The organism is Rubrobacter taiwanensis (assembly GCF_004337705.1).
In the GTDB taxonomy this organism is placed as follows: domain Bacteria; phylum Actinomycetota; class Rubrobacteria; order Rubrobacterales; family Rubrobacteraceae; genus Rubrobacter_C; species Rubrobacter_C taiwanensis.
Genome location: NZ_SKBU01000008.1, coordinates 1 through 56258, shown reverse-complemented (window position 1 = coordinate 56258; position 56258 = coordinate 1). Strand labels below are relative to the sequence as shown.

Sequence of the window (56258 nt, the reverse complement as noted above, 5' to 3'; positions counted from 1 at the left end):
TCTGTGTGCTCCTCAAGCCCACGGCCTCCCCCACCTCCTTCACGCTCGGCGCCCCCTCGCCCCTGGCGGCCCTGCGGGCCAGGTAGCCCAGGATCTCCAACCTCTTCTCCAGGTTCTCTCGCATCGCTTATGTCCCTCCCCGAAGGCGTATTCGAGGGTACTGTAGACGATCCTGGCCTTGACCGCAAATGTGTATTTGTACTACAGTAGGGAACAGGACAGAAGAGGGGAGTGTGGGTGAACAGGGAGCGAGAGTGGCTGAAGGTACCGGAGGTGGCGGAGGTCCTGCAGATCGCGCGCAGCCGGGCGTACGAGCTGGTCGGCTCGGGGCAGATCCCATCGGTGAGGATCGGGCGCAGCGTCCGGGTGAGCCGCAGGGAGCTCGATCGCTGGCTCGAAGAGCAACGCTATCCGGAAGCCAGGCGGAAGTAGACCCGTCGGGGAGGATCCCTACCTCGTAACAGGTGGATCATTGACATTGTCTACGCAGCGATCAAAGATCGTCGGACGGCAGGCTCATGGTTGGGGAGGTGGATCCAAGCAGGATAAAGGCACCCGGATGTTGAGAGGTGTTGTAAGTGGCGACGCTCGTCGCCGGGACCGGAAGGGAAGGAGAAGATGGGTAAACGCGGCAACGGCGAGGGCAGCATCAGCCGTCGCAAGAACGGCACCTGGCGCGCCGAGTACACCGTGTACACGGCCGAGGGGCGCAAGCGGAAGACGCTGTACGGCAAGACGCGCAGGGAGGTGGCGGAGAAGCTGGCGAAGGCGATAGCGGACCGCAATGGCGGCATCGTGTACGACGCCGGGAAGCTGACCGTCGGCGAGTACCTGGATCGCTGGCTTTCGGACTCCGTGCGGGACACGGTGAGGCAGCGCACCTACGAGCGGTACGAGTCCATAGTCCGGGTGCACATCAAGCCCACGCTGGGGCGGATCAAACTGAAGACCCTCGCTCCGGCGCATGTCCGGGGCCTCTACCGGGAGAAGCTGGGCGCCGGACTCTCGCCCCGCACCGTCCAGTACATCCACGTCACGCTCCACAAGGCGCTCAAGCAGGCCGTGAGGGACGAGCTGATACCCCGCAACGCGTCCGAGGCCATAAAGGCGCCGAGGCCCACCAAGAAAGAGATACGGCCCCTGTCTCCCGACCAGGCCCGCGCCTTCCTCGACGCCGCGCGCGGCGACCGCTTCGAGACCCTGTACGTGCTCGCCGTGCACTGTGGTTTGCGGGAGGGCGAGTTGCTGGGGCTCAAGTGGGAGGACGTGGACCTCGACGCCGGCACGCTCGCCGTGCGCCGCACGCTCTCGGAGACGCGAACGGGGCACCGTTTCGAAGCCCCCAAGAACGGCAAGGGGCGCCGCATCAAGCTCACCACCGGGGCTATGAAGGCGCTCAGGCGCCATCGCAAAGCGCAGCTGGAGGAGCGTCTGCGGGCGGCGGGGCTGTGGGAGGATCACGGGCTCGTCTTCCCCAACCAGGTCGGCAAGACCATGAACGCCAAGAACCTCACTGCCCGCTCCTTCAAGCAGATCCTGGAGCGCGCCGGACTTCCCCGCACCGTGCGCGTGCACGACCTCCGGCACACCTGCGCCACCATACTTCTTAAGGTGGGCCAGCACCCCAAGTACGTCCAGGAACTCCTCGGGCATGCCAACATCGGCATCACGCTCGACACCTACTCCCACGTGCTCCCCGGCATGGGCGACGGTCTGGCGGACGCGATGGACGACGCTTTGGGATAACGGGTTGCGGTACGGTTGCGGTAAATAGCCCCCGACGTCGAACCGGGGGCTTCTCTGTTGTTTGCGTTTCACCTGCAAATCAAGGCTTCTCGAAGCGCGCCCGGCAGGATTCGAACCTGCGACCGGCGGATTAGAAGTCCGCTGCTCTGTCCCCTGAGCTACGGGCGCCTGAGAAGAGCGGGTGAGGGGAATCGAACCCCCATCGCCAGCTTGGAAGGCTGGAGCTCTGCCATTGAGCTACACCCGCGCGTACTCTCCCGGAGTCGGGGCGAGAGGATTTGAACCTCCGACCCCCTGCTCCCAAAGCAGGTGCGCTGCCAGGCTGCGCCACGCCCCGCCGGGAACCCCTGAGAGTATAACAGAGCTCCTTGGGGCTTCAAAGCGCGGCGGCGGGGGCCACCACCTCTATCTCCTCGCCCAGGAACATGCTGCCCAGGGTTGCGAACTGTCTGGGATCTCCGCTGCAGATGAAGGTCGTTCTGCCCTCGTCGCCCATCTTGGGGACGTGCCGCAGATAACCGCGGCGGGAGAGCACGCGCCGGACTTCGAGGGCCGTCTGCCCGGCGGAGGATATGAGGCGCACCGAGGGACCCAGCACCCGGTTTATGGTGGCCGAGATGAGCGGGTAGTGGGTGCAGCCCAGGATCACGGCGTCCACCCCCTGCCGTTGCAATGGGTGCAGGTACCAGCGCACGGCTCGCTCCAGCTCCGGGCCGTCTACGATGCCGCGCTCGATCAGGGGCACGAGCGCCGGAGCGGCCTGCTCGTAGACCCGGATCCCGGCGTCGAGGTAGTGCACAGCCCGGCGGTAGGCGTGGCTGTTGACCGTTCCCTCGGTCGCCAGAACCCCGACGCTGCGCAGCCGGGTCTCCAGCACGGCTGCGCGGGCCCCCGGTTCTATGACCCCGATAATGGGAACGTCGAACGCAGCCTGAGCCGCCTCCAGCGCCGCCGCGGTCGCCGTGTTGCAGGCGATCACGACGAGCTTCACGTCCAGACCGGTGAGGTACTCGATAATCTCGAAGGCGAACTCCCGGACCTCGTCCAGATCCCGCACACCGTACGGTACTCGCGCCGTGTCACCAAAGTACACGATGTGCTCGAAGGGCAGGCGATCCCGGACCTCGGCCAGCACCGTCAGGCCGCCGACTCCCGAATCGAAGACTCCTATGGGACGGGGATCGCTCACGGCGAGAGATTATATCTATTCGCCCGCGGGATATGCACCGCCCGGCCGCAGAGAGCGCGCGACCGGGACTCAGCCGAGCATGTCGCGGAGCGCCTCTTCCAGCCGCGGGTGCTTGAAGCCGTAGCCGGTCTCCAGCAGCCGCACGGGCTCTACGCGCTGGCTGACGAAGAGCATCTCCTCAGCCATCTCACCCATGACGAGCTTCCCGGCGAACTCCGGCAGCGTGAAGGGTGTCGGGCGCGAGAGCACCCTCCCTAGAGTCCTGGTAAACTCCTCGTTGCGTACCGGGTGGGGAGCAACGGCGTTGACCGGCCCTTCGAGCTCCCCGGTGTCCAGCGCGTGCCGGACCGCGCCGACGGCGTCGGGGAGCGAGATCCAGGCCATGTACTGCCGGCCGCTGCCGAGCTTCCCCCCGAGCCCCATCCGGAAGGGGAGCAGCATGAGCCGCAGAGCCCCGCCTTCGGGCGAGAGCACGATGCCGAAGCGCAGATGCACCACCCGGATGCCCTTCTGGCGCGCCGGGTCTGCGGCGGCCTCCCACTCGCGGGCAACCTCCGCCAGGAAGCCCGATCCGGGCGGACTCTCCTCGGTGAGCACCTCGTCTCCCCGATCGCCGTAGTACCCGGCGGCCGAAGCGCACACCATCACCCCGGGCGGGTTCTGCATCCGGGCGAGCGACTCGGCCAGAAGCCGGGTGCCCCCGACGCGGCTCTCCCGGATACGGGCCTTCTTGGCCGCGGTCCAGCGGCCCGCCACGTTCTCACCGGCCAGATGAACGACGGCATCCATCCCCTCGAGCACCGAGACGTTGAGGCTCCCGGCGGCGGGATTCCAGCGGATCGCCCGCTCGCCGGCGGCCGGCGGCCGGCGGGTCAGCTTCACTACCTCGTGCCGATCGGCTTCGAGACTCTCCCTCAGCGCGGAACCCAGAAAACCGGAAGCGCCGCTCACCAGAACCCTCATTCATATACCTCCCCAGATCTCGCCCGCTCCGCCGCGGCGAGCCCGGCGGCCCGCCGCACGGTACTGAAGTGGATGTCCACCGTGTCTTCTATGCTCCTTGCGTACCCGCCGGACATCGTGATCGCCACCGGCAGCCCGGCAGCCCGGGCGTGCTCGAAGAAGAGCCGGTCCCGCTCCCCGAGCCCGGCCTTGCTGAGAGCGAGCCGGCCGAGCCGGTCGCCCTCGTAGGGGTCGGCCCCCGCCAGATAGACGGCGAGCCCGGCGTCCGCCCGCTCCAGCGCCTCCAGCAGCCCGCGCTCGAAAGCCTCCAGGTACTCGCCGTCGTCCGCCCCGTCGGGGAGCTCCACGTCCAGGTCGCTGCGCTCCTTCTCGAAGGGGAAGTTCTTGGCCCCGTGTACGGAGAAGGTGAAGACCGAGGAGTCTCCCTCCAGGATGGAGGCCGTGCCGTTCCCCTGGTGCACGTCGGCATCCACGATCACCACGCGCTCCACGAGCCCCTCCGCCCGTACGGTCCGCGCGGCGACCGCACCGTCGTTGAATACGCAGAACCCCTCCCCCCGGTCCCGGAACGCGTGATGCGTCCCCCCGGCCAGGTTGGCGGCGTATCCCTCCTCCAGCGCCGCCCGGCACGCCTCTATCGTGGCCCCGACGGAGCGCCGGGAGCGCTCCACCATCTCCGGCGACCAGGGGAACCCGATGCGCCGCATCTCAGATGCCGTCAGCCCTCCCACCCGTACACGGCGTACGTACTCCGGGTCGTGAGCGCTAACCAGCTCCCCTTCAGTCGCGGCATGCGGCACGACGAGCTCCACCAGAGCCTCAAGCTCCCGCTCCACCCGCTCGCGCAGCATGGAGTACTTGCGCATCGGGAAACGGTGCCCCTCCGGCAGCGGGAGCACGAACGTGTCGCTGTAGAAGACCTTCATGAGGCTCAGTGTGCCTCATCCCGCACCCCGGCGCAGCGCCGGAAGAAAAGAGAGTGGAGGCGGCGGGAATCGAACCCGCGTCCGCGAGTGCGCCACCCGTGAGATTGTACGAGCGTTGCACCCGGTTTGTCTTCGCTACCGGCTGCGGACCGGGGCCCCACAGCCGGGCTAGCCCCTCAGATGTCCCCCCGGGCCTGGGGCCACAGTCCCGGAGGTGAGCCCGCTACTCTGACACCGGACACCGGATCGCGGGCCATCCGGGCCGATGCGCTGCCAAAATGGTTTTAGGCAGCGAGCGCCATCTCTCTATCGTTGGCGTGTGTGTTTATGTCGCCGGGGTTTTACGAGCTTCCGGCAAGCTCGGCTCGTCTCACAGGGCGCTGTCCACTCCCGTCGAAGCCTTTTCGCCCCCGTGGGCGATTATTTTACCACAGATCGGCCCGTTTCAATCACGGGCGGGAGCGCCGGAGGCTGTCCTTGATCGCCCGCTGCATCTCGCGCTCGGCGCTCTTGCGGGCGATCTCGCGCCGCTTGTCGTACTGCTTCTTGCGGCTGGCCACCGCGAGTTCGACCTTGATCTTCCCGTTCTTCCCGTAGAGCTTGAGGGGGATGAGGGTCTTTCCCTCCTCCTGGCTCTTGCCCGAAAGGCGCGAGATCTCGCCCCGGTGCAGCAGCAGCTTGCGGTCCCGCGTCGGGTTCTGCGGGACGTTCGTGGCGTTCTTGTAGGGAGAGACATGAGCCCCGATCAGGAACACCTCCCCGTTCCGGACGCGGGCGTAGCTCTCCCTCAGATTCGCCCGCCCCTCGCGGATAGATTTGACCTCCGGGCCGGTGAGCGCGATCCCGGCCTCGTACGTCTCCTCCACGTTGAAGTCGTGGAGAGCCTTCTTGTTCTGTGCGAAGAGCTTCACAGCCGCCTCACCACTCTCAGCTCCGCCCGCTGCATCAGCGGGAAGACATCCACCAGCTCCACCAGCACCTCGTCGCCCACGGCGTAGCGCCCGCCTATCTCGGGGTTGGAGAGCACAACACCGCTCGGTTCCAGCTCCCACCAGCCGGGGAGCTTGCTCACGTGCACGAGGCCCGTGGCCCCGGTCTCCAGCTCCACGAACATGCCGAAGGAAGCCGTACCGACCACGGTGCCCCTCATGGTATCACCGACGCGGTCCCGCATCAGCCACATCAGGGTGTATTCGTCCGCAGTGCGCTCCGCAAGCATGCTCTGCCACTCGCGCTCGGAGATGTGATCCGCGACGGCCTCCGGGTCGTGCGGCGGCTCCTCCCCAAGCAGCGACCGGTGCACGAGGACATCCGAGTAGCGCCGGATGGGCGAGGTGAAGTGCACGTAGTCCTCCAGAGCGAGCCCGTAGTGCCCGATCCTGTGCGGCGAGTAGAGAGCCCGCGGGATGGAGCGCAGGATCAGGTACCGGCCGGCGTCGGAGCCGATCTTGGCCGCTATCGCGCTCAGGTTCTCCGGCGTGGGCTCCGCTATGAACCCGATCGCGGCGAGCTTCCGCCCCAGCTCCTCCAGGTCCGCGAGGCTCGGCCGCTCGTGCACCCGGTAGACGGCTCCGGGCCTCTCCCGGACCATCTTCGCCACGGCCTCGTTGGCCAGAACCATGAGCTCCTCGATGAGCTCCCGGGCCGGGGTCGAGCGCCGCATCCGGGCCTCCACCGGCACCCGGTTCTCGTCCAGCTCGTACTCCGGCTCCTTGCTCTCCAGCTCCAGCTTCCCTCGCTCCAGCGCCTTCCTCCGCAGCACCCGGGAGAGCTCGTGCGCCACCAGCACCATCTCCGCCTGCGGCACCTTCTCGCCGCCGGAGAGCATGGCATCTACCGCCTCGTAGGTGAGCCGGGCGTCGCTGGCGATCTGGCTCCGGAACGCCCGGCAGGACTTCATCTCTCCGGCGTAGCTTACCTCCATCTCCACCGTGACCGCGGCCCGCTCCCGATGCGGAACGAGAGAGCAGGCATCCGCAGACAGGGCCGCCGGCAGCATGGGGGCCACCGTCCCGGGCAGATAGACGGAGTTGCCGCGCCGCCGGGCCTCGCGGTCCAGAGCGGTGTTCGGGCGCACGTAGTGCGTTACGTCCGCGATATGCACCCAGACCCGGTATCCCTCATCCGTGCGCTCCACGCTGATGGCGTCGTCGAAGTCCTTGGCGTCCTCGCCGTCTATCGTCACGGTCGGCAGGCGCCTCAGATCGGCGCGCTCCCCGGCCGGGGTTCCGGCCGCCCGTTCGGCCTCCTCCTCCAGCCGCTCGGGGAACTCGCGGGAAGTCTCTATCGAGGCGAAGAGCGCATCATATACGGTGCGGGGGTCCCGCGCAGGCCCCAGCACACGATCCACCTCGCCGCGCAGCGAGCGGTCGCTCTCCCAGGTGCGCACCAGAACGATGTCCCCGGCCTCGGCCCCCTTCCGGGCCTTACGGGAGACCAGGATGGGCCGCCGCTCGCTCACGAAGAGCGGGTCGGCTATGGAGTACTTCCCGCGCCGGATCAGGATCGCCGGTATGAGCATGGCGGTCGAACGAGCTCCGTAAAATAGCCTGCATTACAATGCAGAGTCTATCACGGGCCGCAGAGAATCCCGAGAGCCACTTCGCAAAAGGGCTAAACCTTCAAGAACCGGCGCACCGAGAGGTAGCTGCCCGCCACCCCGATGATCACACCCACGGCGATCAGGATGGCCATGGTAGAGACCGTGTCTACGGCCGTGGCCGAGATGGGGAAGAACGGGATATTCCGGTTCGCCCAGTCCACGAAGAAGAAGTTCAGCCACACCACAACCAGGGCCGCCACAGCGGAGCCGATCAGCCCCTGCACCATGCCCTCCACCACGAACGGCATGCGAACGAAGTTGTCCGAAGCCCCGACGAGCTTCTGGATCTCGATCTCCTTCCGCCGGGCGAAGATGGAGAGCCGGATGGCGTTGGAGATCAGGAGCACGCTGGAGATCAGGAACAGCGCCGTCGCCCCGCGCAGCGCCCAGGTGATGTAACCGGTTATGGTATTGAGCCGGTCTATGGTCTGAGCCGGATAGCTAATATCCTCCCGGGCGAAATACCCGCTCTCCACCAGCCGGTCGGCGACGGCCTGCGAGTCCGCCGGGTCGTGCAGCGAGATCTCGATCGACGCCGGCAGCGGGTTGTCCTCCAGATTCTGCGCGATCTCCGGCAGGCTCTCCTGGAAGCGCTGCAGCGCCTCCTCCTTGGAGACGTAGGTGCTCTCCCGCACCTCCGGCCAGCTCTGCACCTCCTCCCGGGCCTGCCGGATCTCCTGCTGTGTCGCATCCTCCGGGAAGAAGGCCGTTATCTCCACCCGCTCGCCGATGGAGCGGATGATGTCCGAGACGTGCGCGTTGACCAGCATCCCGATGCCGAGCACCAGAATGCACATGAAGGTTGTGGTCGCGGCCGTGACGCTCATGAGCAGGTTGAGCCGCATGTTCTTGAACGCCTCGCGCAGGAAGAAGCCCAGATTAAACCTCATCCAGATACGCCCCCTTCACGCGGTCGCGGACGATCCGGCCGTCCTCCAGCGCGATGACGCGCTTGCGCATCACGTCCACCATCTCCTTGTCGTGGGTGGCGACCAGAACGGTGGTGCCGATGCGGTTGATCCTGTGCAGAAGCTGCATGATCCCCACGCTCGTCTCCGGATCGAGGTTCCCCGTAGGCTCGTCCGCGATCAGGATCGGCGGCTGCGAGACGAACGCCCGCGCGATGGAGACCCGCTGCTGCTCCCCGCCGGAGAGCTGGTCCGGATACTTGTCCATCTTGTTGGCCAGTCCCACGAGCTCTAGTATCTGCGGCACCTTCGTACGGATCGCACGCCGCCGCTGTCCCGTGACCTCCATGGCATAGGCCACGTTCTCCGCAGCCGTCTTGTTCGGCAACAGCTTGAAGTCCTGGAACACACACCCGATGGAGCGCCGGTGACGGGGTATCTGCCGCCGGGGTATGGCGGACAGCCGCCGGCCGTTGACGTAGACGGTCCCGGCAGAGGGTTCGATCTCCTTGAGGATCAGGCGCACCACCGTGGATTTGCCCGACCCGCTCGCTCCCACCAGGAAGACGAACTCTCCCTGACCGATCTCCATGCTGACGCGCTCCAGAGCCAGAACGTCGTTGCCGTAGACTTTGGTGACGTTGTCGAATCGAATCACGCTACTCTCCCGGATCGGCGATCGCCCGGATCATCGGCGATCGCAGCACATCCTTCCCGTGCGGCCATGTGCTTCGCGGGAATCCTTGCATCCTGCAATGTCCCTCCAGACCGCTCAAAAGATACCAAGCGCCTCCCGGTATATCAACCGGGGAGGAGATCCCTCACCTCCCCGGAGACGTAGAGCCGCCCCTCCTCCACCCCGACTTCCTCGAGCTCCATCTCGAACGGCAGCTCCTCCAGCGCGAACCTGAAGTCTGAGTCGGCCAGCAGGCGGTCCGTTATCTCCTCCGGGACGGGCACCCCGAACGCCTCAACACGCCGGGGCAGGAACTCCAGCTCCCCGCTCTCCAACAGCTCCACCTCCCCCTCGACCGTGATGGGCACCCCCAGCCCGAAGACCTCCACATCCGATCCCACGGTCACCCTCCCCCCCTCCAGCGTGACCTCCCCGACCGGGAACTGGGTGACCTGCTCGCGGGCTACCTCGGCCACCTCCTCCTCCGAGAGCTCGGCCCGGAGCGCACCTGAGATCTCCCCCTCACCCATCAGCCGCCCGCTCCAGAGGCTCTGCACCAGGTTCAGCTCGAAGGGGTTCAGATCTATCGTGATGCGCTCCGCCTCCACGCCCCCGAACTCCCCCCCCTCGATGACCACCCGGCCGCCCGTGAAATCCCCGAGCAGCACGGCCGGCGCAGGATCGCTCTGCAGACGCACGGTCGGCGTCTGCGAGAGCCCGAGCTGCTGGCGCAGGGCGCCGGCGACCAGCTGATCCACGAGCGCCGGGATGAAGGTGTACAGCCCGATGACCAGAAACACCGCCGAGATGAGGCCGGAGCCTATCGCCACGCGCAGGGCACTAGGCAACTGCCCGGCTTCTGAGGTAGGAGTATATGAACTCGTCCAGATCACCGTCCAGCACCCGGTCCACATCCGAGGTCTCAACCCCGGTGCGCAGATCCTTGACCATCCTGTAGGGATGCAGGACGTAAGAGCGGATCTGGGAGCCCCAGCCGATCTCGGCCTTCTCCCCGCTCTGTGCGGCTATCTCCTCCTGCCGCTTCTGGCGCTCCAGCTCGAAGAGCCGGGCACGCAGGATCCGCATCGCTACCTCCCGGTTCTGGTGCTGGCTCCGCTCGTTCTGGCACTGCACCACCATGCCCGTGGGGAGGTGCGTTATGCGCACCGCCGAGTCGGTCTTGTTGACGTGCTGCCCGCCCGCCCCCGAAGCCCGGTAGGTGTCCACTTTCAGATCCTTCTCGTCTATCTCGACCGTGACCTCGTCGTCCACCACCGGAGCCACCGCCACCGAAGCGAAGCTGGTGTGCCGCCGCCCGGAGGCATCGTAGGGGCTTATCCTGACCAGCCGGTGCACCCCCCGCTCGGCGGAGAGCAGCCCGAAGGCGTGATCCCCGGAGATGGTGAAGGTGGCGCTCTTTATCCCGCCCTCTTCCGCGGGCGTGTACTCCACGACCTCCAGCCGGTAGCCGTTGCGCTCGGCCCAGCGCCGGTACATGCGGGCCAGCATCTCCGCCCAGTCCTGGGAATCTACACCGCCCGCACCGGGGTTTATGGCCAAGATGGCCGCGGACTCATCGTACTCGCCGACGAAGAGACGCTCCAGCTCTTGCACCTCCAGCTCGCGCTCTATCCGGCGCACCTCCTCCTCGACCTCCCGCAGCAGAGCCTCGTCCCCCTCGGCCAGCTCATAGAGCTCCTCGGCGTCGGTGAGCCGGTCCCGCAGGCCGTCATAGGTCTTGAGCCTGCCCTCTATGCGCGAGAACTCGGCAGAGACGCTCCGGGCCTCCTCCGGATCGTCCCAGAAGTCCGGGCGGCTCATCCGCTCCGCGAGCTCGCGCGTACGCTTCCGGAGTCCTTCCACATCCAGGATGTTCCCCAGCTCCTCCAGCCGCGCCCGCAGGTTTTTGAGGTGCTCCTCCAAACCCCCTCACCGTCAGCCGGTCTGGACGCCCACACGCCCGCAGCACTTCTTGTACTTCTTGCCCGAGCCACACGGACACGGGTCGTTGCGCCCCACCTTCTTCTCCACCTTGCGGGGCTGCGGCTTCCGGGGCTGTTCCTCTCCGCCGCTGTACGAGAGGTTCTTCAGCTCCTGCTCCTCCGGGAGCTGGACGTTCTCGATGCGGTAGATGTAGGTTACGTAGTCCTCCTTGAGCCCCTGCTCCATGTCCATGAACAGGTCGTAGCCCTCGCGCTTGTACTCCACGAGCGGATCGCGCTGGCCCACGCCGCGCCAGCCGATGCCCTCCCGCAGGTACTCCATGTCGTAGAGGTGCTCCCGCCACTTCTGGTCCACGATGGAGAGCAGCGTCGCGCGCTCGGCGTCTTCGAAGGTGCTCACGCCGTCGCTGCGGGAGAGGCCGCGCCGCTCCAGCTCGGCCGTCCGCTCCTCCCACTCCCGCCGGCGCTCCTCGAGACGCTCGCGGGCGTCTTCGAGCACCATCTCGGTGACGCTCTCCGGCGTGAGGGTCTCGATGTCCAGAGCGTGGAAGTCTATGGAGCACGGGAAGAAGCGGTTGACCTCGGCCGCCAGAGCGTCCATGTCCCACTCCTCGGGGTAGACGTCGTCCGAGACGTGCCGGGCGACGGCTTCGCGCAGCACGTCCTCGACGTAGTCCCAGGTGTCTACCTTCTCGCCCTCCAGAATCTCGCGCCGGAGCGCGTAGATCACCTCGCGCTGCTTGTTGAGCACGTCGTCGTACTCCAGGATCTTCTTGCGCACCTGGAAGTGCTGGCTCTCGACCTGCTCCTGCGCCCGCCGCACCGAGCCGGAGACCATCCCGGCCTCTATGGCGTCGCCCTCCTCGAGCCCGATGCGGTCTACCATCCGCTGCATCCGGTCGCCGCCGAAGAGCCGCAGCAGGTCGTCCTCGAACGAGAGGTAGAATCTGGACTCGCCCGGATCTCCCTGCCGGCCGCTGCGGCCCCGCAGCTGGTTGTCTATCCGGCGCGACTCATGCCGCTCGGTACCGAGCACGTAGAGCCCGCCCAGGCTCACGACCTCCAGCGACTCCAGCGAGCGCCCCTCCAGCATCTCCCGCGTGATGGTGGGGTACTTCTGCATGATCCCGGCGGCGAGCCGTTCATGCTCCTCGGTCCACTCCTCGTCCGCCTCGTCGGAGCCGCCGAGCTTGATGTCCGTGCCGCGGCCGGCCATGTTCGTCGCGATCGTCACCGCCCCCTTGCGGCCGGCCTCGGCCACGATCTCGGCCTCCCGCTCGTGGTGCTTGGCGTTCAGCACGTTGTGCCTGATGCCCCGCTGCCGGAGCATCTTCGAGATCAGCTCGGAGACCTCGACCGAGATCGTGCCGACCAGCACCGGCTGGCCCTTCCGGTGGCGCTCGGCAATGTCGTCGACGACGGCCCGGTACTTGGCCTTCTTGTTCGCGTAGATGAGGTCCTCCCGGTCCTCCCGGATCATGGGCCGGTGGGTCGGGATGGAGACGACCTCCATGCCGTAGATGTGCATGAACTCGTCGGCCTCGGTGGCGGCCGTTCCGGTCATGCCCGCCAGCTTGTCGTATTGGCGGAAGAAGTTCTGGATGGTGATGGTGGCGACCGTCTGGTTCTCCTCCCTGATCGGGACGCCCTCCTTGGCCTCGATGGCCTGGTGCAGCCCCTCGGAGTACCGGCGGCCCTCCAGCACCCTCCCCGTGAACTCGTCCACGATGAAGACCTGGTCGTCGCGGACGATGTACTGGTTGTCCCGCTTGAAGAGCGTGTGCGCCCGCAGTGCCTGGTTCAGGTGGTTGACCAGGTTCCGGTTGACGTCGTCGTAGAGGTTGTCCACCCCCAGAGCCTTCTCCACCTTCTCCACACCGCTCTCGGTCGGCGCAACCTGCCGCTTCTTCTCGTCCACCTCGTAGTCCTCGCCCTCCTTGAGGTGCGGCACTATGGCGGCGAAGCGGTAGTAGGTATCCGCCGCGCTCTCGGGCAAGCCGGAGATGATCAGGGGCGTCCGCGCCTCGTCGATGAGGATGGAGTCCACCTCGTCCACGATGGCGTACTTGAGCCGCCGCTGCACGAGCTGGTCGGTGCGCGTGGCGATGTTGTCGCGCAGGTAGTCGAAGCCGAACTGCGCGTTGGTCCCGTAGGTGAGGTCCGCGGCGTACGCCCGCTGGCGCTCCTCGAAGCCCATGCCGTCCTGGATGACGCCGACCGTAAGCCCCAGAGACTCGTAGATGGGCCCCATCCACTCTGCGTCGCGGCGGGCCAGGTAGTCGTTGACGGTGACGATGTGCACGCCTTCGCCCGAGAGCGCGTTCAGGTACACCGGCATCGTGGCGGCCAGGGTCTTACCCTCACCGGTCTTCATCTCGGCGATCTTGCCCTGGTGCAGCACGATGCCGCCCATCACCTGAACGTCGAACGGCCGCATCCCGAGCGTCCGCCGGGCGGCCTCGCGCACGACGGCGAAGGCCTCCGTCATGAGGTCGTCAAGCGACGCGCCGCGCTCCAACCGCTCGCGGAACTCGTCCGTCTTGGCCGCAAGCTCCCTGTCGGAGAGCTTGCGGATCTCCGGCTCCAGAGCGGTCACGGCCTCTACCTGATTCTGCAGCGCCTTTACCTTGCGGCCCTCTCCGAACCGGAGAATCTTTGTCAGCAGGCTAGTCAATATCTCTCTACCTCGCGGGTTCTATGAGTCCGTAGTTTCCATCCCTGCGACGGTATACCACATTTATATCGCCGGTATCGGCGTTGGTGAACACGAAGAACGAGTGGTCTAGCAACTCCATCTGCAGCGCCGCCTCGTCCGGCAGCATCGGCTTCATCTGAAACTGCTTGGTGCGTACTATCTTACTCTCTATCTCGTCTTCCAGCACGCTCACGGAATCCTGCGGTCCGGGAGCACTGTTCTTGAGCCGGCCCTGCCAGCGGTCTATCTGCCGCCCCCGGTAGCGCCGGACCTGCCGCTCCAGCTTGTCCACCATCCGGTCTATGGAGGCGTACATGTCGCCCGAGGCCTCGCGCGCCTTGAGAACCGCGCTGTTGATGAACAGCGTGGTCTCGGCCACCTGGTTGTCGGCGATGGAGGGATTGCGCTCGTGTATGAGCTCGACCTCGGCGCGGGCGTGGCTCTTCTCGTCGTCGAAGAACTTGGTCACCCGCTCGACCTTCTCTCTGGCGTAGCGCTCCAGCGCCTCGGTTACCGAGATGTTCCTGCCCTGAACGGATATCTCCATCAGCTGGGGTCCCTCCTTTCCTAAAGACCGGCTCCCCGGCCCTCCTCCGAGAAATCGCTGACGATTGGCAGCCGGCCCTCCCTTAGCACGTGCGGCACAGAGTGAGGGCGAAGACCTCGTCGGCCCCGGCCCCGATCAACGCCCGGGCGCACGTATCGAGCGTTGCACCCGTGGTGAAGACGTCGTCCACCAGCAGCACCTTCCCCGCAACCTGCCCCCGGGCGGCGTACGCCCCCCGGACGTTCGCCGCGCGCGCCCCGGCCGTAAGCCCGACCTGGTCTGCGGTCTTCCTCACGGCTCTTAGTTTATCCGAAACCCGGGCGTTTATCTTCCGCGCCACACCCCGGGCGAGCAGCTCCGCCTGATTGAAGCCCCGCCTGAGGCTCCTCATCCGGTGCAGCGGCACGGGCACCACCACGTCGAAACCCCTCTCGTCCAGCGCTCCGGCCATGAGCGGCGCGGCCAGCCGCTCCGCGGCCTCCACCCTCCCCCGGTATTTGATGGCGTGCACGAGCTCTTTGCCGACGCCGTCGTAGCGCAGCGCAGCCCGCGCCGCACGGAAGGCGAAGTCCTGGTTCCCGCACTCGTCGCAGCCGTACGTCTCGAACGCCGCCGGCATCCCGCACCGGCCACAGATGGGGGCCGCGATCTCGGGCAGGTTCTCGTAGCACGCGCGACACAGAAGATCGCTCGCCCGGGCGTTACAGGAGACGCACCGCTGCGGGTAGAAGAAGTCCGCCAGCGCGGTGAGATATCCGCCGGCCACCGGGCGGCTAGAAGCGCAGGCTGCGCGGTGGGAGATTGACCCGCGGGTTCACGCGGATGCCCTGATCCAGGACGTTCCCCTCCCCGATAACGCACTCGGCCCCAAGCACCGCGAGCCCGCGCACGATGGCGCGGTGGCCGATCCTGACGTTCGGCCCCACGATCGAGCCCCGGATTATAGCGCCGGGCTCCACCCGCACCCCGTCGAAGAGGATGCTCCCCTCCACCACGGCCTCCTCTCCGATGCGGCAGCCGCGGCCCAGCGCGGTGCGGCCGCCGACGGTGCAGCCGTTCTCCAGCACGCAGTCCCGCTCGATGGAGAACGGCGGCAGGATCTTCACGCTCTTGCCCACCTCTATGGAGGGGTGGCTCTCGCGGTAGTCGAAGTCCTCCCCGCCGGCTATCGCGCCGGAGAGTACGTCCTGAGAAGCCGTCAGATAGCTGCGGGGCGTGCCGATGTCCTTCCAGTAGGAGCTGGAGACATACGCGTACAGCCGCCCGGACTGCTGCAGCCGGGGGAAGATCTCACGCTCTATCGAGACCTCCTTCCCGGCCGGGATCATCTCCAGTACCTCCGGCTCCAGCACGTAGATGCCGGCGTTGATGAGGCTCGTGGAGATCTCATCGTAGGCCGGTTTCTCCACGAAGCGGTGCACCTTCATGTTGTGGTCCACCTCGACCAGCCCGTAGGCCGTGGGGTCCTCGACCGAGGTGAGCGCGATGGTGGCCAGGGCCCCGCTCTCCCGGTGCGCCTCTATGAGGCTCTCCAGCCTCATCCCGGTCAGCACATCGCCGTTGGTCACCACGACCGGTCCGCCGTCCAGGGCGCTCTGGGCGTTCTTCAGGCCACCGGCCGTGCCCAGCGGCCGGTCCTCGACCACATAATCCAGCTCGAAGCCGTCCATCTTTTGCTTCTCGAAGTACTCCTGGATGGGGTCCGGGAGATAGCCCATAGAGAGCACGGCCCGGTCGACCCCGCCGGAGCGCAGAAAGTCCACCATATAGCTGATGAACGGCCGGTTGCGCAGCGGCACCATGGGCTTGGGCACGTCGTAGGTTATCGGCCGCAGCCGACTCCCCTGTCCCCCCACCAGCACTACAGCCTGCATATACAGCCTCCTTACAGCCCGATCGCCTGCGCGAGCAGAACGAGCGGCCCCAGGATGAACGCGAAGAGCACCGTGAAGACCGCCATGGCGTAGATAGAGAACCTCAGCGCCCCGGAGCCGTCCTTGACGGGCCCGACTCCCGCCGGCTCCTCGAAGAACATGCTCCGGATGACGCCGAAGTAGTACGGGACGGAGAGCACGCTGTTGATTATCACGGCCCCGACTACGACCCAGGCCCCGGCCTGCGCGGTGGCGAAGATCACCCACGCCTTGCCCCAGAAGCCGGAGAGCGGCGGGATGCCCACCAGCGCGGCCATGAAAACCGCCATGCTGACGGCGAGCGCCGGCTGGGTCCTGAAGAGCCCGTTGAAGCTCTTGCCCTCCTCGCCCACAAGCTCGACCACGAAGAACGCCCCCAGGTTCATGACCGCGTAGGCAACGGCGTAGACGATCACGGCCTGAACGGCCGTCTCGAGCGCCGGACCGGTGAGCGCCGCGAACGCGGCCAGGATGTACCCGGAGTGAGCCACGGAGCTGTAGGCCAGCATCCGCTTGAGGTTGGTCTGCCGCAGGGCGAAGAGGTTGCCCGCGAACATGGAGAGGATGGCCAGAAGGGCGAACAGCCAGGTATAGGCCTGCGCGGTCTCGGGCATGCCCTCGATCAGAACGCGCAGCAGCAGCGCGAAGGTGGCCATCTTGGGCGCGACCGAGAGGAACGCCGCCGCGTTGGTGGGCGCCCCCTGATAGGCGTCCGGCGTCCAGAAGTGGAACGGGACCACCGAGAGCTTAAACGCCACGCCGGAGAGGAAGAGCACCAGCCCCAGGAGCGCCGCGGGCGAGAGATCCGCAGTGAAGGCAGCAGCTACCTCCGAGAGGTTGGCCGAGCCGGTCACGCCGTAGATCAGCACCAGCCCGTAGAGCAGCACCGAGCTGGCGACCACGCCGGTGAGCAGGTACTTCATGCCACCCTCGGAACTCTCGCGCCGGCGGCGGTCGAAGGCCACCATCGCGTAGGAGGGGATCGTGGCGAGCTCCAGCGAGACGAAGATCACGAACAGATCCCGCCCCGAGACCAGAAGCGACGCCCCGAGCGCCACGGCGAGGATGAGGGACATGTACTCGCCCGTGTCCCCGGTCCGGGCCGACCACCGGGCCGCGGCCAGCACCGAGAAGAAAGCCACAAGACCGACCAGGATCTTGAAGAGCAGCGCGAAGCCATCAACCACGTAGCCGTCACCGAAGAAGCTGCCCTCGAACCCGGCGGCCAGCAAGACCGTCGCGGAGCCCGCGAGCGCCAGCGCGCCGAGCGCCGCCAGCCCGCTCGACAGGTTGGGGGAGCGCGATCCGAACACCTCCGTCAGAAGCACCACCGCGATGAACGCGAGCGCGAGTATCTCAGGGATTAGCGCTACCAGCGTGTCTGCCGTGATCAGGGGTGCTTCCATCTGCTAACCGCCTCCTATGACGCTCAGGACCAGCTCCACCGCCGGACGCTGAATGTTCACCAGCAGGGCCGGGAAGATTCCGAGTATCAGGAGCAGGGCGGCGGGCGGCACGATGGCGGCCATCTCGGCCGGCCCGGCATCCCTCAGGCCCTGCCACTCCGGCCGCCGCAGCGGACCGAAGATGGTGCGCGCCAGCATGTAGAGGAAGTACATGGCGCTCAGGATGACGCCCAGCGCCGCGACCGTACCCTGCACCGGGTGCGCGTCGAAACCGCCGAGCAGGCTCATAACCTCGGAGACGAAGACCGCCAGCCCCGGCAACCCCATGGCCGCCAGAGCGCCCAGAGCCAGCAGCCCGCCGACCCACGGCATGCTCAGAGCGAGCCCGCCCATGTCCGCGATCCTGCGGGTCCCGGTCCTCGCCGCGATGATCCCGACCAGGATGAACAGGAGGGCCGAGTACAGGCCGTGCGTTACCTGCTGCAGCACCGCACCGTTCAGCCCCATGGCGTTAAACGAAGCCGCCCCGAGCAGGATGAACCCGAGCGTCCCGATTGAGGAGTAGGCCACGAGCGCCTTCAGGTCGGTCTGCATGAAGGCCGCGAACGCGCCGTAGATGATGTTCAGCGCGCCGAAGGCCGCGATGTACGGCAGGTACGGCTCCACGCCCTGCGGCAGGAGCGGGATTGCTATCTTGAGGATGCCGATGGTGCCCAGCTTCGGCAGCACGCCCGAGAGCACCACGTTCGTGGAGATCGGGCTGGAGAGGTAGACGTCCGGCAACCAGCTGTGCAGCGGCACGACCGGCACCTTGACCGCAAGCCCGAAGATGATGGGGGCGGCGATCAGGATCTGCGCCGTCCGGCCGAGCCCGCCACCTCCGGTCAGCTCCTCCAGCGCGAAGGTCCCGGCCAGGATCCCCAGCGTTAGGAACCCGCCGAGCATGATCGTGGAGCCCAGGAAGGTGTAGATGAAGAACTTGATCGCGGCCGGCCGCCGGTTCTCGTCGCCCCACATCCCGACCAGCAGGTACATCGGGATGAGGGTGAGCTCGAAGAAGACGTAGAAGAGGATCAGATCCTGCGCCGCGAACACCCCGAGCATGCCGACCTCGGCGAGGAAGAGTATCGCGTAGTACTGCTTCAGATTCCGCTGTACGTCCCAGGCGGCGATCACCGCGATCAAAGTCAGGAAAGCGGCCAGGAAGAACATCCCGAAGCCCAGCCCGTCCAGCCCGACGCGGTACCCGATGCCTAAAGATTCGATCCAGGTGTAGCTCTGGGAGAGGGCCGGGGCATCCAGGTTGCTCCCGAATGCCACATAGATGTACAGGACCAGCGCCAGCGGCACGGCGGCGACACCCAGGGCCACCGGCTGGATTATGCGCCGCTCGTCCGGGAGCAGCGCGACCAGCAGGGCTCCCAGCAGCGGAATGAAGATCGCAACGGTTGTTATCACAGCCTCACCCCCACAGCTATCGAGCCCAGGATTATCAGGACCAGCAGCCCGGCCGCAAGGATGAGCGCGTCGCCGAGCACGACGGCGGCGAGCGCAAGAACGCTGATGACTATGAACAGCGCGTAGTTCTGAACGCCGCCGGTCTGCAGCGGCCGCAGCCGCTCACCGGTCCAGCTCACCGCGCGTCCGAGACCGGTGACCGCACCGTCCAGCCCCCGCCGGTCGAACTCGCGCACGGCCACACCCAGTGCCATCGCGCCCCTCACGAAGGTGGCGTTGTAGAGGTCGTCGATGTACCAGCGCCTGTCCAGGAAGGCATGCACGGGCCGGAAGCGTCGGTAGGCGCTCTCCGCGACGTGCTCGCGCCCCGGAGCGTACATGGCGTACGCGAGCGCGATGCCCGCAAGCCCCACCGCGACCGAGAGGGCCGCCAGCGCGTAGCTGAACGCGTGCTCCTCTATGGCGAGTACCCCGGCCGCGAACTCGCTGGGCGTGACGAAGCCGCCGAAGAGATCGGCGACCGGCGTGCCGATCCAGCCGCTGCCGATCGAGAGCGCCGCCAGGATCACCATCGGCACGGTCATGACCCCCGGCGGGTCCACCGCCGCGCGCGCGGCCTCGGTGCGCGGCTCGCCCAGGAAGGCGACGAAGATGGCGCGGAAGATGTAGAACGCGGTCAGGAAGACCGTCACGAGCGCCATCCCGAACAGGATGTAGTAGTGCTTCTCGAAGGCGCCGGCGACGATCAGGTCCTTGCTCCAGAACCCGGCGAGCGGGAAGATGCCGGCCAGCGAGAGCCCCGCGATAACCATGGTCCAGAACGTGATCGGCATCCGGCGCTTCAGACCGCCCATGTCGAAGATGTTGTAGGAGGTCATCGCGTAGATGATGCTCCCGGCCCCGAGGAAGAGGAGCGCCTTGAAGAAGGCGTGGTTGTACAGGTGGAAGAACCCGGCCGTGTACGCCCCGATCCCGAGCGCCATCATCATGTATCCGAGCTGCGAGACGGTCGAGTAGGCGATGATGCGCTTGATGTCCTTCTTCACCAGCGCCATAGTCGCGGCCATCAGGGCCGTGAACCCGCCGATGTAGGCCACGATCAGCATCGCCGCCGGGCTCTGCACGAAGATGTCGTAGGTCCGGGCGACCAGGTAGACGCCCGCGGCGACCATCGTCGCCGCGTGGATGAGCGCGGAGACCGGCGTGGGTCCCTCCATGGCGTCCGGGAGCCAGACGTGCAGCGGGAACTGCGCGCTCTTGCCGACGGCCCCGATGAAGACCAGCACCAGCGCCGCCGTGAGCAGCAGACCGCCGATGAAGCCGGCCTGAGCGGCCTGCGAGATCTCGGCGAAGGAGGTGGTGCCCGTGGCCCGCCAGAAGATCAGGATGCCCACAAGCAGTGCCGCGTCCCCGATACGCGTGACGATGAACGCCTTCTGGGCCGCGTCCCGGGCCGCCGGCTTCTCGAACCAGTGCCCGATCAAGAGATACGAGCAGAGGCCCACCAGCTCCCAGAAGACGTAGAGCTGTATGAAGTTCGGCGCTATGACCAGCCCCAGCATCGAGGCCGTGAAGAGATTCAGGACCGCGAAGTACCAGGCGTACCGCGAATCTCCCTCCATGAAGGCCCCGGAATACAGGTTGATCATCAGGCTCACGAACGTGACGACCACTATCATTACGGCCGCCAGCTCGTCTATGAGAACGCCCATCGAGAAAGATCCGCCCTCGCCCAGATCTATCCAGCTGACGGAGAAGGAGATGGGCCCGTCCGTTATGACCAGAAAGAGCGCAAAACAGGAGAAGATAAACGCGGTGGCGTTGACGAAGACCGCTACATACTGGGCGTTCTCGCCGATGAGACGTCCGAAGAGCGCCAGCACGAAGAAGGCCAGTGCCGGGAGCACCGGGATGGCCAGGATCAGCAGCTGCTGCCCCGCGCTCATCTATTCATATCCTTCCACCCTTCGTGAGGTAGCATACCCGCATCCCCTCCTAACGCTTCATCAGATTGATCTCGTCCACGTTGACCGTCCGCCGCGCCCGGAACACGGCCAGCACAATGGCGAGCCCCACGGCCACCTCGGCCGCCGCCACCGCGATGATCAGGATAGCGTAGCCGGCTCCCGCGCCCATGGCCCCCGGCAGGTAGTCCGCGAAGCTCACGAGCGTCAGGTTCACCGAGTTGAGCATCAGCTCCACGCACATGAAGACGACCACGGCGTTGCGCCGCACCAGCGCGCCGTAGGTCCCGATGGCGAAGAGCAGCGCCCCGACCACCAGATAAGCCTCCAGCGGTATCAAAGCTCATCCTCCTCTCTGCGCCGGCGGCTGATCACGATCGCCGCGATCGTGGCTATCAGCAGGATCACCGCCCCCAGCTGGAAGAGGAGGGCGAAGACGTCCGGATACTCGCCCGCCCCGAGCAGGAGAGCCCCGAAGTCCTCGACGGCCCGCGGACCCTGCCCCGGAGAAACCTCTCCCCAATCCTGAATGGCGAGCACGTAGGCCAGGAAGACGCCGAGCCCCAGAGCGGCGAGCAACCCGGGGACGTGCTGCCGCTGCAGTATCAACCGGAAGGAGCGCGCCTGCGGCCGCTGAGTGAACATTATGGCGAACAGGACCAGCACCGTTACGGCTCCAACATAGATGAGAACCTGAAAGCCCGCGAGCACCGGAGCGTTCAGCATCACGAAGAACCCGGCCACCCCGAGGAAAGAGGCCGCCATAAAGAGCGCCGAGTGCACCACGTGGCGGCTCAGAACCACCCCCAGCCCGGCGAGCAACGTCAGAGCGGCCAGTACGACGAATGCTACCGTCAAGCGGCCTCCTTTCTTACCGTCTTCGCGCGGGACGCCCTCCTCTTCCGGACCGGGATGGGATCCCTCCTCGGGTCCACCGGCCGCTCGCCGAACTGCCGGGCGAGCTCCAGCCGGTCATATGCCTGCACCTCGAACTCCTCGGTGTGGTAGATGCAGTTGACCGGACAGACCTCCACGCACAACGAGCAGTACATGCACCGCGAGTCGTCTATGGAGAAGCCCACGGCATAGGGGCGAACCTTCCCGGAGCCGTCGAAGTCCCGCTTCTCCTGCTCGATGGAGATGCAATGGTCCGGACAGATGCGCATGCACTGCAGGCAGGCGATGCACCGGTCCATGTCCACGGTGAGCATCCCCCGGCTCCGCTCCGGCAGCTCCCGCCGGTACTCCGGATACTGGCGGGTGATCTTCGGCTCGAACATCCGCCGGATGGTTATCGCCATCCCCTTCAATATTCCCTGTCCCAGGCCGGGCACTTAGAAATCCCTCCTCAGAAGATCAGCATCCAGAGCGCGGTCACAAAGATCCAGATCAGGGTCAGCGGGATCAGCACCTTCCAGCCCAGATCCATGAGCTGATCCATCCGGAAGCGCGGGATGCTCCAGCGGATCCACTGAAAGACGAACAGCAGCAGGGTCGTCTTGATGGCGAACCACAGCCAGTTGAACGCTCCCAGATCCAGGAACGGCAGCGGCGGCTGCCAGCCCCCGAGGAAGAGCGTGGCCGTAACCGCCGAGACGACCGCCATCATGGCGAACTCGGAGGCCTGAATGAGCGCCCACGTCATCCCCGAGTACTCGATCATGAACCCGCCAACGATCTCGCTCTCACCCTCCGGCAGATCGAACGGGATGCGCTTGACCTCCGCTATGCCGGAGATGAAGAAGATCAGAAACATCGGCAGCTGCGGCCAGATGTACCAGTTCCAGAAGCCCCCGCCCTGCGCGTTCACCACGTCCGAGAGCGCCAGACTGCCGGTGAGCATGACGACGCCGAGCAGGCTCAGGATGAGCGGCACCTCGTAGGAGATCATCTGCGCCGCCCCCCGCAGAGCTCCGAGCAGCGAGTAGCTGGAACGGCTGCCGTAGCCGGCCATGATCACGCCCAAAGCCCCTATGGAGGTTATGGCCACGAAGAAGAGCACCCCGATGTTGAGATCCGCAACGACCGCGTTCTGCGAGAAGGGGATCACCAGCCACACCGCCACGGCCGGCAGGAACATGAACGCCGGGGCCAGCAGGAAGACCCAGCGGTCGGCCCGGTTGAGCGGAATGTTCTCCTTCGTGAACAGCTTGATGACGTCCGCCGCCGGCTGCAGAAGCCCGCGCGGACCGACCCGGTTGGGCCCGTAGCGGAGCTGAATGTAGGCCGAGACCTTCCGCTCGGCCAGCGTGAGAACGGCGGCCAGATTCAGCACGAGGAAGATCAGCGCCCCGAAGGTCAGCAGGAACCTGAAGGGCTCCTGATTGAGAACTTCCAGCACGCGCTCCTAACCTCCCCCTACTTGTCCCAACCGCCGCTGACCGGATCTATGAGACCCATGATCGGCATGATGTCCGGCAGGTAGTGCCCGGGTACGATCTCCTGCAGCAGCTGCATGTTCACGAAGCTGGGATCCCGGTAATGCACCCGGTAAGGCACGTCGGAGCCGTCAGAGACGACGTGTACCGCAAACTCCCCGCGCGGTCCCTCAACGCGCCCGAACCCCTCGCCCTCCGGCGGCCGCAGCCTACGCCCCAGATCCGCCATGACCTCCCCCTCGGGCATCTTCTCCAGACATTGCTTGATGATCCGGATACTCTGCCAGACCTCTCTGATCCGCACCCGGTAGGAGGCCTCCACATCCCCGGCATCGTCCGTGATCACGTCGAACTCCAGCTCCGGGTAGACGCTGTACGGATAGTCCCGCCGCACGTCGAAGTCCACACCGGTGCACCTCAGGGGCGGCCCGGTAAGCCCGAGCTCCACGGCCTGCTCCGGCGTCATCTTCCCGACGCCGCGGGTGCGGGAGATGAAGATCTCATTCCCCTCGATGAGGTCTATGAAGTCGGGCTGGATGCGCCGCTCCAATCCCTCGATGTAGTTCCAGATCTTCTCCGGGATCTCCGGCGGAAGATCGGCCTTCACGCCGCCGATGCGGATGTAGTGGAACATCATGCGAGCCCCGGTGACGGCCTCGAAGATGTCCTGTATCCGCTCCCGCTCCCTGAAGGCGTACAGGATCGGAGTGAACGCCCCGAGCTCCAAGAGCAAGAACCCTATCGAGGGGATGTGGCTCGCGATCCGCATCAGCTCGCACATCAGAACCCGGATGTACTCCGCCCGCGGAGGGATCTCCACGTCCAGCAGATCCTCTACCGCCAGACAGTACCCGTGCTCGTTGTGCATGTTGGCGAAGTAATCGAGCCGGTCGGTAAGCGGGATGACGGCCGGATACATCCGGTTCTCGGCGATCTTCTCCTGACAGCGGTGCAGATACCCCATTATGGGATCGCAGCGGACGATCGTCTCGCCGTCCAGCTCCAAGATGAGGCGCAATAGCCCGTGCATCGCCGGGTGCTGCGGCCCCATGTTCATGTCCATGGTCTCCAGGCCGAACTCGTCCCGGATGTCGGGGCTCGCCAGCCGCTCGGTCACCGTCTTCCGCTTCTCTTCCAACATCTACCGCAACCCCTCGAATGTCCGCTTGGTGCTGATCTCGAAGCTCTTCAGGAGCGGGTGGTGGTCGAAGTGATCCTGCCACATGTAGACGCGGCGCAGATCCGGATGCCCCGCGAAAGCCACCCCAAACATATCGTACGCCTCCCGCTCGTGCCAGTTGGCCGTCGGGTAGATGTGCGTCACCGTACCTATGACGGGCTCCTCGCTCCGAAGGTTCGTCCTGACCCGTACCCGCCCCCCCCGGAGGTCCAAAAGCTCGTAGGTGAGCTCGAAGTCCCCATCCCCCCGATCCACCACCGTGATGAACGAGAGGTGCAGGATGCCGAGCCGCTCGCGGGCGGTCGCGAGCACCGCCGGAACGTCCTCCGGCCGCGCCACAACCCGCACGACGTTCCCCTCTATCCCGGCCTCTTCGAGCCCGTGACTGCCGCTTAACCCCTCCAAGTACCGCCGCAAACGCTCTTCAAGGCTCCCCTCCGGTAGCGAGATGGCCAACCTACTCGCCCCCTTCTCCGCCGTCTCTCTCCCTCTGCCTGATCCTCTCCCTGACCTCCTGCGGGATCCAGCCCACATCGGTCTGGGACTCGGGCGGCATACCCCTGCGCTCGAAGACGTAGGTGCGCTTGAGACGCTTGATGCCGGAAGGCCGGTTGGACTTGCCCTCGGAGATGTTGGTGTACTCGCGCTCCGGAAGATACTCCAGAAACTCACCGTCCTCGGTCACGAGCGCCGGACGCGGCTTCTCGTACCCGACCTGCGACTCCCTCTCGATCTTCTTCTGCAGGGTCATGATCCCGAAGATCAAGGCCTCCGGCCGCGGCGGACACCCGGGTACGTACACGTCCACCGGAATGACCCTATCTGCCCCCATCAAGACCGAGTAGCCGTCCAGAAACGGACCGCCGGAGATGGCACACGCTCCCATCGCTATAACCCACTTGGGCTCGGGCATCTGCTCGTAGAGCCGCGTCATGCGCTCGGCCATCTTGGTGGAGACGGTGCCGGAGACGATCATGACGTCGGCCTGCCGCGGACTGCCGGAGAAGAACCCCGCCCCGAAACGGTCCAGATCGTTGTGCGCCATCCCGGTGGACATCATCTCAATGGCACAGCAGGCCAGCCCGAACTGCAGGGGCCACATGGAGTTCTTGCGCGCCCAGTTGAAGAGCTTGTCCGAACTGACCGTCAATATGTTCGGCTCGTTGAACCTCTGCATCACACCCATCTGAGGGCCCCCTTCTTCCACTCGTAGATAAGCCCCAAGGTTATGATCCCGATAAAGATGACCATCTGCACAAACCCGTACAGCCCCAGCTGCCCGTAGACCACCGCCCACGGCAACAGAAATGCCGTCTCAACGTCGAAGATCAGGAACATCAACGCGAAGATGTAATACCGTACGGGAAACGGCCGCCAGGGATCCGAAACCGGCGCCTCCGCAGTCTCATACGACTGCCCCTTCTGAGTCGAACTCTTCCTGCTGGGCGCGATCAACCGCGCAACCATCAAAACCACCAGAACGAAACCCACGATAAAAACCATCGAGAGCCCGACGTAGGCATATAGCGCGGTGTACGGCATCTCGGTTTGTAACAGCGCCAGCAACAGCCCCGACCTTTCTCGCGTTGTCAGACCGAAGATCTCAAGAAGTATCCAGAATATAACATGCGAAGCGCAGCTATTTCAACACGCTACTAATAGTTGCAAAGTGATGCTAAGTGTATCCGGCTACCGCTCCGCGCCCTTGCCGGCGACGAGCTGCACGAACTGCACGAGCATCTGCCGGTAGCGTTCCAGCGATGCGGAGAGCACGAACTCCTGCGGGCCGTGGTGGCCGCCTCCGATGGGGCCGAACTCCACGCCCGGCACGCCGTGGCGCTGGAAGTACACTATGTCGCTTGCGCCGTGGCGGCCGACGCTGACCGGGTTTCCCTGGTAGTGGCGGGCGGCGACCTCCCGGAGCATCTTCACGAAGGGGTTGGAGCGCGGGACGTAAGTGGGTTCGCGGACGTTCAGGACTTCGATCTCGGCGGCCGGGTCGATGGATTCTATCTGGCGCACTATCTCCCGCGGGTTCTGCTCGGGCAGGTAGCGGATATCTAGATCGTAGGTGCAGCGGTCGGGGACGCGGTTGATCACGTCTCCGCCGACGATCCGGGCCAGGTTGACGCTGGGGTACGGGAAGAGGTCGTTGCGCTCGCCGTAGAACGGCAGCTTTCGGAGGCGCCGGAAGTGCTCGTACGCCAGCAGGATCGCGTTCTTCCCGAGCCAGGGCCGGGAGCCGTGCGCGCTCTTGCCTCTGAGCGTGACACGGACGTCCAGCACCCCCTTGGCCTGCACGCCGATGTGGAAATTGGTCGGCTCGCCGGTTATGAGGAAGTCCCCCACGTGTCCCCGGCTTATGAGCAGCTCCGCGCCGGTCATGCCGCCGTAGTCCCGCTCCTCGTCCGGCACGATGAGCAGTTCCACGGTGGCATCGCACCGCATCAGGTCCAGATCGTGCATGGCGTAGAGCATCGCGGCCAGGGCTCCCTTCATGTCGTAGACGCCGCGACCGTAGAGCTCGCCATTCTCCTCGTGGGGGTCGAACTGGTGGGGTTCGGCGGGCACGACGTCCACGTGGCCGTGCAGGAGCAGCCGGGGGTTCCCCGAACCGGTACGCACGGCCATCGCGCTGTGCTCTCCCCGGGGGCCGGCGCCCCGGTAGCGCACCGTCTGGAGCCCCCGGCTCTTGCACCAGTCGGCGATGAAGTCCATGGCGGCCTCGGCCGCGTCCGGCGTGTACGAGCGGTAGCGCACCAGACGCCGGGTCAGAGCGAGAACCTCCGTCCCGTCGATTCCGAGCTTCAGACCCTGCACCTCCGTCTCCGGTCAGAATCGGGAAGCGGCGTCCGCAGGGACGCCGCCGGCATTATATATGGGTCCCCTGCCTTCCCGGCCGCTAGACCAGCGCGGCGCTAGACTCGTAGGAGATCGCCGCCCCAAGGCCCGAGAGCTTCGCCTCGAACCGCTCGTAGCCGCGCAGGATGTGCGTCGCCCGGTCTACGGTCGTGACTCCCTCAGCCGCGAGACCGGCCATCACCAAGGCGGCGCCACCCCGCAGATCCGGTGCCTGCACGATGGTACCCGAGAGCCGTTTCGGACCGCGCACTATGGCCCGGTGGCCGCCGAAGACGTCTATTCCGGCCCCCATTCTGTTCAGCTCCTCGGCCACCCGCAGCCGGTTCTCGAACACGTTCTCGGTGATAACGCCGGCTCCCGAGACCTGCGTGAGCAGCACCATCATCTGCGGCTGGAGGTCGGTGGCGTAACCGGGGAACGGCAGGGTGGAGACATCCACTGCCGCCAGCTCTCGCGGATCGTCGACCCGCACGCGGATCCCGCCGGCGAACTCCTCCAGCTCCACGCCCATGGCCCGCAGCTTGTCGAGGGTCAGACCGAGATGCCGGGGCACCGCTCCGACCACCCGCACGTCGCCGCCGGTGGCGGCCGCGGCCATGATGAAGGTTCCGGCTTCGATCCTATCCGGCATCACCGTGTGCTCGACGGGATGCAGCTCCTCGACCCCCTCTATCTCAACGCGGCTGGAGCCGGCGTTGCGGATCCGGGCTCCCATCCTGTTCAGGAAGTTTGCGAACTCGACCACCTCCGGCTCGCGGGCCGCGTTCTCTATGACGGTCCGGCCGCGGGCCAGCACGGCGGCCATCATTACGTTCTCGGTCGCGGTTACGCTGGGGTAGTCGAAGTAGATATCGGCCCCCCTGAGCCCGCGCGGGGCCCGGGCCTTGATGAAGCCGTGATCCAGCTCCACCTCCGCGCCCAGAGCCCGCAGGCCGTTCATGTGGAAGTCGAACTTGCGGAAGCCCAGATCGCAACCCCCGGGCGCCGAGACCTCGGCCTGCCCGAAGCGGGCCACCAGCGGGCCGAGTACCAGTATGGAGGCCCGCATCTGGCGCACCAGCTCGTAAGGAGCGACGAAGGAGTCGACCCCCTCCGCCTCCACGGTGAGCGTTCCGGAGTCATGCTCCGTCCTCGCGCCCATCTCCTCGATCACGGCCCGCATCGTCCCGATGTCCTTTATATCGGGCACGTTGTGCAGCACCGTACGCCCGGAGGTCAACAGCGCCGCGGCCACGAGCTTGAGGGCCGCGTTCTTGGCTCCGGAGACCCGGACCTCACCCCGCAATCGGTTGCCGCCCTCGACTATGAACCTGCTCAAAGCCCTATCTCCCCCCTCTCGGCGCGGATGGCCCCTCTAAGCCTCGCCGTACTTCCGCGCCACGTGCACCAGATTCTCTCCCATCCTGACGCGCCGCTCGATCTCCGCCCGGCGCTTCCGGTACCCCTCTTCGTCCTCGACGGTCAGCCCCTCCAGCTCCCGGTTGGCCTCCTCGACCCGGTTTCCGGCCTCGTCCACATCTATCTCCCCGGCGGGCACGGCCTCCTCGACCAGCACCTGCGCCAGGTTCTCCGAAACCTTGAAGAAGCCGTCGGAGGTAGCGAAGACCAGGTATTCCTCATCCCGCTTGATGCGGACGGTACCGATCTTGGTCGTCGCGATGAGGGGAGCGTGGTCCGGCAGGACCCCGATCTCCCCGTCCGCGATCGTGGCGACCACCCGGTCCACCTCGCCGTCGAAGACGGTGCGCTCCGGCGTGATGACGCGGCAGAAGAGCGTGCGCCCGCCGTCGGCCACTACTCGCCGCCCTCGCCCTCGGCAGCGGCCCCGACCGGCTCCTCGGCCGGCTCCTCCTCTTCCTCGCCGCTGAGCCGCTTCGCCTTCTCTATGGCCTCGTCTATGTTGCCGACCAGGTAGAACGCCTGCTCTGGCAGGTCGTCGTGCTTGCCCTCGACGACCTCGCGGAAGCTGCGGATCGTGTCCTCCAGCTCCACGAAGCGCCCGGGGAGGCTGGTGAACTGCTCGGCCACGAAGAACGGCTGCGAGAGGAAGCGCTGCAGCCGCCGCGCCCGCCCGACGATGACCTTATCCTCCTCGGAGAGCTCGTCTATGCCCAGGATCGCGATGATGTCCTGCAGCTCCCGGTAGCGCTGCAGGATGTTCTTGACCTCCTGGGCCACCTCGTAGTGCTCCTGCCCCACGACCTTCGGGTCCAGGATCGTAGAGGTGGAGGCCAGCGGGTCCACCGCCGGGAAGATCGCCTGCTCGAACAGGCTGCGCGAGAGCGCGACCGTCGAGTCCAGGTGTGCGAACACCGTGAACGGCGCGGGATCGGTGTAGTCGTCTGCGGGCACGTAGACGGCCTGGAAGCTGGTGATCGAGCCCCGGTTGGTGGAGGTGATCCGCTCCTGCAGCGCTCCCATCTCGGTGGCCAGCGTCGGCTGGTAGCCCACCTCCGAGGGCATCCGGCCCATCAGCGCCGATACCTCGTTGCCGGCCTGAGCGAACCGGAAGATGTTATCCATGAAGAAGAGCACGTCCTGACCCAGCTCGTCCCGGAAGTACTCGGAGATGGTCACGCCCGTCAGGCCGACCCGGAAGCGCGCCCCGGGCGGCTCGTTCATCTGGCCGAAGACGAGCGCCGTGTTCTTGAGAACCCCGGCCTCCTCCATCTCCAGGTAGAGGTCGTTCCCCTCGCGGGTGCGCTCGCCGATGCCGGCGAAGACCGAGGTGCCCTCGTACTGGAGGGCGATGTTGTTGATCAGCTCGGTGATCAAGACCGTCTTGCCGACTCCGGCGCCACCGAACAGGCCGACCTTGCCGCCCCGGCGCACCGGGCAGAGCAGGTCCACCACCTTGATGCCCGAAACGAACTGCTCGGCCCTGGTGGAGAGGTCCTGGAACCTGGGGGCCGGCCGGTGGATCGGCCAGCGGTCGGCCTCGCCCTCCACGGGTCCGGCCTCGTCCACCGGTTCGCCGAGCACGTCCAGCACGCGCCCGAGCACCGCCTCGCCCACGGGCACGGCTATCGGGCGGCCGGTGTCCCGCACCTCGACGCCCCGCTTCAGGCCGTCGGTCGAAGCCATGGCCACGGTGCGGGCCGTGTCGTCGCCCAGGAGCTGCTGCACCTCGAGGGTCAGCGTCGTCTCCTCACCCTCCTCGTTCCGGATAGGAACGGTGAGCGCGTTGTAGATCTCCGGGATCTCCTCCGGAGCGAACCGGACGTCCACGACCGGTCCCTTGACCTCTATCACCCGGCCGACGCCGCCCGGCCGGTGCCCGTCACCTCCGGCCCTCTGGCCGTCTTCTCTCATTTCGCCGTTCTCCGTCATAGCCTCTTCCTCCTAACCCGCCGACAGAGCCTCCGCGCCCGCAGCGATCTCGCTTATCTCGCGCGTGATCTGAGCCTGCCGGGCCTTGTTCATCTGCAGCGTCAGGTCGTCAACCATCTCGTTGGCGTTGTCGGTGGCGTTCTTCATCGCCGTCATCCTGGCCCCGTGCTCCCCCGCCGCGCTCTCCAGTAGCGCCTGGAAGACCATCGTCTCCACGTAGCGGGGAACGAGCTCGTTCAGGATCTCGTCCGCATCCGGGATGAACTCGAACGGGGCCTCGGCCCCGAAGCCGGGCTCCTCCCGCTCCCGTTCCTCTTCGGCATCCTCCGGCGCGATGGGCAGCAGACGCATCAGCACCGGACGCTGGACGGCCGGGTTCACGAAGCGGTTGTAGATCAGGTACACCGCGTCGGCCTCTTCCTCCTGGAAGAGCTGCGTGAGCCGCCGTCCGATCTCCCGCGCCTTCTCGTAGTCGGGGTTGTCGGAGAAGCCGCTGTAGGACTCGGCGAGCCCTATCCTCCGGAACCGGAAGAAGGCTATCCCCTTCCGGCCGCTGACCACCTGCAGCAGATCGGCGCTCTGCTGAGAGCGGAACTCCATGGTGCGCCGGACGGCCTGCGCGTTGAAGCCACCGCAGAGACCCCGGTCGGCCGTCAGGGTCGCCACGGCGACGGTCCTCACCTCCCGGCCCACGAGCATCGGGCTCTTGCTGGTGGCCTTGGCGGCGATGGCCCGCATCATCTCCTCCAGGTTCTCCGCATAGGGCCGGGCGCGCTTGACCCGCGCCTCGGCCTTGCGGAACTTCACGGCGGAGACGGCCTGCAAGGCGTCCGTCACCTTGGCGATGTTCTTGACGGACTGTATCTGACGCTTTAGGTCCCTGAGCGAAGCCAACTTCTAGCTCCCGTCCTCCTCGTCCGGAGCGGTGCTCACCGAGACCGCCGACTCGCTCGGCTCAAAGCCCTCGTTGAAGCGCTCTATCGCCCGCCGGAGCCGGTCGGCGGTCTCGTCGGAGAGCTCCTTCGTCTCGCGGATGGTCTGCAGGATCTCGCCGTGCGAGTCGCGCAGATAGTCGCGTAGTTGCGCCTCCCAGTCCGGCACGTCGTCGGGCTCCACGTCGCGCAGGAGCCCCTGGGTGGCCCCGAAGATGACCGCCACCTGTTCCTCAACCGGCATCGGGTCCCGCTCGCCCTGCTTAAGGATCGCGGTCAGCCGCTCGCCGCGAGCCAACGTCTCCTGAGTCGCCTTGTCCAGATCGCTCCCGAACTGGGCGAAGCTGGCCAGCTCCCGGTACTGCGAGAGGTCCAGCTTCAGCGTACCGGCGACCTTCTTCATGGCCTTGATCTGGGCCGAGCTCCCAACCCGGCTGACCGAGTTGCCGACGTCGATCGCCGGCCGCTGGTTGGCGTTGAAGAGGTCCACATCCAGGAAGATCTGGCCGTCCGTGATCGAGATGACGTTCGTCGGGATGTACGCGGAGATGTCGCCGGCCTTGGTCTCCACGACCGGCAGCGCCGTCAGCGAACCGCCGCCGTACTCGTCGCTCATCCTGGCCGCCCGCTCAAGCAGCCGCGAGTGCAGGTAGAAGATGTCCCCGGGGTAGGCCTCGCGGCCCGGCGGCCGCCGCAGCAGCAGCATCATCTGCCGGTAGGCGACGGCGTGCTTGGAGAGGTCGTCGTAGATCACGAGCGCATCCTCTCCCTGGTGCATGAAGTACTCCCCGATGGCGCACCCCGCATAGGGGGCCAGGTACTGCAGCGTCGCCGACTGGGAAGCCGAAGCGTTGATGACCGTCGTGTAGTCCATCGCGCCGGCCTCCTCCAGAGCGGCCACCACGCCGGCTATCGAGGAGTCCTTCTGCCCGACGGCCACGTAGATGCACTTCACGCCCTCTTCGGCCTGGTTGATAATCGTGTCTATCGCGAGCGAGGTCTTCCCGGTCTGCCGGTCGCCGATGATCAGCTCCCGCTGCCCGCGGCCGATCGGGATCATGGAGTCTATGGCCTTGATCCCGGTCTGAAGCGGCGTGTTGACCGGCTGACGGCGGATGATACCGGGGGCCACGATCTCCACGGGCCGGGTGTCCTCGGTCTCTATCTCGCCCCGGCCGTCCATTGGGGCTCCGAGCGCGTTGATGACGCGCCCCAGAACCCCGTAGCCCACAGGCACGCTCGCCAGCTTCCCCGTGCGGCGGACGGTGCTGCCCTCCTGGATGTGCCGGTCCTCGCCGGCGATGATGACGCCGACGTTGTCCTCCTCCAGGTTCAGCGCGAGCCCGATGATCTTCTCGCCCCGCGCGTCCTCGAACTCGACCATCTCCTGGTACATGACGTTGGCGAGGCCGTGCACGCGGGCGATGCCGTCCCCGACCTCCAGTACCTGCCCCACCTCCTCGGTGCGGACCTGACCCTCGTAGTCCGTGATAGCACCCTTGAGTATGGAGGAAATCTCTTCGGGCCGCAGTCTGCCTGCCACTACACAACACCTCTCTCTAACATCTTCTCCCGGAGACCCTCGAGCTGCCCCCGGACGCTGCCGTCCAGCATCATGCCGCCGAACCGGAAGACGGCGCCCCCGAGTATATCTTCATCTACCCGATTCTCCAGAACCACCTCGCGCCGCCCCAGGATCTCCTTCAGGCGCTCCTCTATGCGCCGCAGCGTCTCCCCGGGAAGCTCCACCGCCGTGGTGAGCTCCACCTCCACGCGCCCGAGATGATCCTTCACCAGCTCCTCGTAGCGCAGCAGGATCTCCTCCAGATACTCCTCCCGGTCCTTGTCCGCCAGAACCTTGAGGAAGTTGCGGGCGGTCTGCTGCATACCCTCGGTGAGCTGGTCCAGCACCCGACGCTTCTGCGGCTTCGTCACCTGCGCGTGGTAGTAGAAGCGACGCAGCTCCTCGTTCTCCCGCAGCGCCCCGGCGAAGTCCTTGAGATCCTGAAGCGTCTCCTCCAGGTTGCCCCGCTCCTGCGCCGCCTCGAAGAGCGCCTCGGCGTATGTGGACACCACGCTCACCGGGTGACTTCCTTCTCCTTCAACTCAACGTCCAGCTCCCGCAGCGCCTCCTCTATCAAGCGCTCGTGATCTTCGCGCTCCAGACTCTTGCGTACCACCTGCTCGGAGGCCATGATCACCATGTCGGCGACCTCCCGCCGGATCTCGGAGAGAGCCTGAGCCCGCTCGCGCTCTATCTCCTCCCGGGCGCGCTGGATGATGCGCTCACCCTCCTCGCGGGCCTCCCGCAGCGTCCGCTCCCGCTGAGCCTCCCCCTGCCGCCGGGCCTCCTCCAGTATCTGGCGGGCCTCGCCGCGGGCCTCGGCGATCTGCTGCCGGTACTCCTCCAGCAGCCGCCGGGCCTCGGCCCGGGTCTGCTCCGCCTCGTCGATGGCCTGCTCTATGGAGCGCTGGCGCTTGATGATCTGGTCCCGGATCGGCGGATAGACGAACTTGTACAGCAGCAGGAGCAGGATCGCGAAGGTGATCAGCTGCCAGAACATCAAGCCCAGATTTCCTATGTCGAAGACGGTGCCCATTATTCCGGCTCCTCTCTTATTCTTACCCCCCGCTATCCTTCTCTAGAGCACGAAAGCCAGAAGAATGGCGAAGACCAGCCCGTAGAGCGCGAGCGCCTCGACGAACGCGATGCCGATAAACATCAGCGTCCGGGCCTCGCCGCCCATCTCCGGCTGGCGGGTTATGCTCTCGATGGTCTTGCCCACGAGATATCCCAGCCCGACACCAGGCCCCACGGAAGCCAGCCCGGCAGCCACGCCGGTCCCGAGCATCTTGAGCCCCTCAGCATCGGCCTGAAGCAGCGCCAGCATCTCCATCTATCCTCTTCTCCTCTCTCTACTCGACATCTCTTTCAATCACTCCCGCCGCGAATCCTACCGGAAAATCCCTAGTGGGACTCGTCGGCGAACATTGCCAGCTCTATGTACACCTGCGTGAGTATCGCGAATATGTAAGCCTGCAGCACCGCGATGAACAGCTTGAAAGCGTAGAAGATGATCGCCGCCGGCACCGAGATGAAGGCGGTGAAGACCCCGAAGTACAGAATAAGGCTCAGGAACACATATATCACCAGACTCCCGGCCAGCATGTTGGCGTAGAGCCGGACGCCGAGCGTGAGCGGCTTGGCAAACTCCCCGATGAGGTGCACGATCCACATGAAAGGATAGAGCACCGGCCGGGCCGGCACGTCGGTCGGCGCCCAGCTCTTGAAGTACTTGACGACACCGTTGCGGGCGATCCCCTGCTGCTGCACGATCAGGAAGGTTATCAGGGCCAGCGTGATCGTGAACGTGATGTTGCTCGTCACCGGATACGAACCGGGGATGAGCCCCATGAGGTTCAGCACCAGAATGAAGACGAAGAGGGTCAGCGTGTAGGGGAACCACTTCTTGCCCTCCTCGCCCATCTGCCCGCCGAGGTGGTTGCGCCCGAAGCCGTAGATCTCCTCCACGATCACCTGGTACGCACCGGGCCGGTCCTTGAGGATGCGGCTCCCAATGAACAGGAGCAGGAACGTTACCGCCGCCCCGATGAACAGGAACCAGACGATCTTGTTGATCGAGAGATCCACCCCGAAGACCTCGATGGGGATGACCCACTTGGTCTTGGCCGTCTCCCAGGTGTGCAGGATCTCGTGCCTGAGCTCCTCCTGCGTTATCTGCTGCAGCAGAGCCAGCATAGGTCTCACGCCGTCACCCTCCGTTCCGCTCCCTTCTTATGCTCCCGTCTCGAACCACCGATCATCCTCAAAGCTCCCGGAATGAGTATAAGATTCTCTGCGAGATAGACCCCCGCAAAACCAGCAACCATCGGTATCACCGGCCAGAGCCCCAAATAGGCGGGGACGCCTAGCGCCACCGCCACGAACCCGTAGCGGACAACGAAAGAGCCGGCCCCAATGGCCCGCCAGAGCACGCTCCCGCTCGTCAGCATCGAAACGGTCAGAGCCGTCGATACGAAGCTCGCAAGCCCAACGGCCACACCGTAGGCGAACCCCCCGGCCTGCGCCCCGGCGTAGTATACCCAAATGATCCCCCCTATGACGACCGCTCCCGAAGCGACCAGCAGCGAGTAACCCAGCGCCAGCCGCCAATGACTCACTCATTCTCCATTCGCCTCAGAATCCCGTAAACGTAATAGAGACCGCCCGCAAACCCCAGCACCAGCCCGGCCAGCAAGAAGAGCGGCAGCGTCCCCAGCCAACGGTCCACGAAGAACCCGATCACACCCGCGATCCCCAGCGTCAACACGAATGTAAATCCGACCCCTATGTACCGCGCATAGGACGCCCCCGGTCCTCGATCACCGGAGTTCCCGTCGGCCGCCATATTATAAGTATACCTTGTGGCTCAAACTGTTGCAAGCAGTGTCAATCTCCGTCCCAGCCGGGGCCTTTGCGGCGGAATCTCCAGTCTATCTCCAGCAGCCGGGCCATGAGGAGGGTACTTCCGGCGGCGAGCGTCCCGGCGGCCACGATGGCGGGGACGTGCTTGTAGCCGATAGCGAGTCCCAGGGCGCTCATGGTGGCGCACCAGCCGTAGATCAGGAAAACCGCCCGGCGGTGTGAGAAGCCGACGTTGATGAGGCGGTGGTGCACGTGTCCGCGGTCGGGCCGGAAGATGGGCATGCGGTTCTTGAAGCGCCGCACGACGGCGAACGAGGCGTCGAAGAACGGTACGCCCAGCACCAGAAGCGGCAGGAGCAGCGAGACGGTGGAGGTTATCTTGAGCGTGCCCTGGATCGTTATGGTCGCCAGCATTATCCCGAGGACGGCGCTGCCGGTGGTGCCCATGAAGATCATGGCCGGGTGGAAGTTGAGCGGGAGGAAGCCGAGCGTGACGCCGAGCAGGATGACGCAGAGCACGGCGACGAAGAACTTGCCCTGCTCCAGGGAGATGATGGCGAAGGAGACCGAGGCTATGCCGGCCACTCCGGCTGCCAGGCCGTCCAGGCCGTCTACAAAGTTGATGGCATTGATAATCAGGACCACCCAGAGGACGGTGGCCGGAAAGCTGAGGTACTCCAGATACGAGAAGCCTCCGGCGGCGAAGGGGTTGGTGATCCGCTCGATGGTCACTCCGAAATAGAAGAGGATGATCCCGGCCGCCACGTGGGAGGCGAACTGCCAGGCGGGCGAGAGGTCGTAGATGTCGTCCAGGATGGAGGCTGCGAACACGACCGTCATGGCGAGGAGCATCCCCTGCACCCAGAACATGTTCGTCGGCAAAAACAGCAGCGCGCCGACCAGCACGGCGGCGTAGAGGGCCCAGCCTCCGTTGCGGGGCACGGGCTTGCTGTGGACGCGCCGGAGAGGCTCCGGGTAGTCCAGCAGTTTGAACTTGAATCCCATCCAGCGGATAAACAGACAGGCACCGAATGTGAAGACTGAGACCACCGCGAAGACTTCGGCGAGCGCGGAGAGCGTGTCCGGGCTAAATACCACCCGTCCTCTCCTGGTCGAACTCCAGCTTCACCACCTCCAGACCGGCCTCGGACGCGAGTTCGATGGCCAGCGGGTCGGGATATCCCTGCCCGTAGTATACGGCTTCTATACCCGCATTGATGATCATCTTCGTGCACAGCAGACACGGCTGGTGGGTACAGTAGAGGGTCGCGCCTCGCACGGAGACCCCGTGAACCGCGGCCTGAATTATGGCGTTCTGCTCGGCGTGCAGTGTCCGCTGGCAGCTCTCCCGGCCGTCGACGATACGGATCAGGCACCCCACATCCTCACAGTGCGGCAGCCCGGAGGGGCTGCCGTTGTAGCCGGTGGTGAGGATGCGGCGGTCACGTACTATCACCGCCCCCACCGCCAGGCGGGGACAGGTGGAGCGTGTGGCCACCTCCTGAGCTATGCGCATGAAGTACTCGTCCCAGGACGGCCTCATCGGAGATCACCTCAGAGCGTCCCGTAGAGCCGGTCCCCGGCGTCGCCGAGCCCCGGCACGATGAACGCCCGGTCGTCCAGCTCGGGGTCCACGACCCCCACGTAGAGATCCACGTCCGGATGATCGCGCAGCACCCGCTCCACGCCGGGGACGGCGGCCACGGCGCTCACGCACGAGATGCGACGCGCCCCGTGGTCCTTGAGCTTGGCCAGCGTGGCCGAGAGGCTGCCGCCGGTCGCCAGCATGGGATCCAGCACCATGACGCGATACCTCTCGAGCTCCCGGGGCAGATTGGCGTAGTACTCGACCGGCAGGGCGGTCTCCTCGTCCCGGAAGAGCCCAATAAACCCGACGGTGGCTTCGGGCAGCAGGGCGAGCGCCCCGTCGAGCATCCCCAGACCGGCCCGCAGCACGGGCACCAGACAAACCGGCTCAGAGATGCGGTGCACCTCGGTGGGAGCGAGCGGAGTGTTCACCCGTACCGCCTCGGTCGGCATCCGGCGGGCAGCCTCGCTCACGAGCACCAGCGCCAGCTCGCGCATGGCCTGCCGGAACTCGCGCTGGCGCGTGTTCTCGTCCCGCAGCACGGCCAGCTTCTGCCGGCTGAGGGGGTGATCCACGACGTGCAGCCGCTCCGACTTAAGCATAGAGCGGGAACGCCTCCGTGAGCGCGAGCACCCGGTCGCGCAACCCCTTCAGCTCACCGCGCACCGCCCGGGCTATTATGTCCGCGATCTCCCGCATCTCCTCTTCTCCCATGCCCCGGGTAGTCATGGCCGGGGTTCCGAGCCGGACCCCACTGGTCACGGTCGGCGGGGCAGGATCGCCCGGGACCATGTTCTTGTTGCAGGTGACCCCGATGGAATCCAGCCGCTCCTCCAGCTCCTTGCCTGTAACTCCCGTACCCCGCAGGTCCACGAGCATCATGTGGTTATCGGTGCCGCCGGAGACGAGATCCAGCCCCTCCTCCAGGAGCTTCTCCGCCATCGCCCGGGCGTTGGCGACGATCCGGTGGGCATAGTCCCGGAACTCCGGCCGCAGCGCCTCGCCCAGAGCTACCGCCTTGCCGGCTATGGCGTGCATCAGCGGCCCGCCCTGCAGGCCGGGGAAGATGCGGCTGTTCAGCTTCTTCGCGAACTCCTCCCGGCAGAGGACCATGCCGCCCCGCGGCCCCCGGAGCGTCTTGTGCGTGGTCGTAGTGACCATCTCGGCGTACGGCACCGGCGAGGGATGCACCCCGCCGGCGACCAGCCCGGAGATGTGGGCCATATCCACCAGCAGGTAAGCCCCCACGGAATCGGCGATCTCGCGGAAGAGATCGAAGTGCAGAACGCGGGGATAGGCACTGGCCCCGGCTAAGATCATCTTCGGCCTCTCCCGCAGAGCGATCTTGCGCACCTGATCGTAGTCTATGAAGCCGTCCGAACCCACACCGTAGTGGGAAAACTCGTAGGTGCGGCCGGAGAAGTTGATCTTCATCCCGTGCGTAAGGTGCCCGCCATGCGCCAGATCCATCGAGAGCACCCTGTCCCCCGGATCCAGCAGCGTCGCGTACGCACCCTCGTTGGCCTGACTCCCGGAGTGCGGCTGTACGTTGACGTGCTCGGCCCCGAAGAGCTCCTTCGCCCGGTCAATCGCAAGCCGCTCAACCCGGTCTACCCACTCGCACCCGCCGTAGTAGCGGCGACCCGGGTACCCCTCGGCATACTTGTTCGTCAGCACCGAGCCCTGAGCCGCCAGTACCGCCGGAGAAGCGAAGTTCTCACTGGCTATGAGCTCCACGTTCATCCGCTGGCGGTCCAGCTCTCCGTCCAGCGCCGCCTGAACCTCGGGGTCTACCACCTCCGTATACGGGCCTATCACTCTTACTCTACCTCCACTTGAGATTCATTCCTGCCGGTGTCCTCCCGCTGCAGACGGTCCAGCGCGCCTTCGACGTAGCCGAGGATCTGGCGCAGGGAGGCCCGGTAACCGGAGAAGCTGCCGCCGTAGGGGTCGGATATGCTATCCGGAGAGCCCGCGGCGTACTCGGGCAGGGTATAGAGCTTCTCCGGAGACTCTCCGAGCAGCTTCCGGATGGCAGCCGCGTGCTGGGGACTCATCGTCAGAATGAGATCCGCCTCCCGCAACATCTCCCCGGTGACCTGCCGGGCGCGATGCTGCGGGTCCGGCTCCACCCCCGCCTCCCGCAGGGCCAGCGCCGAGTTCTCGGCCATCTGCTCCCCTTCGAGAGCAGCCACTCCGGCACTCTCGGCCCGGGCCGCGATGCCGCGCTCCCGGGCAAGCGCGTTGAAGAGCATGCTGGCCATCGGGCTCCGGCAGATGTTGGCGGTGCACACGAAGAGAATCTTCTTCACGACCCTTCCCCCGAATGCAGCCGGCGAACATACCCTTCCGTGACCTCACCGGCCGGACGCAGCACCCGGGGCGTTGCCTGAGAGAAATCCACGACGGCCGATGCCTCTCCGCTCCCTCGCTCTCCTGCCACCGCGAAATCTACAGCGGAGAACACCCTCGGGTCAACCTCTTCCAGCGCGGCGGGCGCCGGCTGACCGGTGATGTTAGCACTGGTCGCGTACAGAGGAGCCCCGTAGTGCCTCAGAACCTCCACTACGGCCGAACGCCCAGGAACCCTGACCCCCACGGTCCCCCCGTCCCCGGACTCCAGAACCAGCGTCAGGGGCCCGGGCCAGAGACGCTCCGCCAGCCGCCGAGCGGCCCCGGGGACGCTCCGCGCGAGAGAGAACGCCTCCTCCACACTGCGGCAGAGAAGGGCAACCGGCTTGCCGGGCTCCCGCAGCTTCATCTCGTTAAGCCGCCGGTCCTCCGCGGCGACGAGCCCCACGACCGTCTCCGTGGGGATGAGACCCACCTTACCCTCACGTAGAGCTTTAGCAGCCTCCTCCGGAGAGAGCAACTTATCCTCCATCACACCTCCCTGCTCAGCAGGACCGCGCGCGGCGTGCTGCCGAGATCCGTCCTGACGCCGCGTGCGACGTAACCGTAGAGCTCCCCGATCCTGAGCACATCGCCTTCCCGGCCGTCCCCGACCTCCAGCACCAGCTCCGCTCCCGGAGCGAGCAGGCGCCCTGCTTCGGAGAAGATGCGGCGATAGAAAGCGAGCCCGTCCGGCCCGCCGTCGAGAGCGCGTGGCGGGTCCCAGTCCCTCACCTCGGGCATGAGGCGGGGTATATCACCCGCAGGTACGTACGGCGGGTTGGAGACGAGCAGGTCCACGCCGTTGACCAGATCCTCCAACCCGGCGGCGAGATCCGCGCGCCGGAACTCCACCTCTACCCCGGCGGCGGCAGCGTTGAGGCGTGCGATCCTCAGCGCGGCCTCCGAGACGTCCGTGGCGTACACCCGGCAGCGGGGGCGCTCCTGGGCCACGGAGACGGCGATGGCCCCCGAGCCGGTACCGAGGTCCAGGACGCGGCAGCTTCCGCCCCGGCGGTCTACCCGTTCCAGCACCGCCTCCACGACGCTCTCGGTCTCGGGCCGCGGTACGAGGGTCTCCTCGTTGAGTTGCAGCCGGAGGTTCCGGAAGTAGGCATAACCCAGTATGCGCTGGACGGGCTCGCGCCGCTCGCGGGCCGCGATCCACTCCGCGTACCGCTCGAGCTGCCGCCGGGAGAGATCGAACTCCCCGGCATAGAGCTCCCCGCGCCGCAGCCCGGTGAGCTCGGAGAGCAGGATCTCGGCCGACGCCTCGGGCTCGGGCACCCCCGCCTCCTGCAGCCTCCGGACGGCCGCACAGAGCACCCGGCGCGCGGTCGCACGTGTCCCTTCCGCAAGCACCAGGAGTCTCTAACTAACCCGCTGCTTCGGCGGTCTCGGCGGCGAGCCTCTCGGCCCGCTCCCGCGCCGCCAGCGCCCGGGTGAACTCCTCCAGCTCCCCGTTCAGGACCCCCTCCAGATCGTGCGAGGTCAGGGAGACGCGGTGATCCGTCACCCGGCTCTGCGGGAAGTTGTAGGTGCGGACCTTGGCCGAACGGTCACCGGTGCCGACCTGCGCCTGCCGCAGCGCACCCTCCCGCTCGGCCCGCTCGCGCATCTCACGCTCCAGCAGACGCGAGCGCAGGATGCGCAGCGCCTGCTCCTTGTTCTGCAGCTGGCTCTTCTCGTCCTGGCAGCTCACCACCAGCCCGGTCGGTTTGTGCGTGATCCTGACGGCCGAGTCCGTGGTGTTCACGCTCTGGCCCCCCGGACCACTGGAGCGGAATACGTCCACCTGCAGATCCTGAGGGTTTATCTCCACCTCGACCTCCTCCGCCTCCGGTAGCACGGCTACCGTGGCGGTAGAGGTGTGGATGCGCCCCTGACTCTCCGTCTTGGGTACCCGCTGCACCCGGTGCGTGCCGCCCTCGTGCTTGAAGACCGAGTAAGCTCCATCACCCTCTATCTCAACTATAACCTCTTTAAAGCCGCCGACCTCGGCCTCGCTGGAGGAGAGGATGCGGTGCCTGAATCCCAGGCGGTCGGCGTAGCGGGCATACATGTTGTAGAGGTCTCCGGCGAAGAGCGCGGCCTCGTCACCGCCGGTGCCGGCCCGGATCTCCAGTATCACGTCCTTCTCATCGTTCGGGTCGCGATCTATGATCTCGGCCCGGACCTCCTCCACCAGCTCCTCGGCCCGCTCCTCGTTGCTGCGGGCCTCCTCCAGGTAGAACTCCCGCTCCTCGGCCGACTCCGCCTGCGAGACGAGCTCCCGCGCCTCCCGTGCCTCCCGTACGGCGTCCAGCAGCTCCCGGCAGAGCTCCGCTCCCTTCCTCAGGCGGGCGTGCTCCCGGGCGAGCTCCGCGTAGCGCCGCCGGTCCGAGTAGATCTCCGGGTCGGAGAGCTCCCGCGTCAGCGCCTCGTAGCGCCCGATCGTCTCCTCCGCGAGCTTGATGACCTGTCCGTCCATGTCCCCTATATTACCAGCCTGCCGGTCGCATCCGGAGCTATCCTTGCCTCCCGCTCCATCGCCAGAACCTTCCTCAAAGCCGTCATGGCTACCTCCACCATCTCATCCGACGGCTCGCGCGTGGTGAGCTTCTGCATCTGGAGCCCCGGCCAGACCAAAACCTGAACCACAGGGTTACTCTGATTGCGGGCGCTCCACATTATGAACTCGAAGGCCAGCCCGGCGACCAGGGGGATGACGAGGATCCGGCTCAGCACCATCCAGAACCAGCCGGTTATAGGGAGCAGGCTAAAGATGAAGATGCTGGCTACCAGCACGTAGAGGATGAAGCTCGTTCCGCAGCGGACGTGCGTGGTATCCAGTCTGCGGGCGTTCTCGGGGACGAGCTCCTCTCCCCGTTCGTAGACCTTGATCGCCTTGTGCTCCGCGCCGTGGTAAGCGAAGAAGCGCTTGATGTCCCGGCTCAGGACCGAGATGCCCACGAGGTAGGCGACGAAGATCAGGACCCGGATGATCCCCTCGACGATGTTGAAGAGCAGCGGGTTGGTTATGACGCCGCCGAGCAGCCAGTCTATCCCCTTGGTACCCAGCACCGGGGCTGCGAGAAAGAGCGCCAGTCCCAGCACGAGCCCGAATCCTAAAGTCGCTGCGATCTCCTTCCGGGAGAGCTCGTCCTCCTCGCCGAGGGCGATGTTCGTGGAGATGGTCAGGGCTTTCATACCCAGCCACAGCGTCTCGGCCAGCGAGAGGAAGCCCCGGATCACGGGCAGCCGGAAGAGGGGGTTTCTGCGGGTTATGGAGTTGAAAGGTTCGGCCCGCACCTCCAGCTCGCCCTCGGGGTCGCGGACCGCCATGCTCCAGAAGTTCGGGGAGCGCATGAGAACGCCCTCCATAACGGCCTGTCCCCCGACCCTCATCATCCGCTCCCCTCCTCTTATGCCCCCGCTTTCCTACCCGTTCTTCCGGCGGCGCGCCAGACGGTCCTGGAATCGCTGCACCCGGCCTCCGCTGTCCACGATGCGCTGGCGGCCGGTGTAGAACGGGTGGCAGGCGGAGCAGACGTCCACCGTTATGACCTCTCCCGCCGTCGAGCGTGTCTCGAACTCATTACCGCAGCTGCAGCGCACGAGCGTCTTCGTGTATTCGGGGTGTATGCCCTGCTTCATGCCAGAAGAACCTCCGTCTCTCCGAATAAGGATCTCTAAAGTGTATTACCTCTGTCAACCACCCAGAAACGGCGGCCGCGCGCGGGAAGTTTCTCCGCGCGCGGCCGCGGCAGACCTCTAAACCCGGCCGCGCTGGCGCTGGATCTCGCGCAGAAACTCGGCGTTGGTCTTGGTCTCCTTCAGCTTGGCGATAAGGAGCTCCAGGCGAGCGGCGGGGTCCAGAGCGTTGAGGATATTGCGGACCTGCCACACCCGCTGGGCCTCGCCGGCCTCCATGAGCAGTTCCTCCTTGCGCGTGCCGGAGGACTCGATATCTATGGCCGGGTAGATGCGCTTGTTGGCCAGCTTGCGGTCCAGGTGCAGTTCCATGTTGCCGGTGCCCTTGAACTCCTCGTAGATAACCTCGTCCATGCGGCTTCCGGTCTCGACCAGCGCGCTCGCCACGATCGTCAGCGAGCCGCCGTTCTCGATATTGCGCGCCGCGCCGAAGAACTTCTTCGGCGGGTAGAGCGCCGTCGAGTCCACACCGCCGGAGAGGATCCGGCCCGAAGCCGGGGCCGCCAGGTTGTAGGCGCGGGCGAGCCGGGTGATGGAGTCCAGCAGCACCACGACGTCCTCACCCTCCTCGACCAGCCGCTTGATCCGCTCCAGCACCAGTTCGGCCACGGCGATGTGGTTGTCGGCGGGCTGGTCGAAAGTCGAGGAGATGACCTCCGCCTCCTGCACGCTCCTCTGCCAGTCGGTGACCTCCTCCGGCCGCTCATCCACGAGCAGCACGAAGAGCTTGACCTCCGGGTAGTTGAGCGCGATGGATTGCGCGATCTGCTTCAGGATCGTGGTCTTGCCCGCCTTCGGCGGGGAGACAACGAGCCCCCGCTGCCCCTTGCCGATGGGCGCAACCAGGTCGATGATCCGGGGCGCGATGTCGGTGGGCTTCCACTCCAGCCGCAGCCGCTCGTTCGGGTAGAGCGGCGTGAGGTCGTCGAAGTTCGGCCGCCAGCGGCCCTTCTTGGGCTCCCGGCCGTTTATGGACTCGATGCGCACCAGCGCGGCGTACTTCTCGCCGTCGCGCGCGGGGCGCACCTGACCGGAGATCAGGTCCCCCCGCCTCAGGTTGAAGCGCTTTATCTGGGAGGTGGAGACGTAGATGTCCTTGCCGCTCTGGCTGTAGCCGCTGGTGCGCAGGAAGCCGAAGCCGTCGGGGAGGATGTCCAGAACGCCGCTCTGAACGGCTCCCTCGCCCTTCTCCCTCCGCTGCTGCTCCGGAGGCCTCTGCTGCGGCCGCTCCTCCGGCTTCTGCTCGGCGGGCGGCTGCTCCACGACCGCCGTGTCGGCCTCGCCCCAGGCATCCACCTCCGGGCTCTTCCGGGCCGCCTCCTCCGCGGATCCGTCCCGCTCCGCGACGGCGACGGCGGTCTGACGCTCCTGTTCCGCGGCAGCCGGGCCATCCGTCGCAGCGGCCTGCTGCTCTGCGGCCTGCCGGGTGGCGACCTCGTATATCTTCTGGGCCAGCTCGCTCTTGCGGTACTTCCGGTACTGCTTGATGCCCAGCTGGGAGGCGATCTGGTGCAGATCGCTCAAGCGCTTGCGCTCAAGGGTAGCCAACTCAGTCATGCTCTCTCTTACCTCGCTTATACGTTCGAGAAAACGATCTCTTCCCTGAAAATCCCCTAGAGCTGGATGCCCTGCGCCTCCGCCCCGAGCTCCAGCATGTGGATCGTGTCTATAAACCGCACCGTCCGGGGCTTCGTAGACATTACCACCGAATGTGTCCTGCCACCACCCCGGAAGTAGCGGACCCCCCGCAGAGGATCTCCCTGCGTTATGCCGGTCGCCACGAAGACGACGTCGTCGCCCTGGATGAGATCCTCGGTGGTGAACTTCCGGTCCGGATCGTCGATGCCGACCTCGCGCAGCTGGTCGACCTGCTGCCGACGGGTGGGCCACATCTTGGCCTGCATCTCCCCGCCGAGGCATTTTATCACAGCGGCGGCCAGCATTCCCTCGGAGGTCCCTCCGATGCCGATCACGGCGTGCAGCCCCGTCCCGCGCATCCCGACGGCTATGGCCGGGGTGAGGTCCCCCTCGGAGCGGAGCTGGATCCTGGCCCCCACCCGCCGGATCTCCTCTATGAGATCCTCGTGCCGCGGCCGATCCAGCACGGCGACCGTGATCTCCGAGGGCCTGCGCTCCATCGCGGAGGCGATGGCCTCTATGTTCTCCCCGATCGGCGCGTCGATGTCTATGCTCCCACACACCCGGGGGCCGACGATGATCTTCTTCATGTACATGTCCGGGACACGCAGGATGCTCCCCCGCGGAGCGAAGGCCGCAGCGGAGACAGATCCCTCCTGCCCCTTGGCCAGCAGGTTCAAACCCTCAACGGGCTCCACGGCGAGATCCAGCTCCACCCCCCCGGCCCCAAGCTCCTCCCCCACGGAGAGCCCGGCGAACTCCTCCGGAGACTCAACCTCCAGACGCTCGCGCTTTACGACCGCCACGCGCGCCGAGATGCGCAGCTTGCCGATCTCGCGCCGGAAAGCCTCCTCGGCCAGACTGTAGGCCCGCTCCGGAACGCCCGACCCCTCGAGACGGGCTACCTCCAGAGCGACCTTCTCGGTCACCACGGAGTGCCCTACGGCCGAGGCTTCCAGAGATCCCGGATGGGGCTCGGTAACGCTCAAGATGAGATCACCCACCTCCCATTCCTGTTGAGAGACTGCCGGGTAGCAGGCCCCTCAGCAGGACCAATTAGCGGTTAGAGCTGCGTGAGACTGCGAAGGGATCCCGAGAATCCCCGAAGCTGCGTCTTGCGCCGAGATTATACCGCATGCTCCCCCGTCCGGCTACGAGCCTCCCTCAAGCTCTCGTTCAGTTGCAGGAAGCGTCCTCCACCGCTCCGCGGGCCAGCTCCAGCAGCGCGGAGTCAAGCCCCCGGGCCACCGGCTCGTTGTCGCAGTAGACGACCCCGACACCCCTCTCCGCAGCGCGGCGGGTCACCACGTCCACAGCGGCGGCCTTTATCTCGGTGAGATATGCGTCCACTTCCCCCACCGCCTCCAGATCTTGCGCGAGCAGCCTCCGGTTGGAGAGGTTGCCGGAGACGGCGGCCACCTCGCAGCCGAACTCCCGCTCCAGATACCCCGCGAGCTTCTCCAGCATGCTCCCGGGAGCGGTGGAGACATAGGCTACGCGCAGCCCCTCCACGCTCTCCGCGGGCCGGGGGCGGAAGACGGTGGGGATGACCCGGATCTCAGGCTTCACCTCCCGGACCAGAGCCGTTATCTCCTCCACCCGCTCCGGGGCCGCCATCGGCTCCTCGCTCATGGTGAGGATGAGCAGGTCGGAGATCAGGACGCGGTAAGCTCCCAGATACCCCGCGATGTACTCCGGGTCCTGATGCGCCCCGGCCACGAGCACCCGGCGCTGTACCGCTACGGGCGGGACGGCCGCTCCGGAACCGTCGAAGACGGTCATGGAGGTCTCGAGCGTGTCCGCGATCTTCGCGCCCTCCAGCACGTTGGATATGAAGGGCTCGCCCGCGAGCCCCCCGCCGCACCGGCGGCAGCCGACGGTCACGACCCGGCTGAGCGCCGCGGTCTCGTAGTAATCGCTGGCGGCGTGCGCCCCCTTCTCCAGCGCCTCAAGCAGATACCCGCTGCCGAGCTGCATCAGGTGCCCGTTCAGAACCTCCGGATGCTCGGGTCCGCCGCGCCCCATCGAAACGACGGCGGGATCGAACCCCTCCTGTGCCAGCAGGCGGGCCAGGTATCCGGCCACGGCGGTCTTCCCCACGCGCTTGCCGGTCCCGATCACAGCCAGAGACGGCTTGGTCGAGACGCGGCGGAAGCCGGGCGGGCGCAGCTCGAAATCGCTGCCGATGTAGCGGGCTCCGGCGGCGAGCGCGTGCGAGGCCAGCCGCATCCGCTCCCGGTAGCCGATGACGGGCTCGTCCGAGAGGTCGGCGACCGCGTCGGCCGGATGCTCGGAGAGGGCCCGCCTCAGGGTCGCTACGGGGTCCGACCCCCGCACCAGCGGCACGCCGTAGTCCTCACCCCCGCTTATCTTCTCCGCGCCGCCCAAGAAGGCAGCGGCGACGCCCTCGGCCCCCAGCCGCTCCTCCACGCTCCGGATGGCCCGGCGTACCACGGGCGGATAGTGCTCGCCGTCTATGAGGAAGAGCACCCTCACCGCCGCTGCTCGCCGCCGGGACTGGCTACCTCGCTGTCTATGCGCTCCTCGAAGCGGGAGTACTCCCGCGTGCGGGAGTTGAAGTCCACGATGAGCTCCCGGTCCTTGAAGGGATACTTGCGGAACACCCGCACCCTTCCATCATCGACCTCGATGATGTTGTAGCAGGGCCGAGTGTTGCCGCGCAGCCGCGTAGTGGAAGCCGTGCCGGCGTTTACGATGAACATGTCCTCCAGCTTCCAGGAGTACGGCACGTGCTTGTGCCCGGAGAGAACCAGGTCCACGCCAGAATCCACCAGTATCTCTAGTATGTCCCCGGCGTCATAGATGATGTTGCGCTCCCGGCCCGTGCCGGGCAGGGGGATGAGGTGGTGGTGGATCACGAAGATCTTGAGCCTGTCCTGCGCACCGGAGAAGGTCTCGCGGATGAACTCATAGTGCTCGCGCCCGACCCGGCCGTCGTTCAGGTCCGGTTCGGAGGAGTCCACCCCCACCATGAGGATGTCGTCGAACTCCATGACGGAGAACCGGTCGCCGAAGAGCCGCTCGAAGTGTATGTAGCCGACGTTGCGCGAGTCGTGGTTGCCGGGGATGACCATCACGTGCTCGCAGCGAATCTTCTCCACGTACCGCGCCGCCTCCTCGAACTCCTGCCGGTAACCGGCGTTCGTGAGGTCGCCGGAGATCACGACCGCCGTCGGGTCCGCGTCGTTGATCTCCAGTATCGAGCGCTCCAGGAGATCCGGTACGAAGTACGGACTCCCGCAGTGGATGTCGCTGATCTGGCAGATGGTGACCCGGCCGTCCTTGTTCACGCTCCTCACCCCGGTCCTACGAGAATTCTACCGCAGGCTTCAGTTTAACCTATTCCCGGCGCTTTACGTCCCCGGTCCAGAGCCAGAGCCCCACCCCCCTCACGAGGGCGGCGGCCCTTCCCCCGACCACCAGAGCGATGCCCGCCAGCAGCGCCGCTCCGGCAGCGACCACCGCCCACCATCTGATATACGTGGAACTGGCCCGGACCTCCTCCCGCTCCCCTTCCGCGAGCCGCCAGATCGCAACACCTCCATCAACCCTCCCTCCCGGAGCTTCAGAGATGCGTCCGGGCATGACCAGCTTGTAGGCCGTCCCCCCGGATGCATCCCAGCCTTCCAAGCGGTCGGCGAACTCGTAGGTGACCCAGAAGCCCCGGTCCGTGGCGGCGAGCCGCATCCCGTCGCCCTCCCGCCGCAGGTCTTCGAATACCCGGCCCCGCACTACGCCCCTCCCCTCCAGGCTCACCCCGGGCTCCGGCAGCGACCAGGCGCGCTCCGGACTCAGCGGGATCCCTTCCCGCCCGGCGGAGATCATGACGCGCCGCTCGGCGCTCCCGTCCGGCCGCACGTGTGTCTCCACGGCGGTGTCAACCAGCTCCCCCGCCGCGCAGCCGGAGAGGGAAAGGATCAGAAATAGCGCTCCGGCGAGAGCGCCGAGCCTGCCACTCACATCCTCTCCGGAGCCTCCACACCCAGCAGCTCCAGCCCGGACTTGAGCACGGTCTTGGTGGCGGCGCAGAGGGCGAGCCGCCGCCGCTGCAGCGCCTCGTCCCCGACCAGCACGCGGTGAACGGTGTAGAACTGGTGGAACTTCGTGGCCAGCGCCTCCAGATATATCGGGACGGGGTGCACTTCGCGCCGGGCAGCGGCGCTCTCCAGAATGCGCGGATAGTCCAGCAGCTCCAGCACCAGCAGCCGCTCCTCCGGAGCGAACTCCCCTTCGGGCACCTCCCTAATCTCCTCCGGCCCGAGGCCCGCCCTGCGGAAGATGCTGGCTATCCGGGCGTGAGCGTACTGCACGTAGTAGACGGGGTTCTCGTCGGACTGCCGAACGGCCAGATCCAGATCGAAGTTCATCTCCGTCCGGTGCGAGGAGCGCACGAAGAAGTACCGGGCCACGTCCACCCCGACCTCGTCCAGCAGCTCGTCGAAGGTCACGAAGTTCCCGGCCCGCTTGCTGGCCTTGACCTGCCGGCCCTCACGCATGAGCTTAACAAGCCGCACGATCTCCACATCGAAGAAGTCCTCCGGGAGGCCGAGGGCGAGGAGGCCGGCCCGGATGCGCGGCGGATAACCGGCGTGGTCCGCTCCCCAGATATCCACCGCCCGGGCGAAGCCCCGCTCCCACTTGTTCAGGTGGTAGGCGAGATCCGGAGCCATGTAGGTGTAGCCGCCGTCGCTCTTGACCAGCACCCGGTCCTTGTCGTCGCCGAAGTCCGTGGAGCGCAGCCAGAGAGCCCCGTCCCTCTCGTAGGTGTAGCCGCCCTCCCTGAGACGCTCTACGACGCGCTCTACCTCGCCGGAGTCGTAGAGGCTCCGCTCGTTGAAGAAGATGTCGAAGGGCGTGCGGGCCCGCTTTAGCGTGCGCCGGATGTCCCTCATGCACCAGTCCGCGGCGAACTCGCTCAGCTCCCGTACCGCAGCCGCAGGCTCCATCTCCAGGTATCTCTCGCCGGCGCGGTCGGCCGCTGTGCGCGCGATCTCCGCTATGTACTCTCCCTTGTACAAGGCGTCCGGGTCGGAGACCGGCCACTCCCGGCCGTAGAGCTCCGCGTAGCGGGCGGCAACGGACTCCCCGAGGAGCCGGATCTGGTTCCCCCCGTCGTTGAAGTAGAACTCGCGCGAAACCTTGCGTCCGGCAGCCGCGAGGATGCGCGCCAGCGAGTCGCCGTAGGCCGCGTGCCGCCCATGCCCCACGTGGAGCGGGCCGGTGGGGTTGGCGCTCACAAACTCCAGGTTCACCGGCTTCCCGGACGGTTCCCGTCGGCCGTAGGCCTCACCCGACCGGAGCAGCACGGTGAGCTCGCCCGCCAGCGCTCCGGCTGAGAGCCAGAAGTTGATGAACCCCGGCCCGGCGACCTCGACCTTCTCTACGAACGCAGCGTCCAGAGCACCGGCTATCTCGCCAGCCACTTCACGCGGGTTGCGCCGGAAGGTGCGGGCGTGGGCCAGAGCCACGTTCGTCGCGTAGTCCCCGTGCCCCGGGTCGTTGGGCCGCTCAACGTGAACGCCGTCCAGCTCCAACCCGGTGGCGCTGCGCACCGCCCGCCGGACTTCCTCGGCGATCCGAGCCTCCATGCTCATGTCTCTTCAGCCCCTCCTCGCAACAGCTCGTCCAGGAGACGCCGGTTCTCTTCCCGCAGACGCCCGGTCTCGCGCTCGTCTTTCCTGAACTCCACGTCGAACACGTCGCCGGGCCGGGCGTCCGCAGGGAGCAGATCCCGGGGCACGTCGAAGGTCGTCCGGCCCAGAATCATGACGGCCCAACCGTTATCTTCGAAATGATCCAGCTGCACGCGCATACACGCTTATGATAGCAGTCCGCCTCGCGCCGGCGGCTTCACCAGTGGTACTTTTCGCCCCGCGAGATCTTCACGGCCCGGAAGAGCTGCTCCAGCAGCACGATCCGCGCCAGAGCGTGCGGCAGGGTTATGGGACCGAAGGAGACGCGCGCGTCGGCCCGCCGCAGGAGAGCCTCGTCCAGCCCGAGCGCACCCCCGATGACGAACGCCACGTGACTCCGCCCCTCCAGCCCCAGCCTTTCCAGCCGCTCCGCGAAAGCGGTGGAGGAGGTGGGCCTGCCCCGCTCGCGGTCGAGCGCCATCACATACGCCCCTTCGGGGAGCCGCCTCCGCAGTCGCTCTGATTCGGCCATCAGAACCTCCTCCGGCGTCCGGCGGTTCAGGTCTTCTTCGGCAACCTCGGCCACCTCCACGGGGAAGTACCTCCGGAGCCGCCGCAGGTAGTCCTCCGAGCCCTCCCGGGCCCACCCCTTCAGGCTCCCGACCGCCAGAACGGTGGCCCGGCGGATCATCCCGCATCGAAGAGCGCCGGCTCGACGGCGGTCCGCCCGCCCGCCCCAACCCAGGGGATCGGTCGCTCCCGCCGCGCCACGTGCACCCGGACGCGCTCAAAACCCGCCGCCCGCAGCACCCGCCGCACCGTCCCCAAAGCCCGGGCCGGGGAGTTGTTGGTCCTGGAGAGGTGGGCCAGCACCAGATCTTCGAGCCCACCCGAGGCCAGCGCCAGCGCCGCCTCGGCCGCCTGCACGTTCGAGAGATGCCCCCTTTCGGAAGCGACCCTGCGCTTGAGGCGCTCGGGATAGGGCCCGTGCCACAGCCACTCCGGGTCGTGGTTCGCCTCCAGCACCACGACCGCCGCACCGCGCAGCCGCTCCAGCACCTCCGGCGTGACCTCTCCGAGGTCGGTCGCCAACGCCACGGTCCGCTCCCCGCCGGAGAGCCGGATTCCGCACGCCGGAGAGTCGTGCGGCACCGGGAAGAACTCGGCCACCAGGCCGCCAAAATCCAGAGCCTCCCCGGCCTCGACCCGGCGGGCCCCGATCTCCTCCGCCACGCCCGGCCCGGCATAGACTTCCGTCCCGCACTCCCGGACGAGCCGCCGGATCCCGGAGGTGTGGTCACTATGGCCGTGGGTGACCAGCACGGCGTCCACGCTCTCCAGCCTGCGTCCGAGGCGCTCGACCAGCCCCCGCAACCGGCGGCAGGAGATCCCGGCGTCCACGAGCACGCTCGCACCTCTCGCTTCCACCAGGGTGGCGTTTCCGGAGCTGCCGCTGGCGAGGACGCTCAGCCGCAAGCCCGCGGCTCCGTTGCGGGAACTACCCTCTGCATCCGGGACATGTTAGCACGTTGCGAGGCCCGGCCGGCCTCAGGAGGGGATCGTCTCTCCCTCGACCATCTCCCCCTGCACCACGATCCGGTCCCGGTAGTCCGGGAGGGTGCAGGTCTGGAGCGTGACGATATTCCTGCCCTCCACCGGGTTCATCACCTCCACGTCGTAGGGGTCGGTGACGAGCGTGCGGGTGACCCGGTAGGTATACTCATTCCCGGCGGCGTCGCGGAGTATGATCTCATCCCCTTCTTCCAGCCTGTCCAGATCGTAGAAGATCCGGTACGAACCCGTGCCCGGGTAGCCGAGCCGGTGGCCGGCGATGTAGGTGTTCGCGCCCTCCTGCCAAGGAAACCCCGTAGCCGGAACGTGCACGGCCGAGTCGGTGAGCGCCTCTTCGGAGAGGGAGTTGTAAACCTCCACATTCTCAAGCCCGATCTTCGGGACCGTGAGGTAGAGCGTCTTGTCCTCCGGGCCGCCGGGGTCCCGCCCGAAATTGAACGGCTTGACGGCCGGTATGGCACCGGCCGAGCCGCCGGTCCTGAAGAACCGGGCCGTCTCGGGCGTGTAGTCCTCGGCGGCCGGGTCGTCCCAATCCCTGAACTCCGGCGGCCCCTGCAGATTCTCCAGGTCGGGGGTAGCGGCCTCGGAGGCGGCCTCTATCCTCTCCTGCAGATCGTCGCTTCCGCCGGCGACCCCGGATCGTTCGGAAGCGTTCTCAGAAGGGCCGGATGCTCTCTCCTGGGTGCCGGTGCAGCCCGCCAGCACGAGGACGGCGGCGAGCAGCAGGGCGGCGAGTGCCGCCCTGCTGCCCGGAGAGAGCACGGTGCGTCCGATCAAACCGGGCGGTGCGTCCCGCCGGCGACCGGACCGCCGGTGTCCATCATCTCGCCCATGCCGAGGAACGGCGCGACGGCCGCGAGCACCTCGTCCACGGTGAGCGCCGCCGGGAAAGCCTCGGTCGTCGGGGGAACGAACCCGAGCAGGTTTCTAACCGAGACCACGTGCTCGCCCTCGACGCCCGCGATGCTCCCGGCGGCGGCCAGGACCGTCGGGTCTTGTATAAGCGGGCCGGCACCGATGTATGCGCCCTGGCCCGTGGGCTCCAGGACGCTCGCCAGCTCCAGAACCCCCTGCTGGCTGGCGAGCGACTCCGGCGGGAAGGTGAACTCCGGCTTCTCCACCGGCGTGCCGCCGAACTGCTCGATCAGATCGATGATCGCCTCGGCGTGCGCGATCTCGTGGTCGCGCAGATTGGTCACCACGCCCAGAGCGGAGCCCGAGAGAACCCCGGCATCCACCGCCTGCGTGTAGAACTCCGCCTCCAGGAACTCCAGCGTGAGGGCGAAGTTGGCTATGTCTATGTCGTCTTTGATCTCGCCGAGCTGCGCTCCCGCCGGGCGGGACAGCATCATGCCGCCGGCGGCCGCCCCGATGCCGGCCGCGGCGAGAGTCTTCAAGAAGTCCCTCCGGCTGTGAGGCCGGGAGAGCACCCCCGCACCCGGAACCTCTATCTTCTGGTTAGCCATGGTCAGCTACTCCCTCCTTAACCTACGCCGAACGGCGCTACGGCTTCCTGCACCTGCGGCAGCGGCAGAGCCTCCTCGAAGGCCACGTTGTTGGGCGGGTCTATGCCCAGCAGGATCTTGATCCCGTTCCAGTGCTCGCACTCGGAGTTGTGGATCGAGAGCGCCGCGCCCAGGATCTCCTTGCTCTCCAGCGCCGGAGCCGCACCCTGATACGCGCCGATGCCGACCGGCTCGAAGGTGTTCGCCAGGTCCAGGAAGGCGGCCGTGTCCTCGAAGACACCATCCGGATAGGTGAAGTCCGGCGTGGCCGGCACCTCGGCCCCGAGCTGCTGCAATGTGGCGGCCAGCGCGTCGGCGTGCGCGAACTCGTGGTCGCGAATGGCCTGGATCTGCGCCAGGGCGTCGCCGCTTACCACGCCCATGTCCGCACCCATCTGGTAGAAGGTGCCTTCCAACAGCTCCAGCTGGTAGGCGAACTGCAGGATGGCCGCATCACCGAGCCCCTGATAGGTCTCGAACGGCTCGCCGCCCTCCTGCGCGCCGGCGTACCGGGTCGCCCAGCCGATGCCTCCGATCCCGGCGGCGGCGAGCGCAGCACCCGCCCAGGCGGCGGTCTTGATGAAGTTACGCCGCGACACCTCCAGACCGGGCCTCGTCCCGGCCAGGTGTATGCGGCCCCTCGCCTCGCTCATTCTCCCACTCCTTTCTCTACTCCACAGGGCCATCAGAGCTCTTCGCGTGTTCCTACGGACGCTTATCCGGCCCGGATCATTCTCCGGCCTGAATCTCCGGACTTCTGAAGACGTGATCTGGCGCCGCCGGAAACCCGTAGAATGCAGGTGTGGCGAAGGGCACCCAACAATACCTGCTGCTGGCGGACGAGGATCTGATCTCTCTGGTCGCTGCCCGAGACTCATCGGCATTCGCCACGCTCTACGATCGGCACGGCCGCGCCGCCTACTCGCTGGCCTACCGGATGATGGGCGACCGGCAGGCGGCCGAAGACCTGGCACAGGAGGCCTTCCTGGAGGTCTGGCGGGCGGCGCGCAGCTACCGGGCAGAGCGCGGCAGCGTCAGGACGTGGATCCTCTCCATAGTCCACAACCGGGGCATAGACCAGCTCCGGTCGGCGGCTTCCCGCCGCCGGACGCAGGAGCGGGTGCGCACCACCGCCCAGACCTCGCAGCCGAGCGAGGCGTTCAGAGAGGTTTGGGGAAACACCCGGCGGGAGCAGGTGCGGGCAGCGCTCCGGCACCTGCCGCCGGAACAGCTGAAGGTGCTGGAGCTGGCGTATTTCTCGGGCTACACTCACGCCGAGATCGCGGAGATGCTGGATATCCCGCTCGGCACCGTGAAGGGCAGGATGAGGCTGGGTCTGAAGAAGATCAGAGAGTTCTTTGAGAGCCAGGGAATGGGGGTGCCGGGTTGACCCCTATGGACCGTGCAAGGTTCGACGATCTGAAAGAGGCGTACGTTCTGAAGGCACTCCCGGAAGAGGAGAAGCGGGAGTTTGAGACCTACCTGGCCGCACACCCGGAGCTCCAGAGCGAGATAGACGAGCTCGCCACCGTGGCGGACCTGCTGGCTCTGGGCTGTGAGGAGCACGAGCCGCCGCCGGAGCTGCGGCGGAACCTCCTCTCGCTCGTGGAGCCCGAGGCCCGCCGGTCGGCGCGGGGAGCGCTGTGGCCTTCGCTCCCGGCCCGTATCCGGGCGGCTCTGAGCTGGCAGCGGCTGGCCGCCGGAATGGCCGCCGTAGTGCTGGCCGGGCTGCTCATCTGGAATGTCGCACTGATGAGCCAGCTCCAGGAGCAGCGGACCTACGAGCTCGTCTCTGCAGAGACCTCGGCCCCGGTAGGAGAGATCGTGCACATGGAGGAGACCGGCGAGACCGTCCTGATGGCGCGAAACATCCCGGAGCTGCCGGAGGACAGGACGTACGAGATCTGGGTCATCCGCGATGGTGAACCGGTCCCGAGCGGCCTCTTCGAGGTCCACAACGGGCGCGCCGCCGCCCCCGTGACGACCCCCATCGAGGGAGCGGAGCTCGTAGCCGTGACCGAAGAGCCTGCGGGCGGCTCTCCCGCACCGACGAGCGATCCCGTCTACGTGGCCGAGCTGTAGCCCTAGTACTACAGTTGTAGATAGTGGTATGCTCTGGCATCATGCTCACTCCTGCTAAAGGAGGACGGACATGGTGCGACACCCGGTGGAT

At 66.4% G+C, this 56258-nt stretch carries 63 protein-coding genes, 3 tRNA genes and 1 other RNA gene (1 of these 67 running past the window's edge); 4 read left to right on the top strand and 63 right to left on the bottom strand.

Annotated elements, in window-relative coordinates:
- Positions 1 to 124 carry the beginning of a transcriptional repressor LexA gene (lexA, locus tag E0L93_RS04700; RefSeq protein WP_132689185.1) on the bottom strand. The gene continues 506 nt to the left of window position 1, outside the view, so only the first 124 of its 630 coding nucleotides appear in the window; its start codon is at positions 122 to 124; the stop codon falls past the left edge of the window.
- Positions 125 to 237: 113 nt separating this feature from the next.
- Between lexA and E0L93_RS04695 the strand changes: the two genes are divergently transcribed.
- Together E0L93_RS04695 and E0L93_RS04690 are read left to right on the top strand one after the other, a co-directional pair.
- Positions 238 to 432: a helix-turn-helix domain-containing protein gene (locus E0L93_RS04695; RefSeq protein ID WP_132689182.1), complete on the top strand. Its 195-nt coding sequence runs from the start codon at positions 238 to 240 to the stop codon at positions 430 to 432.
- A 186-nt stretch (positions 433 to 618) separates the two neighbouring features.
- Positions 619 to 1746, top strand: a complete 1128-nt coding sequence (locus E0L93_RS04690) for a site-specific integrase (protein WP_132689179.1) — start codon at positions 619 to 621, stop codon at positions 1744 to 1746.
- Positions 1747 to 1841: 95 nt separating this feature from the next.
- Here the strand turns inward: E0L93_RS04690 and E0L93_RS04685 are convergent.
- From E0L93_RS04685 to E0L93_RS04380, 62 genes are all read right to left on the bottom strand, one after another.
- Positions 1842 to 1914, bottom strand: a tRNA-Arg gene (locus E0L93_RS04685).
- An 8-nt stretch (positions 1915 to 1922) separates the two neighbouring features.
- Positions 1923 to 1993 (bottom strand) — tRNA-Gly (locus E0L93_RS04680).
- Positions 1994 to 2009: 16 nt separating this feature from the next.
- Positions 2010 to 2083, bottom strand: a tRNA-Pro gene (locus E0L93_RS04675).
- 39 nt (positions 2084 to 2122) lie between these two features.
- Positions 2123 to 2935: a glutamate racemase gene (gene murI, locus E0L93_RS04670; RefSeq protein WP_132689176.1), complete on the bottom strand. Its 813-nt coding sequence runs from the start codon at positions 2933 to 2935 to the stop codon at positions 2123 to 2125.
- 69 nt (positions 2936 to 3004) lie between these two features.
- The gene (locus E0L93_RS04665) at positions 3005 to 3898 is read right to left on the bottom strand and encodes a TIGR01777 family oxidoreductase (protein WP_132689173.1); all 894 of its coding nucleotides are present in this window, start codon (positions 3896 to 3898) and stop codon (positions 3005 to 3007) included.
- Positions 3895 to 4824, bottom strand: a complete 930-nt coding sequence (locus E0L93_RS04660) for a histone deacetylase family protein (RefSeq protein WP_132689170.1) — start codon at positions 4822 to 4824, stop codon at positions 3895 to 3897. Before E0L93_RS04660 ends, E0L93_RS04665 begins: the two co-directional genes overlap by 4 nt.
- A gap of 51 nt (positions 4825 to 4875) precedes the next feature.
- Positions 4876 to 5236: a transfer-messenger RNA gene (gene ssrA / locus E0L93_RS04655) on the bottom strand.
- A gap of 37 nt (positions 5237 to 5273) precedes the next feature.
- A complete protein-coding gene (gene smpB, locus E0L93_RS04650; protein WP_132689167.1) occupies positions 5274 to 5735 on the bottom strand; it encodes an SsrA-binding protein SmpB in 462 nt (153 codons plus the stop codon).
- Entirely contained in the window at positions 5732 to 7345 is a 1614-nt protein-coding gene (locus E0L93_RS04645; protein ID WP_132689164.1) for a ribonuclease R family protein, read from the bottom strand. The genes smpB and E0L93_RS04645 overlap by 4 nt, the downstream gene beginning before the upstream one ends.
- 92 nt (positions 7346 to 7437) lie before the next feature.
- Complete coding sequence (gene ftsX / locus E0L93_RS04640) at positions 7438 to 8316, bottom strand: permease-like cell division protein FtsX (protein WP_132689161.1); 879 nt, start codon at positions 8314 to 8316, stop codon at positions 7438 to 7440.
- Positions 8306 to 8992, bottom strand: a complete 687-nt coding sequence (ftsE, locus tag E0L93_RS04635; protein ID WP_132689158.1) for a cell division ATP-binding protein FtsE — start codon at positions 8990 to 8992, stop codon at positions 8306 to 8308. Before ftsE ends, ftsX begins: the two co-directional genes overlap by 11 nt.
- A gap of 143 nt (positions 8993 to 9135) precedes the next feature.
- Complete coding sequence (locus E0L93_RS04630; RefSeq protein ID WP_165874161.1) at positions 9136 to 9858, bottom strand: LmeA family phospholipid-binding protein; 723 nt, start codon at positions 9856 to 9858, stop codon at positions 9136 to 9138.
- Entirely contained in the window at positions 9851 to 10933 is a 1083-nt protein-coding gene (gene prfB / locus E0L93_RS04625) for a peptide chain release factor 2 (protein ID WP_132689153.1), read from the bottom strand. Before prfB ends, E0L93_RS04630 begins: the two co-directional genes overlap by 8 nt.
- Positions 10934 to 10945: 12 nt before the next feature.
- Positions 10946 to 13630: a preprotein translocase subunit SecA gene (gene secA, locus E0L93_RS04620; protein WP_424511419.1), complete on the bottom strand. Its 2685-nt coding sequence runs from the start codon at positions 13628 to 13630 to the stop codon at positions 10946 to 10948.
- A 4-nt stretch (positions 13631 to 13634) separates the two neighbouring features.
- The gene (gene hpf / locus E0L93_RS04615; RefSeq protein ID WP_132689148.1) at positions 13635 to 14195 is read right to left on the bottom strand and encodes a ribosome hibernation-promoting factor, HPF/YfiA family; all 561 of its coding nucleotides are present in this window, start codon (positions 14193 to 14195) and stop codon (positions 13635 to 13637) included.
- An 82-nt stretch (positions 14196 to 14277) separates the two neighbouring features.
- Positions 14278 to 14961 (bottom strand): ComF family protein, encoded by a 684-nt coding sequence (locus E0L93_RS04610; protein ID WP_132689146.1) that lies wholly within the window; start codon positions 14959 to 14961, stop codon positions 14278 to 14280.
- A gap of 7 nt (positions 14962 to 14968) precedes the next feature.
- Positions 14969 to 16069 (bottom strand): nucleotidyltransferase family protein, encoded by a 1101-nt coding sequence (locus E0L93_RS04605; protein WP_132689143.1) that lies wholly within the window; start codon positions 16067 to 16069, stop codon positions 14969 to 14971.
- Between the two features lie 11 nt (positions 16070 to 16080).
- Positions 16081 to 17514: an NADH-quinone oxidoreductase subunit N gene (locus E0L93_RS04600; protein WP_132689141.1), complete on the bottom strand. Its 1434-nt coding sequence runs from the start codon at positions 17512 to 17514 to the stop codon at positions 16081 to 16083.
- Between the two features lie 3 nt (positions 17515 to 17517).
- Positions 17518 to 18972 carry a complex I subunit 4 family protein gene (locus E0L93_RS04595; protein ID WP_132689139.1) on the bottom strand — a complete coding sequence of 485 codons (1455 nt, stop codon included), beginning with the start codon at positions 18970 to 18972 and terminating at the stop codon, positions 17518 to 17520.
- Entirely contained in the window at positions 18969 to 20918 is a 1950-nt protein-coding gene (nuoL, locus tag E0L93_RS04590) for an NADH-quinone oxidoreductase subunit L (RefSeq protein WP_132689136.1), read from the bottom strand. The genes E0L93_RS04595 and nuoL overlap by 4 nt, the downstream gene beginning before the upstream one ends.
- Before the next feature lie 49 nt (positions 20919 to 20967).
- On the bottom strand, positions 20968 to 21276 hold the full coding sequence (nuoK, locus tag E0L93_RS04585; protein WP_132689134.1) for an NADH-quinone oxidoreductase subunit NuoK: 309 nt from the start codon (positions 21274 to 21276) through the stop codon (positions 20968 to 20970).
- Entirely contained in the window at positions 21273 to 21794 is a 522-nt protein-coding gene (locus E0L93_RS04580; protein ID WP_132689132.1) for an NADH-quinone oxidoreductase subunit J family protein, read from the bottom strand. The genes nuoK and E0L93_RS04580 overlap by 4 nt, the downstream gene beginning before the upstream one ends.
- Positions 21791 to 22237, bottom strand: a complete 447-nt coding sequence (locus E0L93_RS04575; RefSeq protein WP_132689129.1) for a NuoI/complex I 23 kDa subunit family protein — start codon at positions 22235 to 22237, stop codon at positions 21791 to 21793. The genes E0L93_RS04580 and E0L93_RS04575 overlap by 4 nt, the downstream gene beginning before the upstream one ends.
- A gap of 47 nt (positions 22238 to 22284) precedes the next feature.
- Entirely contained in the window at positions 22285 to 23277 is a 993-nt protein-coding gene (gene nuoH, locus E0L93_RS04570; RefSeq protein ID WP_132689126.1) for an NADH-quinone oxidoreductase subunit NuoH, read from the bottom strand.
- Positions 23278 to 23294: 17 nt separating this feature from the next.
- The gene (locus E0L93_RS04565) at positions 23295 to 24455 is read right to left on the bottom strand and encodes an NADH-quinone oxidoreductase subunit D (RefSeq protein WP_132689124.1); all 1161 of its coding nucleotides are present in this window, start codon (positions 24453 to 24455) and stop codon (positions 23295 to 23297) included.
- A complete protein-coding gene (locus E0L93_RS04560; protein WP_165874160.1) occupies positions 24456 to 24911 on the bottom strand; it encodes an NADH-quinone oxidoreductase subunit C in 456 nt (151 codons plus the stop codon).
- Between the two features lie 40 nt (positions 24912 to 24951).
- Positions 24952 to 25680, bottom strand: a complete 729-nt coding sequence (locus E0L93_RS16260) for an NADH-quinone oxidoreductase subunit B (RefSeq protein WP_132689119.1) — start codon at positions 25678 to 25680, stop codon at positions 24952 to 24954.
- Positions 25671 to 26060: an NADH-quinone oxidoreductase subunit A gene (locus tag E0L93_RS04550; RefSeq protein WP_243638109.1), complete on the bottom strand. Its 390-nt coding sequence runs from the start codon at positions 26058 to 26060 to the stop codon at positions 25671 to 25673. Before E0L93_RS04550 ends, E0L93_RS16260 begins: the two co-directional genes overlap by 10 nt.
- 123 nt (positions 26061 to 26183) lie before the next feature.
- On the bottom strand, positions 26184 to 27314 hold the full coding sequence (locus E0L93_RS04545) for a M20 family metallopeptidase (protein ID WP_132689117.1): 1131 nt from the start codon (positions 27312 to 27314) through the stop codon (positions 26184 to 26186).
- A gap of 82 nt (positions 27315 to 27396) precedes the next feature.
- Positions 27397 to 28674 (bottom strand): UDP-N-acetylglucosamine 1-carboxyvinyltransferase, encoded by a 1278-nt coding sequence (murA, locus tag E0L93_RS04540; protein ID WP_132689115.1) that lies wholly within the window; start codon positions 28672 to 28674, stop codon positions 27397 to 27399.
- Between the two features lie 36 nt (positions 28675 to 28710).
- Complete coding sequence (gene atpC, locus E0L93_RS04535) at positions 28711 to 29151, bottom strand: ATP synthase F1 subunit epsilon (protein WP_132689112.1); 441 nt, start codon at positions 29149 to 29151, stop codon at positions 28711 to 28713.
- Entirely contained in the window at positions 29151 to 30668 is a 1518-nt protein-coding gene (gene atpD / locus E0L93_RS04530; RefSeq protein ID WP_207890331.1) for a F0F1 ATP synthase subunit beta, read from the bottom strand. The genes atpC and atpD overlap by 1 nt, the downstream gene beginning before the upstream one ends.
- 30 nt (positions 30669 to 30698) lie before the next feature.
- Positions 30699 to 31580, bottom strand: a complete 882-nt coding sequence (gene atpG / locus E0L93_RS04525) for an ATP synthase F1 subunit gamma (RefSeq protein WP_132689107.1) — start codon at positions 31578 to 31580, stop codon at positions 30699 to 30701.
- A gap of 3 nt (positions 31581 to 31583) precedes the next feature.
- The gene (gene atpA / locus E0L93_RS04520; protein ID WP_132689104.1) at positions 31584 to 33161 is read right to left on the bottom strand and encodes a F0F1 ATP synthase subunit alpha; all 1578 of its coding nucleotides are present in this window, start codon (positions 33159 to 33161) and stop codon (positions 31584 to 31586) included.
- Positions 33161 to 33700 carry an ATP synthase F1 subunit delta gene (gene atpH / locus E0L93_RS04515; protein WP_132689102.1) on the bottom strand — a complete coding sequence of 180 codons (540 nt, stop codon included), beginning with the start codon at positions 33698 to 33700 and terminating at the stop codon, positions 33161 to 33163. The genes atpA and atpH overlap by 1 nt, the downstream gene beginning before the upstream one ends.
- The gene (atpF, locus tag E0L93_RS04510) at positions 33697 to 34218 is read right to left on the bottom strand and encodes a F0F1 ATP synthase subunit B (RefSeq protein ID WP_132689100.1); all 522 of its coding nucleotides are present in this window, start codon (positions 34216 to 34218) and stop codon (positions 33697 to 33699) included. The genes atpH and atpF overlap by 4 nt, the downstream gene beginning before the upstream one ends.
- Before the next feature lie 42 nt (positions 34219 to 34260).
- Positions 34261 to 34515: an ATP synthase F0 subunit C gene (gene atpE, locus E0L93_RS04505; protein WP_132689097.1), complete on the bottom strand. Its 255-nt coding sequence runs from the start codon at positions 34513 to 34515 to the stop codon at positions 34261 to 34263.
- A 71-nt stretch (positions 34516 to 34586) separates the two neighbouring features.
- Positions 34587 to 35378, bottom strand: coding sequence for a F0F1 ATP synthase subunit A (gene atpB, locus E0L93_RS04500; RefSeq protein WP_243638112.1), 792 nt, complete (start codon positions 35376 to 35378; stop codon positions 34587 to 34589).
- Between the two features lie 5 nt (positions 35379 to 35383).
- Entirely contained in the window at positions 35384 to 35800 is a 417-nt protein-coding gene (locus tag E0L93_RS04495) for a hypothetical protein (protein WP_132689092.1), read from the bottom strand.
- On the bottom strand, positions 35797 to 36027 hold the full coding sequence (locus E0L93_RS04490; RefSeq protein WP_132689090.1) for an AtpZ/AtpI family protein: 231 nt from the start codon (positions 36025 to 36027) through the stop codon (positions 35797 to 35799). The genes E0L93_RS04495 and E0L93_RS04490 overlap by 4 nt, the downstream gene beginning before the upstream one ends.
- Positions 36028 to 36068: 41 nt before the next feature.
- Positions 36069 to 37142 carry an MraY family glycosyltransferase gene (locus E0L93_RS04485; RefSeq protein WP_132689087.1) on the bottom strand — a complete coding sequence of 358 codons (1074 nt, stop codon included), beginning with the start codon at positions 37140 to 37142 and terminating at the stop codon, positions 36069 to 36071.
- Positions 37132 to 37587: a deoxycytidylate deaminase gene (locus E0L93_RS04480; protein ID WP_132689085.1), complete on the bottom strand. Its 456-nt coding sequence runs from the start codon at positions 37585 to 37587 to the stop codon at positions 37132 to 37134. Before E0L93_RS04480 ends, E0L93_RS04485 begins: the two co-directional genes overlap by 11 nt.
- An 11-nt stretch (positions 37588 to 37598) precedes the next feature.
- The gene (gene upp / locus E0L93_RS04475; RefSeq protein ID WP_132689083.1) at positions 37599 to 38234 is read right to left on the bottom strand and encodes a uracil phosphoribosyltransferase; all 636 of its coding nucleotides are present in this window, start codon (positions 38232 to 38234) and stop codon (positions 37599 to 37601) included.
- Positions 38227 to 39450 carry a serine hydroxymethyltransferase gene (locus E0L93_RS04470; RefSeq protein ID WP_132689080.1) on the bottom strand — a complete coding sequence of 408 codons (1224 nt, stop codon included), beginning with the start codon at positions 39448 to 39450 and terminating at the stop codon, positions 38227 to 38229. Before E0L93_RS04470 ends, upp begins: the two co-directional genes overlap by 8 nt.
- A 2-nt stretch (positions 39451 to 39452) precedes the next feature.
- The gene (locus E0L93_RS04465) at positions 39453 to 39944 is read right to left on the bottom strand and encodes a low molecular weight protein arginine phosphatase (protein ID WP_132689078.1); all 492 of its coding nucleotides are present in this window, start codon (positions 39942 to 39944) and stop codon (positions 39453 to 39455) included.
- Positions 39941 to 40516, bottom strand: a complete 576-nt coding sequence (locus E0L93_RS04460) for an L-threonylcarbamoyladenylate synthase (protein ID WP_132689075.1) — start codon at positions 40514 to 40516, stop codon at positions 39941 to 39943. Before E0L93_RS04460 ends, E0L93_RS04465 begins: the two co-directional genes overlap by 4 nt.
- Positions 40516 to 41349 carry a peptide chain release factor N(5)-glutamine methyltransferase gene (prmC, locus tag E0L93_RS04455; protein ID WP_279387444.1) on the bottom strand — a complete coding sequence of 278 codons (834 nt, stop codon included), beginning with the start codon at positions 41347 to 41349 and terminating at the stop codon, positions 40516 to 40518. The genes E0L93_RS04460 and prmC overlap by 1 nt, the downstream gene beginning before the upstream one ends.
- A 49-nt stretch (positions 41350 to 41398) precedes the next feature.
- Positions 41399 to 42493, bottom strand: a complete 1095-nt coding sequence (prfA, locus tag E0L93_RS04450) for a peptide chain release factor 1 (RefSeq protein ID WP_132689071.1) — start codon at positions 42491 to 42493, stop codon at positions 41399 to 41401.
- 5 nt (positions 42494 to 42498) lie between these two features.
- A complete protein-coding gene (locus E0L93_RS04445; protein WP_132689068.1) occupies positions 42499 to 43413 on the bottom strand; it encodes a DUF1385 domain-containing protein in 915 nt (304 codons plus the stop codon).
- A gap of 30 nt (positions 43414 to 43443) precedes the next feature.
- Complete coding sequence (gene rpmE / locus E0L93_RS04440) at positions 43444 to 43659, bottom strand: 50S ribosomal protein L31 (protein WP_132689065.1); 216 nt, start codon at positions 43657 to 43659, stop codon at positions 43444 to 43446.
- Between the two features lie 117 nt (positions 43660 to 43776).
- Positions 43777 to 45273 carry a transcription termination factor Rho gene (rho, locus tag E0L93_RS04435; RefSeq protein ID WP_132689062.1) on the bottom strand — a complete coding sequence of 499 codons (1497 nt, stop codon included), beginning with the start codon at positions 45271 to 45273 and terminating at the stop codon, positions 43777 to 43779.
- A gap of 56 nt (positions 45274 to 45329) precedes the next feature.
- A complete protein-coding gene (locus tag E0L93_RS04430; RefSeq protein ID WP_165874157.1) occupies positions 45330 to 46343 on the bottom strand; it encodes a fructose-bisphosphatase class II family protein in 1014 nt (337 codons plus the stop codon).
- 187 nt (positions 46344 to 46530) lie between these two features.
- A complete protein-coding gene (locus tag E0L93_RS04425) occupies positions 46531 to 47850 on the bottom strand; it encodes a 2,3-diphosphoglycerate synthetase (RefSeq protein WP_132689057.1) in 1320 nt (439 codons plus the stop codon).
- On the bottom strand, positions 47847 to 48674 hold the full coding sequence (locus E0L93_RS04420) for a metallophosphoesterase family protein (protein ID WP_243638108.1): 828 nt from the start codon (positions 48672 to 48674) through the stop codon (positions 47847 to 47849). The genes E0L93_RS04425 and E0L93_RS04420 overlap by 4 nt, the downstream gene beginning before the upstream one ends.
- Positions 48675 to 48714: 40 nt before the next feature.
- On the bottom strand, positions 48715 to 49335 hold the full coding sequence (locus E0L93_RS04415; RefSeq protein WP_132689054.1) for a hypothetical protein: 621 nt from the start codon (positions 49333 to 49335) through the stop codon (positions 48715 to 48717).
- Positions 49332 to 50969 (bottom strand): arginine--tRNA ligase, encoded by a 1638-nt coding sequence (argS, locus tag E0L93_RS04410; protein ID WP_132689052.1) that lies wholly within the window; start codon positions 50967 to 50969, stop codon positions 49332 to 49334. Before argS ends, E0L93_RS04415 begins: the two co-directional genes overlap by 4 nt.
- Positions 50966 to 51187 carry a DUF3006 domain-containing protein gene (locus E0L93_RS04405; protein ID WP_132689049.1) on the bottom strand — a complete coding sequence of 74 codons (222 nt, stop codon included), beginning with the start codon at positions 51185 to 51187 and terminating at the stop codon, positions 50966 to 50968. Before E0L93_RS04405 ends, argS begins: the two co-directional genes overlap by 4 nt.
- Before the next feature lie 38 nt (positions 51188 to 51225).
- Positions 51226 to 51699 (bottom strand): 23S rRNA (pseudouridine(1915)-N(3))-methyltransferase RlmH, encoded by a 474-nt coding sequence (locus E0L93_RS04400; RefSeq protein WP_207890324.1) that lies wholly within the window; start codon positions 51697 to 51699, stop codon positions 51226 to 51228.
- Positions 51696 to 52484 (bottom strand): MBL fold metallo-hydrolase, encoded by a 789-nt coding sequence (locus E0L93_RS04395; protein WP_132689046.1) that lies wholly within the window; start codon positions 52482 to 52484, stop codon positions 51696 to 51698. The genes E0L93_RS04400 and E0L93_RS04395 overlap by 4 nt, the downstream gene beginning before the upstream one ends.
- 72 nt (positions 52485 to 52556) lie before the next feature.
- Positions 52557 to 53357 (bottom strand): sortase, encoded by an 801-nt coding sequence (locus E0L93_RS04390; protein ID WP_243638107.1) that lies wholly within the window; start codon positions 53355 to 53357, stop codon positions 52557 to 52559.
- The gene (locus E0L93_RS04385) at positions 53354 to 54046 is read right to left on the bottom strand and encodes a ferritin-like domain-containing protein (protein ID WP_132689043.1); all 693 of its coding nucleotides are present in this window, start codon (positions 54044 to 54046) and stop codon (positions 53354 to 53356) included. Before E0L93_RS04385 ends, E0L93_RS04390 begins: the two co-directional genes overlap by 4 nt.
- 17 nt (positions 54047 to 54063) lie before the next feature.
- Positions 54064 to 54738: a ferritin-like domain-containing protein gene (locus tag E0L93_RS04380; RefSeq protein ID WP_165874156.1), complete on the bottom strand. Its 675-nt coding sequence runs from the start codon at positions 54736 to 54738 to the stop codon at positions 54064 to 54066.
- 149 nt (positions 54739 to 54887) lie between these two features.
- On the opposite strand from E0L93_RS04380, the gene E0L93_RS04375 reads away from it, so the two are divergent.
- Together E0L93_RS04375 and E0L93_RS04370 are read left to right on the top strand one after the other, a co-directional pair.
- Positions 54888 to 55475, top strand: coding sequence for a sigma-70 family RNA polymerase sigma factor (locus E0L93_RS04375; protein ID WP_132689037.1), 588 nt, complete (start codon positions 54888 to 54890; stop codon positions 55473 to 55475).
- Positions 55476 to 55480: 5 nt separating this feature from the next.
- The gene (locus E0L93_RS04370) at positions 55481 to 56167 is read left to right on the top strand and encodes an anti-sigma factor (RefSeq protein ID WP_132689034.1); all 687 of its coding nucleotides are present in this window, start codon (positions 55481 to 55483) and stop codon (positions 56165 to 56167) included.
- Positions 56168 to 56258: the final 91 nt, after the last annotated feature.

Bases quoted from the DNA above. Each gene is read 5' to 3' on its own strand.
- hpf (WP_132689148.1), bottom strand. From the start codon at position 14,195: ATGGAGATATCCGTTCAGGGCAGGAACATCTCGGTAACCGAGGCGCTG.
- E0L93_RS04665 (WP_132689173.1), bottom strand. From the start codon at position 3,898: ATGAGGGTTCTGGTGAGCGGCGCTTCCGGTTTTCTGGGTTCCGCGCTG.
- atpE (WP_132689097.1), bottom strand. From the start codon at position 34,515: ATGGAGATGCTGGCGCTGCTTCAGGCCGATGCTGAGGGGCTCAAGATG.
- atpD (WP_207890331.1), bottom strand. From the start codon at position 30,668: ATGAGAGAAGACGGCCAGAGGGCCGGAGGTGACGGGCACCGGCCGGGC.
- E0L93_RS04660 (WP_132689170.1), bottom strand. From the start codon at position 4,824: ATGAAGGTCTTCTACAGCGACACGTTCGTGCTCCCGCTGCCGGAGGGG.
- E0L93_RS16260 (WP_132689119.1), bottom strand. From the start codon at position 25,680: ATGGGTGTGATGCAGAGGTTCAACGAGCCGAACATATTGACGGTCAGT.
- nuoL (WP_132689136.1), bottom strand. From the start codon at position 20,918: ATGAGCGCGGGGCAGCAGCTGCTGATCCTGGCCATCCCGGTGCTCCCG.
- argS (WP_132689052.1), bottom strand. From the start codon at position 50,969: ATGAGCATGGAGGCTCGGATCGCCGAGGAAGTCCGGCGGGCGGTGCGC.
- ftsX (WP_132689161.1), bottom strand. From the start codon at position 8,316: ATGAGGTTTAATCTGGGCTTCTTCCTGCGCGAGGCGTTCAAGAACATG.
- E0L93_RS04385 (WP_132689043.1), bottom strand. From the start codon at position 54,046: ATGGCTAACCAGAAGATAGAGGTTCCGGGTGCGGGGGTGCTCTCCCGG.
- atpB (WP_243638112.1), bottom strand. From the start codon at position 35,378: ATGCTGGCTCTGCTGCAGCAGATAACGCAGGAGGAGCTCAGGCACGAG.
- E0L93_RS04400 (WP_207890324.1), bottom strand. From the start codon at position 51,699: ATGATCCGCCGGGCCACCGTTCTGGCGGTCGGGAGCCTGAAGGGGTGG.
- atpF (WP_132689100.1), bottom strand. From the start codon at position 34,218: ATGGGCACCGTCTTCGACATAGGAAATCTGGGCTTGATGTTCTGGCAG.
- prfA (WP_132689071.1), bottom strand. From the start codon at position 42,493: ATGGACGGACAGGTCATCAAGCTCGCGGAGGAGACGATCGGGCGCTAC.
- E0L93_RS04460 (WP_132689075.1), bottom strand. From the start codon at position 40,516: ATGGAGGATAAGTTGCTCTCTCCGGAGGAGGCTGCTAAAGCTCTACGT.
- rpmE (WP_132689065.1), bottom strand. From the start codon at position 43,659: ATGAAGCAGGGCATACACCCCGAATACACGAAGACGCTCGTGCGCTGC.
- E0L93_RS04405 (WP_132689049.1), bottom strand. From the start codon at position 51,187: ATGCGCGTGCAGCTGGATCATTTCGAAGATAACGGTTGGGCCGTCATG.
- E0L93_RS04480 (WP_132689085.1), bottom strand. From the start codon at position 37,587: ATGAGGCCGTCCTGGGACGAGTACTTCATGCGCATAGCTCAGGAGGTG.
- E0L93_RS04600 (WP_132689141.1), bottom strand. From the start codon at position 17,514: ATGGAAGCACCCCTGATCACGGCAGACACGCTGGTAGCGCTAATCCCT.
- E0L93_RS04645 (WP_132689164.1), bottom strand. From the start codon at position 7,345: ATGCTCATACCGGCGATCCTGATCCGGCGCGGGAAGTACTCCATAGCC.
- E0L93_RS04370 (WP_132689034.1), top strand. From the start codon at position 55,481: ATGGACCGTGCAAGGTTCGACGATCTGAAAGAGGCGTACGTTCTGAAG.
- E0L93_RS04380 (WP_165874156.1), bottom strand. From the start codon at position 54,738: ATGAGCGAGGCGAGGGGCCGCATACACCTGGCCGGGACGAGGCCCGGT.
- E0L93_RS04445 (WP_132689068.1), bottom strand. From the start codon at position 43,413: ATGATGAGGGTCGGGGGACAGGCCGTTATGGAGGGCGTTCTCATGCGC.
- rho (WP_132689062.1), bottom strand. From the start codon at position 45,273: ATGACTGAGTTGGCTACCCTTGAGCGCAAGCGCTTGAGCGATCTGCAC.
- upp (WP_132689083.1), bottom strand. From the start codon at position 38,234: ATGCTTAAGTCGGAGCGGCTGCACGTCGTGGATCACCCCCTCAGCCGG.
- E0L93_RS04565 (WP_132689124.1), bottom strand. From the start codon at position 24,455: ATGTTGGAAGAGAAGCGGAAGACGGTGACCGAGCGGCTGGCGAGCCCC.
- E0L93_RS04490 (WP_132689090.1), bottom strand. From the start codon at position 36,027: ATGGCGGCCGACGGGAACTCCGGTGATCGAGGACCGGGGGCGTCCTAT.
- E0L93_RS04605 (WP_132689143.1), bottom strand. From the start codon at position 16,069: ATGCAGGCTGTAGTGCTGGTGGGGGGACAGGGGAGTCGGCTGCGGCCG.
- E0L93_RS04690 (WP_132689179.1), top strand. From the start codon at position 619: ATGGGTAAACGCGGCAACGGCGAGGGCAGCATCAGCCGTCGCAAGAAC.
- E0L93_RS04575 (WP_132689129.1), bottom strand. From the start codon at position 22,237: ATGGCGATAACCATCCGGCGGATGTTCGAGCCGAAGATCACCCGCCAG.